This is a genomic window from Paenibacillus sp. CH40 (assembly GCF_024213605.1).
Classification (GTDB): domain Bacteria; phylum Bacillota; class Bacilli; order Paenibacillales; family Paenibacillaceae; genus Paenibacillus; species Paenibacillus polymyxa_B.
Genome location: NZ_JANAVQ010000002.1, coordinates 692,059 through 749,729, shown reverse-complemented (window position 1 = coordinate 749,729; position 57,671 = coordinate 692,059). Strand labels below are relative to the sequence as shown.

Sequence of the window (57,671 nt, the reverse complement as noted above, 5' to 3'; positions counted from 1 at the left end):
AGATTTAGTTTAGAACAGGGGTCGAGTCCCGGTATACGATATCCGTTGCAACATGAGTCACTCGGTATGGCATGGTATTGTCTTTGATTCTGGACAATAACATTTCGGCTGAAATAATCCCCATCTGACTACTGTAAATATGCACGGTTGTAAGATGAGGCTCGACAACCCGGGATTCCAAAGCATCATCGAACCCGCAGACAGCAATATCTTCCGGGACTTTAATCCCTTTGTTTTTCAAAGATTTGATCACGCTGATGGCAATGAAATCATTGGCACAAATAAAGACGGAGGGACATTCCCTCAGGGCATCCAACTGCTGTTCCATCCAGTTCTCCTCTAGAACGAAGTTGCGGTCAGGCGCTACAATGCTATGGGCAGGATCTACGGCGATTCCTGCTTCTGCTAAGGCCTTATTAAATCCGGTCCAGCGTTCATTAAAACTTTTGCAGTGATTGTAATCGCCTACAAAACCGAAGCTTTCATAGCCATAATCGATTAATTTCCGGGTAACACAGTATGTGCTGTGTTCATTTTCCATTAATACTAGATCCGCCTTCAATTCTGGATACATCATATCCGCAGCGCAATCAATAAAAATGGTTGGGATGCCAAGATCTGTGATCAGCTTGCTGTATTCCTTGCTGAACATTTCGATGCAGAAGATGCCAGCCACATTCGAAGGTTCAAAATTGCCGGGTAGGGTCATCGAATTGATATCATTCTCACGGACAAAATAAATAGATAAAGTATAGCCCTGTTTGCTGATTTCCTTCTCCAGTCCGCTAATCAACAATGATCCAAAGTGTGAGCTATTAGGAAGATTACAGGTCAAAAGTGCGATATTGCCTTGTTTTTCAGAAGCTGTTTCCATATAAGAAAATTGTTTGTATTTAAGCTCCATTGCTTTTTTGACCACCTTGTCCCTAGTAACGGCGGGAATACTCTCCACTCCATTAAGCGCCTTGGAGGCAGTGTTTCTGGAAATCCCCAAGGCATCAGCGATATCTTGTATCGTAACCTTTGACTTTCTCGTCATATTGTTCACCTTATTCTCCGAATTAAGATTCTTCATATTTCTAAATATATAGTATTTTCATGTTTTTAACAATGTATTTATTCAAATGAACAATATAAGTTTACGTTTGTTTATTTATATTGTGTATTTTTGATATATTTTTGCTAAAAACATTATAATTATCTTGAAATACGCTTTTCGAATGAATTTTTCACCCGAAATATATTGACTAATTAAATGTACATCTGATAAATTGTAAGAGTAAAAATGTTCAAATGTAAATTGTAAGCCCATTCATTTTGGGAATGTGTAAAATTCTCGTTCTGTTGGAGGTGTGGATATTACAAGCAAGTATTTGAAAAACATCTTGGTTAATTATGTCAGAGAGATGACATAACATGGCTTATATTTTGTGTCGTATAACAAGCCGTGAACAGTAGGAGGGAAAATATTGGCAAATTCGATCGTTCAAAAAAGGGGACTAAAGGCTTCAGAAACAAAAAAAAGAAACCATTGGTTAAGCTATATGCTTCGAAATTATATATTGTATTTGTTTCTGCTTCCGTCCATAATTCTTACCGTCATTTTCAAGTATGTTCCCATGTACGGCTCGATCATTGCGTTTAAAAATTTCAGCCCAAGAAAAGGCATCCTCGGCAGCGAATGGGTTGGATTTGAACATTTTCAGCGGTTTCTTTCATCACCAAATTTTTATGACATTTTAATGAATACGCTTAAATTAAGCGCTTACGGTCTTATTCTCGGCTTCCCAGTACCAATCATTCTGGCCTTAATGCTAAATCTGGTCAGAGGAGCGAAGTTCAAGAAGAATATTCAGCTTATTGTATACGCACCTAACTTCATCTCGGTTGTTGTTGTTGCCGGTATGCTGTTTGTTTTTCTATCGCCAGCTGGAATAGTGAACGCTTTGGTAACAACCTTCACCGGCAAGCCGATTGCTTTTATGACTGATCCTGCCTATTTCCGAACGGTATATATTTTGTCCGGTATATGGCAAACAGCGGGCTGGTCCTCTATCATTTATGTGGCCACCTTAGCCAATGTGGACCCGCAGTTGCATGACGCTGCAACAATTGATGGCGCTTCATTGATGAAGAGAATCTTCCACATTGATCTGCCAGCTCTTAAACCCGTCATGGCCGTCCTGTTCATTCTCGCTGCAGGAGGTATTATGTCGATCGGCTATGAAAAGGCTTACCTGATGCAGACGGCTCTGAACACACCTACCTCGGAAATCATCGCGACTTACGTATACAAGGTGGGGTTGCAATCCGGCGATTATGCTTATTCTACGGCAATCGGGTTGTTCAATTCCGTAATTAATGTATTCCTGTTGATTTTCGTAAATACCGTCGTCAAGAAGCTGAACGAAGGAGAAGGGCTGTATTAAAGAAGGAGGTATTTATGGATATTCATTACACCGGGAAGGACCGGATTCTGCTCATCATCAATTATATTCTACTTGGTTTGTTTGTTCTCGCTATTCTGTTACCGCTGGTTTATGTGGTGCTTTCGTCCTTTTTAACTCCAAATACCCTGATTACCAAAGGGTTTGCCATTACATCATCAGACTGGACACTCACGGGATATGCCAAAATCCTAAGCAACAGTGCCATGATCCGCGGTTTTTTTAATGCTATTTTTTATTCAGCAGCCTTTGCGTTCGCAACCGTATTATTTTCCGTCTTCGCGGCTTATCCGCTTGCGATTGAAGAGTTGGTAGGGAAACGGTCCATTATGATCTTTTTCCTGATAACGATGTTTTTCGGTGGCGGTCTGATTCCTACCTACCTGGTGATTAAGGATTTAGGCATGTTGAATACGGTCTGGGCCATTATTCTGCCCGGCTCGATCAGCGTATTCAATATTATTCTGGCAAAGACTTATTTCCAGGGACTTCCGAAAGAACTGTTCCAGGCGGCGAGTATAGACGGAGCTTCCGAGCTCAGTATTTTCTTTAAAATCGTCCTGCCGCTTTCCAAGCCTATTATTTTTGTTCTAGCTTTATACGCTTTTGTCGGACAGTGGAATTCTTATTTCGACGCCATGATTTATCTGGATGATCCGAAGCTGTTTCCGCTTCAACTAGTACTGCGCTCCATTTTGATACAGAATCAGGTTCAGCCCGGCATGATTGCCGATGCGATGGCACAAGCGGAGCTTAAGAAATTGTCTGAAATGATTAAGTACTCTGCCATTGTCATATCAAGTTTGCCTTTGATTGTCATGTATCCATTCTTCCAGAAGTATTTCGAAAAGGGTGTCATGGTAGGTTCGATCAAATAACAAATCGGGGGAATAGAGATGAAAAAAACATTACTAACCTTGTCTGTGTTGGCACTTTCTACTTCACTGCTTGCCGGATGTGGCGGTTCAGGCAATAATTCTGCGGCATCCGAAGATTACAAGCTGGAAAATGTTACTCTGCCGCTTAAAGAGAAAGTTACTTTGCATTTTATGACTCAAAGCTCACCGCTGGCACCTTCCGATCCAAATGAAAAGTTGATTTATAAAAGACTGGAAGAAAAAACAGGGGTGCATATCGATTTTACCAACTTCACCTCCGATTCCTTCATTGAAAAAAGAAACCTTGCTGTTGCCAGTGGAGATCTTCCAGATGCCATACTGGATGCCGGATATTCTGATTATGATTTGTTGAATCTCGGAAAGGATGGAACTATTATCCCTTTAGAGGATTTGATTCAAAAATATATGCCGAATCTGCAGAAGGTATTGAAGGAAGCACCTGAGTACAGATCCATGATAACCGCACAGGACGGGCACATTTATGCCTTTCCTTGGATTGAAGAACTGGGTTCTGAGAAGGAGAGCATTCATTCTGTAAACGACATGCCATGGATCAATGTGGAGTGGCTGAAAAAGCTGGGACTTAAAATGCCAAAAACCACCGAGGATTTAAAAAAAGTTCTGCTCGCATTTAAAAATGGCGACCCTAACGGAAATGGCCAAGCGGATGAAATCCCGCTGTCCTTTATGCTCAATAACGGCAATGAGGACCTGAATTTTCTGTTCGGATCATTCGGTCTTGGGGACAACGGCGATCATACGGTAGTGACCAATGAGGGGAAAGTGGTCTTCACTGCCGATCAGGATGGTTATAAAGAGGGGATTAAATATCTTAATGAGCTGTATAAGCTGAACCTGATCGACGAAGAGTCATTCGAGCAGGATTACAATACGTATCTGGCCAAAGGCCAGAATGAAAAATATGGTCTCTACTTTCAATGGGATAAGGCGAACATCTCAGGAGATAACGATAAATATGAATTGATGAATCCGCTCGCCGGGCCAAGCGGTGAAGTCAATGTGACCCGCACGAACAATCTCGGCTTTGACCGGGGGAGAATGGTGATTACCAGTGACAACAAAAATCTTGAGCTTACGGCAAAATGGATTGACCAACTGTATGATCCTATCCAGTCCGTACAGGACAACTGGGGCACCTACGGCGACAAAACTCAGCAGAACATTTTTGAATACGATGAAGCGAGTCATATGCTGAAGCATCTTCCGCTTAAGGGAACGGCCCCTGTCGAGCTGCGGCAAAAAACGAATATCGGCGGTCCATTGGCAATTCTTGACGAGTATTACGGAAAAGTAACGACCAAGCCCAATGATGCAGTGGGACGGCTTAAACTCATGAAGGAAAGACTCGTTCCTTATATGAAGGCTGACCATAATTTCCCGAAAGTCTTCTTCTCGCTGGAGGATCAGAAGCAGATTTCCACATTGGAAACCGATTTGTTTGCTTACGTTAACCGCAAGCGGGCGGAATGGATCAAGACGGGTAAAGTGGAAGAAGAATGGGCCGAATATAAAGCCGAGCTGTCCAGACTGGGGCTAGATAAATGGCTGGAAATCAAACAAAAAGGTTATGACAGATATCTTAAAGATCAAGGCTGAAACATTTAAATGATAGTATCTCAAATTCATTTGCAAACGAGCAAACTCAAATTATTATGTTAAATACCTTATCAACAATCAAAAGGAGAGCGGATACTATGAAAGAATTAAACCTAACGGACGACTATAGCGGCAGAAAGAGAAAAAGTAACTATAGTGAGACGTACAGGCCTCAATTTCATTATTCACCGGAGAAAAATTGGATGAACGATCCCAACGGCATGGTTTACTTTGAAGGAGAGTACCACCTGTTCTACCAGCATACCCCCCATGATACGCAACCTGATTTTGGCAACATGCATTGGGGTCATGCGGTAAGCAAGGATCTAGTGCATTGGACTGAGCTTCCACCGGCCATTCCACCTGGGGAGGACGGAGCGATCTTCTCGGGGAGTGCGGTGGTGGATAAGAACAATACCAGCGGATTTTTCGACGAGGAAGGATCAGGATTGGTTGCCATTTATACGAATGAGGGCAACAAGGCTCAGCCTGGAAAGCCGCAGGTGCAAAGCATTGCTTACAGCAAGGATAAGGGTCGAAGCTGGACAAAATATGAAGGTAACCCGGTTTTATTTCCAACAGATACGCTAGACTTTCGTGATCCGAAGGTGATTTGGCATGATGAATCATCAATGTGGATCATGGTTCTTGCCGTAAGGGACCGTGTAGAATTTTACACATCTCCAAACCTGAAAGAATGGTCTTTTGCAAGCGAATTCGGTTCCGACATTCCGCATATCCACCGAGGGATATTTGAATGTCCTGATATATTTCGAATCCAAGTGGATGAGGATCTTAATACCACGAAGTGGATTCTGATGCTAAGCGTCGGGGATAGAAATGGTGTGAATCCAGACGATCCGGAACCACCGGCAGGCGGTTCTGGCATGATGTATTTCGTAGGCAGCTTTGACGGTAAGTCGTTCACGCCAGATGAAGCGTTGGAATCTATCGATACTATCAAATGGGTAGACTATGGATCAGACTTTTACGCGGCCGTGACCTGGAATGGCATTCCAAACGAGGACGGACGAAAGATTTGGGTCGGCTGGATGAACAATTGGCGTTATGGTACCACGCTACCTTCAGAGGAATGGCGTGGCAAGATGTCAATTCCTCGTGAGTTACAGCTTAGAACTTATCCGGAGGGACTTCGCCTAATCCAAACACCTATAAATGAATTAAGTCAGCTAAGAAAACCAATTTTGTCTCTGCAAGACTTGACGATTAAGCCAGGTATGAACGTGTTGTCTGATATTTCGGCAGCCAAGGCAGAAATTATTGCAGAATTTGAAATCGGTACTGCCGTGGAATTCGGGTTTAAAGTACGGAAGTCCGCCAATCAGGAGACGATCATCGGATATAATATCTCGAATGAGGAATTGTTCGTCGATCGGACGAAGTCGAGCGCCACTGATTTTCATTCCGATTTCACAGCAATACACAAGGCCACTATGAAGCCAGAGCATGAGAGGATACAGTTGAGCATTTATCTGGATTGGTCAAGTGTCGAAGTCTTCGGCAATCATGGAAAAGCAATCATTTCAGACATGATTTTTCCGGACTTCGAAAGTAAGGGTTTAGAACTCTACGCCATTGGTGGAGAACTAAGGGTCGTGTCGCTTCAGATCAATGATCTGGTAAGCATTTGGGGAAATGAGAATGTTTAGACGTTAACTATTGATATTATTCAAATTTTAATTATCTCACGAAGGAACTCATTGAGTAGCGAGTGTCAAATTGATTTTTCAATTTGACACTTTTTTATATTGGATAAGATAATGAGTTTGTGTAAGCTAGATAGCAATAAGGCTGTTAAGACTTAATTGTAGATTCATTTTCGAATGAACCTCTCTCGAGTAAATTGTGTATTCTTCTTATATAGACTTTTGGATACAAGGAGGCAACGTTCCGTGGATTCAATGCAGCATATTATTGGCTCTAATTTGGCTCAAATCAGGAAGACTAGAGGATTAAGTTTGGATAAGGTGGCTGAACTGACAGGGGTCAGCAAAGGGATGCTGGCTCAGATTGAGAAGGGGAAATCCAATCCTACGGTAACAACCCTTTGGAAAATTGCGAACGGTTTGCATGTATCCTTCTCCACCTTTCTCAAAGAAGACCCGCCGCAAATCACGAAGATTCGGAGGGAAGACCTGCATCCGGTTATTGATGAGGATGGTAACTATTTTGTTTACCCTGTATTCCCGTATCACGCTGAAAAGAAGTTTGAGGTGTTCACGGTAAGTCTGAAGCCAGGCTTTACACACCAGGCAGAGAAGCATCTGGGTGAGGAAACGATTCTCATGATCCGTGGGGAGATGTACTTTGAAATGCAGGGGCAACAGCTCAAGCTGAGTGCAGGGGATGCTGTGCAATTTCAAGTATCTGACATACATACCTACCGCAATAATTCGGAAGAGGATGCCGATTTTTATGTATTGATTTATTATGCGGATTAGTGGGATGATTAGCATAGTCTAAAACAGGCTTCCACATCAGGATTTTGCAAAATCCAGAGATATAAAAAGAGAGCAACGAGGAAAAGAGAGGAAAGAACCCATGGAAAGCAAGTACATCCGAGAAACCTACTGCTTCAAGACGTCCCGAGTATTTCCCAACGATATCAACAATCATAACACGCTCTTCGGCGGCCGATTGATGTCGTATATCGACGATATCGCATCTATTGCAGCTGCTAAGCTGTGTCGTACGAACACAGTTACAGCCTCTACGGATTCGGTGGATTTTTTGCTACCTATCCATCCGAGTGATTCTGTCACGCTGGAAGCGTTCGTAACCTGGACAGGCCGCAGCTCGATGGAGGTGTTCGTAAAGGTAATTCGTGAAGGACTGATGACTGGCGACCGAAAAATCGCAGCCACCGCCTTCCTGACCTTTGTGGCTTTGGACGAGAACAACCGTAAGGTGACCGTGCCACAGGTGATTCCAGAAACAGAAGAGCAGTTACAATTGCACCAGACGGCTCCATCTCGCGCAGCCATACGGCGTCAGCGGAGGGAAGAAAGCAAGCAGCTGGCTAGTTTTCTGACAACAGATTATCCGTGGGAACTGTAACGTACTAGAGATTATCAATTTCATCGTTTTACGTAAAAAGGAGCCGTCTTTTCCGGTAGCAGTCGACCATGATCTGCTTGGAATACGGCTCCTTTTGAAAATAACTTGAGCTATTCTACTTTAACTACACGGAAATGCTGATTTGTCCCACCGTTATCGCCCCATTGAATGGCTTTAGCTCCATCGGCGGTGGCGCCTTCAGAAATATCGATCAGCTTGCCGGTTGCCCGATTTTTCAGCTTGTAATAACCACCGGTTACGGATACTAATTGCCAATGCTGACTGGACCAGCCTCCGTCGCTCCACTGCTCAATAACTGTACCGTCTGTTGTCGTACCGCTTTCAACACCAATTAGCTTTCCGCTGTTGCGGTTTATAATTTTATAATATCCGCTGCCTGCATCCTTGAGCTGCCATTGCTGGTTTGCTGCCCCGGAATTTGCACGCTGCTCCAGATCTGCGCCGTCCGTCGTTGCATTGCCAATAATGCTTAGTGGCTTATTGCTCTTGCGATTCACTAGCTGATAATAGTCATCCGGATCAATGGCAATTGGCGTCGTTATCCCCTCGACCACACCACTGGCGGTGTCAATATTAATGCTGTCGAACCAATCCATGGCTAATGAAGTCGCTGTTGGAAAACGCAGTGGCAACCATACATATTGAGAATCCTGCACAGGACCGCTCCACGCACCCGCCCAACGGTCGCCCAAATACAGGTATGAAGTTGTCTGGGCACCTTCAACAGGGATCACGTAAGCCGACTGTGAACCATATGTCGTACCGTCCCCGAAGTTTATCGTATTACTCCAGGTTCCTTCAATGCTGGATGCGGTAGCATACTTGGCCTGATTGGGATTCCAGCCGGTTGCCCCGGATGTAATCAGGAAGTAGACGTCTCCTTTTTTGAACATCGCCGGAGCTTCACGATATTGTCCAGGCCAAAGTGTAGTCACCAGCGATTCAACTTGCAGAAAATCCGGTGTCAGTCGATAAATGTTCAGATCTGCGTTTACCCGGGTAGCCGAAATGAGGTAAGCTGTACCGTTATCGTTGTATACGGTCATATCGCGCGAATCGTAATCCAGAGGACGGAAGCTGCCCTGATACGTGTAATCGCCGTCCACCGTATCGGAAGAGGCGACAGCCACTCGGGCCTCGTTGTAATTAACCCCATTCTCCTTGTGCATCCATAATACGTATTTACGTGTTTTTTCATTATAAATTACTTTCGGACGTTCAATATTCGAAACATTCAGCTCTACGGCGGAGCTGCTGGTCAGTACGTTTTTACGAAACTCCCAGTTTTTTAAATCAGAGGAACGGTAGGCGGATACCGCCTTGAATGTGCCGTTGGGATTACGATTTTCACCAAACCAATAATAGTAACCGTCTACTTTAATCATACCACCCCCATGGGCATGGACCACGTTTCCATCTGTATCTTTAAACTGAATGCCATTCACAACATTCGCTGAAGCGGCTGAAGCGATCTTAGGTGAAAACATCTGAAAAATGCTCAACGTCAGCAAAATAGAGAGCATAATACACAGCAAGCGGGCAAAATCATATTTCATTGTTTCGTCCTCCTCTGTATGTTTTATTTTAAAGCGCTTTCATTAATGGACTCTATGAAGTAGTTTTAATAGAGCTACTTATCCCAATTGTATCCATATTGAATTGAAAGTGCTAGAGTAGTATATTGACCATGTACACGGCACACGCCATCCATATCTAACAGACTTCCATCGAACGGTGAGTGTTACAAACTGGCTGATATTCATTAGGTATACAGGAGGCAACCATGAAAATATACGCGATTGATACGAGCAAGCCGGAGGCTGAGGAGCATTACGAATCACTGGTAAATCAGGTTTCGCTGGAAAAGCAGCAGAAGTTAGATCGTTTTTTACATCGGGAAGATGCTTTGAGGGGGTTATATGCCGATGTGCTGCTAAGATGGTTGGCCTGCCGGCAATTGAAGGTATCTAATGCCAGTCTTCAATTTACATACAATGCATTCGGTAAGCCTTCCTTGATTAATGCACCCGCATTCCATTTTAATGTTTCTCACTCGGGAAAATGGGTGGTATGCGCTATTGATGATCACCCGCTTGGAATTGACATTGAGCAGCTCCGTCCTATTGATTTGGAGGTAGGTAGAGTGTGCTTTTCGGACACAGAGTATGATGCGTTAATGCGTCAGGACGCAGACAGCCGCTTATCGTATTTTTACGATCTATGGACGCTTAAGGAAAGCTTTGTCAAGGCCGAGGGGCAGGGACTAACCCTACCGTTGAAGTCTTTTTCATTTGAGCTAAAGGCACAACCATTCATAGGCTTCACGACAGAGGGCTTTACCACCGAGTATTGTCATTTTAAGCAGTATGAGCTGGATCAGGATTATAAAATGGCTGTCTGTGCAGCTCATGACCAATTTGCCCAGCAGGTGCAGCAGATAGATATAAATACACTACGCTTGGAAGTGGCAACATAGGCGTAATATGAAGTGGATATGCGTATAGTTGAAAAAAAGGAGATGAGTGGCGTTGACATTCGTTTTGTTCAAGCACGGCCGGTTGTATGGGGAGTGGGCTTTCAAAGGAGACTCTATCGTTGTACAGCATGGACGGATACAGGCCATCGGGTATGCTCGGGAGCTTGAATTACAGTTGTCCGGTAAGGAATATGAAACTGTGGATTGGGAAGACGCTTATGTACTGCCAGGCTTAACCGATTCACATATGCATTTGTCTATGCATGGTATGAAGCTGGCTATGCTGGATTTAACATCAGCTACCTCCAAGGAAGAGATGCTGGCTATGCTGCGCAAACGGGTCGCTGTAACACCGCCGGGAGAATGGATTTTAGGACTCAACTGGAATGAAAATGCGTTTATTCCTGTTGAAATACCGGATATAGCCGAGCTGGATGCCATTACAGATCAGCATCCGGTATATCTCACTCGTACGTGCTTTCATACGTTCTTGGCCAATTCAGAGGCATTTCGACGTGCGGGTATTAACGAGGACACCCCTGACCCGGCTTCGGGAGCCTATGGGCGAGATGCAGATGGACGGTTGAACGGATTGATTTATGAGGAAGCATCCTTTGCCTTTACTAGTGTGCAGCCAGAGCCGGATTATTCGGTTAAGAAGGATACGATTCGGCGGGCTTGTATGGATGCGCTAAGGCTTGGTTTGACTGCTGCGCACACAGAGGATTTACGTTTTTTGGGCAGCGTGGAGACGATGCAGCAAATTTACAGGGAGCTGAGGGAAGAAGGTCTTCCTTTTCGCACACACCAGCTCATCTATCATCCATTTTTGGAAGAAGCGAAAGTGCAAGGGCTGCGTTCAGGTACCGGAAATGAGTGGTTTAAAATCGGTGCGATAAAAATGTTTGCCGATGGCGCTATTGGTGGAAGAACGGCTTTATTATCCGAACCTTACAGTGATGCTCCACATACCTGTGGAATGGCGATCCAACCGCAGCCAGAGCTGAATCAGATGGTGGCTGCTGTCAGAGCAGCAGGCTATCCGGTGGCTGTGCATGCCATAGGGGATGGGGCGGCGCACATGATTTTGACAGCGATGGAGGCTCATGCGCTCACGGAGGAAAGCGGTTTGCCAGACCGCCTGATCCATGGACAGGTGCTTAGGGGTGATTTGGTCAAGAGAATGGCGAAGCTGCCGCTGATCGCGGACATCCAGCCCCGTTTTGTCGCAAGTGACTTCCCTTGGGTACTGGGTCGGGTGGGGAAAGAACGGACTGAATATTTATATGCCTGGAAAAAGCTACTGGAAGCAGGCATTCCATGTGCTGGAGGTAGTGACGCGCCGATTGAGCCGTTAAACCCTTTTCTTGGTATTCATGCGGCAGTGACTCGTGCCAAGCCGGAAGAAATGCATGAGGGCTATCTTCCCGCTGAAAAGCTGGATGTACATGAAGCCATTCATTTGTTTACCACGGGAAGCGCAGTAGCAGCCGGTGAGGCTGATGAAAGAGGGACGATAGCTGAAGGGAAAGCCGCTGACTTTACAGTCATTGACCGTGATGTATCGGAAAGCCCGCAAGCTTTACTTGATGTTAAGGTACGAATGACAGTTGTAAACGGGAAAGTTGCATATCGGTCATAGGCTGGGAATAAGTATATATGTCAAAAGCCTTCAACTTCACTTTTCATGTGAGGTTGAAGGCTTCGTATTTTATAAACCACGCTGTATAAATCGGTCTGCGTTTTTTACACTGGACCACAGATCAGAGCTGGCTCCGCCCGGATACCAGTAGGCGAAGCCAGCAAACCCAGCATCCTGTCCCAAGCGATACTTACGAGTGAAGGATCGTCCTTCCTCGAGCCACAGCTTATGAAGCTGCGTGTCTTTGTAAGACACGGCATACTGCTGAATATCCTCATTCCAGATTGGTTTGGAGCCGGAACGAGATACTAGCTGGTTTTGCTGATCTAATGAAATATCAGAGGAAGCGATTGATTGCCCGCTAGCGTTAAGCGTCCAGTTCCGTGTAAATAATGGCAACGCCAAGATCGCTTTCTCCGGATCGGTGGTTTGTACAAAACGCCGCACGCTTTCACGGAGCCATGGCAGTGAGGACACAGAGCCGGGGATCGAGCTACCTCCCCAATGCTCGTCATATCCCATCAGGATCAGATAGTCTGCCGCACCGCCAAGCTGTTTATAATCAAACGCGGCAGTCCAGTCCGTTCCGTAATCAGGAGATACACAAATCGCCAGTACCGTATTCTGACTCTTCAACTTAGCTTTTAATTGTTGGACGAACAATGTTAAATTGGCACGATCCTGACCATCTACATTTTCAAAATCAATGACAAGTCCGTTCAAACCGTACACTGATACGGCATTAGCAAGCTGAGTTATGGTTGTATTTCGTAGAACCTCACTGGACAGAATTTGGTGCGTCAGTGCCAGGTTGGAACGGTTGCCTACCATCGCCCAGATATTTTTATGATGCTGTTTGGACCAGGCAAGCAGCGACGAATTGGTATAATCGCTGATAATACCTGTTTCATTTAGAAAAAACCAACGTGGTGATAGGGTGTTGATGTTGGATTGGAGCACCGTATTTTCAAACTGCTGAACGGTTTGATCATATTGCCAGCCTATTCGGATGGAAGAAGCGGTGGAAGCAGTTTGGTTAGCATGCTTTGTTGAATACGTTAGCAGTCGTTCCAGCAATACAGCTGTTTCTTCACGGGTCAGAGAGGATGCAGGGCGGAAATAGTTACTTTCACCTTTCATAAAGCCGTAACGATTTACGGTGGTTACCGCATCAAGGGCCCAATCTGCAATTTCGCCAGTATCTGTGAAGGAGGAAGTAGCATCTCCTGATCCGCCCGAAGAGCGGATGAGACGTGCGATCATCAAGGCCGCTTCTTGACGGGTTATAGGACTATTAGGTTGGAATGTGGCAGACGTTCCCCCCTGAACGATATTGAGTTGAGAAGCCGCTTCAATCCATCCATAGTACCACGTCTTTTTGGCAACATCTTGGTAGGAGGAAACGGCCGCTTGTACAGGCTCCAGAGCGAGTGTACGGTCCAGTGCGGTAACCCATTCGGCTCTGGTAACAGCCTTTTTAGGAGAGAAGTAACCAGGTTGTGTACCATTCAAAATTCCTTTAGCGTGCAGGGAAATAATAGACTGATAGGCATAGCTGTGTGCAATATCTTGGAACGTAGCGCCGGATGCTGCTGCTGGAGCAGCTAAGTACGAAGTGAATGTTGTGAATATTGTGATGGCTGCAGTTGCTGAAAGCGTGAGCCTGGTTAACCAACGTGATCGTTTGGAACTCATACCAAATAACCTTCTTTTTTATGATAGATTGTAGACTCATATATCGTTACTCGACGAATAATACTATCAAAAAGAGGAAAGTTATTCATTGCTAAATTGCTGGAAAAATACCAAAAAACCCGCCACCTATGCGGCAACGGGTTTGATATTGGATAAACTATGCTTTTTTGGCATACATAATACCGATGGTCTGTGGACCACAATGACTGGAAATGACACAGCCTGCTGTAGTTAGCAGTACCTCTTGTGCGTTCGTTTCTTCTTTCAAGCGAGCTTGCAGCATTAGCGCGTCTTCCTCGGCCAAAGCGTGCACGACAATAATGATATCGTTATCCATCTGATCTCGTTGATTCAGTGCATTTTGCAGCATCTGATCCAAAGCTTTTTCACGTTTGCCGCGGACTTTGTAGGCAGGCGTCATTTTTCCGTCAATCACTTTGATCACCGGACGAATTTTGAGCAGACTTCCGATCAGGTTTTGCATGCCTGAACATCTTCCGCCTTTATACAGGTATTCAAGTGTATCAATGACAAATTCCGTGTCTATGAGCGGCCTGGTTTTCGTCAACATGTCTACAATCTGCTCTATCGTATTGCCGTTGGTTGCCGCACGAGCAGCTTTCATCACAAGCAGGCCAAAGCCGCACGATAAATTCAAGGAATCAAAAACCGTAACGCGGCCTTCCGGAAATTCAGAGGCAGCGAGTAGCGCATTCTGGTACGTCGATGATAGCTCGGAAGACAGACTGATATATAAAATGTCGTCCCCTTGTTCTATGTAGGGCGCAAAGGCCTGAATAAAATCCGATGGAGAAGGTGCGGCGGTACGCGGTAAATGTCCCTCGCGGCTTACACGTTGAAACAATTGTTCCGGGTGAATGTTCACCCCATCCTGCAATGCCTCATCACCAAATACTGTATACAATGGCACAATGCTAATCTCGTACTGTTGACGCCAGTGAGCAGGAACATCACTGGTACTGTCGGCAAAAATTTTAATTTTGTTCATACATTGAATCCTCTCTGTGTGATGCAGAAAAATTATAAAGATTGCACGGAGGAAGGATAGATATCCGCTGTGCTATTCGGAACGGAAAGACCGATGGCCAGAAGAGCAATAAAGCCCACAATAATAAGTGCATTAATGATTAAGCCTGTAATAGCAAAGGTTTTCTTACGGTTTTTTAACGCAATTCCAATGATACCGACCACAAGTCCGCTACAATTCAGCAACAGGCTGCCTAAAAAAATAAAAGGAAGCAATACCGTTCCGGTTTGCTGCAGAGCGACTTCCGGGTTCAACGTTTGGTATTGGCTGAAATGAGCCAGCAGATTAATGACCATAATAGCCAGAATAATATATCCGATCAGGCTGACAAGCGACATAATAAAAGAAGCAATTCCGGGACCGGAATGTTTGAGCTTGACCGGAGGCTGAAACACAGGAGCTTCTGAAAAAACAGGGTGCTCCTCAGACGCAGCAGGTTTTTGCAAATTAGGATCTTGGTAACTCATTTTTTCCACTCCTTGAACATAGTCCGAACAGGTACTAATTTTCCACAAAATAAACAAAAAAGCAAGCCATCCTACACATTACCCTTCAAAAGACAGGGTCTAATCATCCAATTCTGTATGCGGTCTGTTCACACACGCTGGCTGGTAAACTTCATACGGTTTCGATAAAATAAGAAGAACATTCGGCTAAAAGGATGAGATGAAAAGGAGTACACAAACATGCAACGAAAATGGATATTTGTGGGATCTATAATGATGATGTTGGCGGTAGCCATTGGAGCGTTCGGGGCACATATTGTGAAAGCCCGGATCGACGCGGATGCTTTGGCCGTGTATGAAACAGGTGTGAAATATCATATGATTCACGCTGTCGGTTTGCTGATCATTGCGTTGGTTGCCGGACAGTGGGGGCCTTCCAACCGTTTAAGATGGGCAGCGCGTCTGTTATTGACGGGTATCATTTTGTTTTCTGGTAGCTTGTATGTGCTAAGTTTGACTGGAATCCGTGTGCTGGGGGCTATTACCCCTCTAGGAGGCGTGTGTTTTATTGCAGGATGGGTATTGCTGGCATGGGCTGCCATGGGTCTGATGAAAGAGGATTAGAGTTCTTTTCGGATAATGCAAAAAAAGAGAATGGACAAGAAAGACGTCATGTTTTCCTGCCCGTTCTCTTTTTTTCATGCTTCGTTTTTTTTGTGAAGTATTTACATTTACGATGTGATTTCATCGATCTCATTCATTTTAAAGGAGTACACTTGCTTCTCATCTACATGATACACACTCAGCAGGCTATTATCATGATCCAGATTGAGGATGCGGCAAGGAATGCTGCGCTGTCCGCCATAGCGGTTCACGATTAACCGTACAAGCGTGTTATCTTGAATATAGCGTTTGATCCATTCATACGTACTAAGGTCTTGTTGAATTGCAGGCTTTGGCTGTACGTGGGATTGTTTGATCTCTTGAACGACTGGTGGCTTGTTCGTAATTGCGGCTGATTTCTTTTTAGAGAATTTTTCCGCGAGCGTAGCGGCTGCATTAGATGGGTTATTCACGGCCGACTGTTTTTTTAGGTACAGTGCAGCTTCAATTAAATTGCCAAGTTCGATACCGGATTGAATCCGGCTATCCGCAATTTGTTCATTTTGGCTCAAGAGATTAAGCAGGAACTGAAGGGCCTCTACGTTCGAACGACCTTTAACTAATACATCTACATTAAATAAATAACTGGTTTCGTCTTGATTTGATTCCTTTTGCATACATCCTCCAGCCCAAGCCATGGGTAATTAGTCTTTTATAGTACCTATCAATATATCATTAAAACGTAATCTATCATAGTGCCTAAGGCCCTGTTGTTGGATATTAACAAAAATAAAATCTATATAAAGCCCTATGCGTAATATTTTCTCAGATAAGCAAAGCCAGAGTTACATATACAGAGAATAAAGGAGGTAGGGGGTGAAATCAAGTAGTTTAAATTTTAAATATATTACAGTGGGAAAATATAACGAAGCAGTATCATCCATCCAGAAGAAAAGTAAAATCCCCCTTAACGAAAAGGGGAGGGGGCATATCAAAAACATATATTATAGTAAGCGCAATTAAAGCAATTTTATTTTCGATTAAACTCATACATTTCACCTACAAGCACTTCGTTGATGGCATGCCTGAAATCTTCCTTTGTTGGGAATTCGGCCGCTTCCTTTAATATAGAAAAAAAGTTTTTAGGATCATACAGACGAAGTGGGGAAAAGAAGGGTCCATGTGTCAACGGCCAATCGCCCTCAACAGTAGAGGCAATTTTAACAAGAATGTCTGAACTACAGACGTTCACCTCAGCTTTCCAGGGCCCTGCCGACCATTCATGGCTAAATTCTACGGGGCCGTTTGGTTCACTCAGTACGCAAAACATTTCAATGTCCGAAAAAGGGCCGTCAGTACCTTTGGCAACAGATCCATAGACCCCTATAGCCAGAATTTTGTCTCTGTATACTTCATGTAACCTCGCAGCTATTTCGTGGCAAGTCTGAAGTCTCTCACTTCGAGAAATGTTGACAGGTCCATTCATGTCCATTAGTGACCTCCCTCTGTTTCCTACGGTCTAAGTGACTTGTCCAATTTACGGATTCGCCATTCAGCGCGGGTTTAATTTCACTTGTGAGCCCTTGCCGCCCGTCTGGATTCCAGTTTCCTTCACCCCGGCTTCCTTCAGATCGACCAGTAGCCGCTCTAGTACCGCTTTGGCGACGGGTGCTTCTTTTGCTCCAGACGCTTTAACGACTAACTGCACCGGTTTGCCGGAACGCAGATGTTTGTCTGCCTGACGCAGCTTCGTGTCGTAATCATGCTCCTCAATATGAGCAGTGAAGCGAAGCTCCTTGACCTTTTCTTTGCCGCTGTTTCTTGCGGCTCGGCCGACATTTTTGCTTGCTGCGGTTTCTTTTTGCGCCAGCGCTTTTCCTTTGCCCTTTGCGACCAAGCTACAGGGCGGTGGACTGCTCATGAGTGAGCTACATACCAGGTCCACCCCTTGGGATCGGGCCATAGCCAAGGCTTCTGACTTGGAGACAACGCCGAGCTTCTCTCCCGCGAGTCCAGTGAGTACCACTTCGTCAGCTTTAATTTGCTCGTTGATTAATACTGCCACGTAAATGTAGCCTCCCTTAAACAATGATAAAGCTATCATATACGGAACCTGTTTGTGATTCAATTTTAGATTTATCCGTATTGACAAAAGTCACTAACCCCTATAATCTTTTACTGATAATGATTATCATTTTCCGAAGCAATATACATACAGGGGTGACTGAGAGAAATGAAAAAGATGTTGAATAGCCTATTATTATTTGTAGTTTTTACTATTGTATTGGCGGGCTGCGGTACAGCTGGGGATAGCTCGAAGACGGAAGGTACTGCAGGGTCTGAGAAGACATCCACAACGGCTGGTCCGGTTACGGTTAAGGACGACCACGGGGAAGTCAAGCTGGACAAGCCAGCGGAACGTGTCGTGGTACTCGAATGGACGTTTACCGAGGACCTCATTGCACTTGGCGTACAGCCGGTCGGCAATGCAGACAATGAAAACTACAAGCTGTGGGTAACACCGGAGGCGAAGCTGGCTGATACCGTAACTGATATCGGCACACGGGGCGAACCGAATCTAGAAGCGATTGCGGCGCTCAAGCCGGATCTTATTATCTCTAACGCCGATAACAATGCAGCGATCTATGCGCAGCTTAAAGGAATTGCACCAACGATAGAATTCGATCCTTACAAGGGGAACGGCTATGATTACGACCGTATGGTTGAAATCTTTAAGCAAGTGGCTGTAGCTACCGGTAAAACGGGACAGGCTGATAAGGTCCTAAGCGAACTTGACCAGCACTATGTAGATGCAAAGGCTACATTGGAGAAGGCGGGCAAAGCAGACTTTCACTATGCGCTGACACAGGCCTTTACAGCTCAAAATGCTGCCAGTCTACGAATGTTCAAAGAAAATTCGGTTGTAGTGGGAACGCTTGCGAAAATCGGCATGGTGAACGACTGGAAGTCGGACAAGACCGAGAAATACGGGTTTAGCACCGTTGGCATTGAAGCTCTTCCAGCTGTACAGGACAGCAATTTTATCTATATTACACAAAAGACGGACGATGTATTTGGAGCCGCGATGAAGAACAACTCGGTATGGAACGGACTGAACTTTGTCAAAGAAAAACGTACCTATCCGCTGGACGGTACAACATGGACATTCGGTGGTCCTATCTCATCCAAAGTACTGGTTGATCAAGTAGTTGGAGCTCTGACGAAATGACCCGAACAGACACAACGGGTTTATCGAAGACTTGGCGTGTAGGAAGCATCTTTGGGGGCGGATTGATCGTCCTCATCGTGCTTTTTTTTGTAAGCTTGTGTTATGGAGAGGCTTCAATCCCGCTGCATACAGTAATTGAGGCGTTGACCCAGCGTCAGAATACGCTTGATCATAACATGGTGTGGGATCTCCGAATGCCGCGTACGGTCATCGGAATCCTAGCAGGTGGTGCGCTGGCCATCGCCGGTGCTCTGCTCCAGGCCATCACCAAAAATCCGCTGGCGGCTTCTGATACACTAGGAATTAACGCTGGTGCCTACTTTGTGGTCGTCCTTGGCGCGGTGATGTTTCCCGGATTGCTGCATCAGGCGCCGTTTCTATTTGCCGCTGTCGGCGGCTTGCTTGCAGCGGTACTCGCTTACTTCATGGGCGGGGGACGAGCTGGAAGTCCGATTCGGTTGGCGCTTGCCGGCTTGATTGTATCCATGGTTCTCGGTTCGTTTACCGGAGCTTTGCATATCTTTTATTCATTTGAAACCCAGGGACTGTTTCTCTGGGGTTCTGGCTCGCTTGTGCAAAACGACTGGAGCGGAACAACTTACGCCTGGCCCTGGGTCGTAGGACTCTCGGTCATTGCCGTTCTGCTGTCAAGGCAGTTTGATGTCCTGGATCTGGATGAGTCCACATCCACGTCACTCGGGCAAAAGGTTAGCTTGACCCGGGCGGTGGGAATTGTATTGGCTGTCCTGCTGTCAACCATTACAGTCAGCGTCATTGGACCCATTGGTTTTGTGGGTTTGGTAGCTCCGCATTTGGTGCGCTTAAGCGGTCTAAAAATGCATCGTTGGGTGCTGCCCGGTTCCTTCCTCTGGGGGGCATTGCTGTTGACGGGCGCTGACGTGCTGGCGAAAATGGTCCACCAATCAAGCATGGACCTGCCGACCGGAGCAGTGATGGCCTTGATCGGTGCTCCTTGGTTAATTTGGCTGATTCTGTGGAAAATGAAGCTGCCTTCTGGTATTAGCGGGCAGTCTTCCATGAACATAGGTGTGCGCTCTCGGAAATTACCGTATGGCAGGCTGGTCACGTTGTTTGGATGCGGTGCCGTGCTGTTGACTGTATTCAGCCTGATGTTTGGAGGGATGCGAATTCCTGTCGGCGATCTATTATCCGGCCTGTTCGGCGGTGAGAACGCAAATTCGGCCTTGCTGCAGTTTAGAATTCCGCGCACGTTGGTGGCAGCCGGGGCTGGTATCGCGCTTGCGGTCAGCGGTGTCTTGATCCAATTAGCCGTTCGTAATCCCTTAGCGGATGCCTCGATCATTGGTGTTTCTTCAGGGGCTGGCTTTGGTGCGCTTGCAGTGATTATCGTTTGGCCTGGGCTACCTGTTTATATGCTGCCCATCGCGGCGATTGCCGGAGCGACGGTGTCGGCGGCGGTGATCTTCTTTTTATCATGGAACAAGCACCTAAACCCGTCTGTGGTCATCCTACTTGGGATTGCTGTATCAGCGATCGGAGCAGCCGGCATTCAGGTACTGATTATCCAAGGCTCGCTTTGGGGCAGCACAGGCTATATTTGGCTGACGGGTAGTACCTACGCTCGAAACTGGGGGCAGGTGGCGACGATTCTGGCTTTTCTGCTCGTGTTGTTGCCAATAGCCTGGTGGCTAGCTCGCCGCTTCGATCTTTTGGTGTTTGACGATAGCAGCGCCATGGGACTGGGACTTCCGGTGCGCCGCACCCGGCTGCTGGCCATGGCAGTGGGTGTGCTGCTGGCGGGCGGAGCGGTGGCCTGTGTGGGTACAGTTGGCTTCATCGGGCTGATTGCTCCGCATATCGTGCGTACGTTGATTGGGCACCATGTACGCCGCTCCATTGTTCTGTCGAGCCTCTTGGGAGCAGTAATGCTGGTGCTGGCTGATACGATTGGCCGGACAGTGCTTGCGCCGACCGAAATTCCTTCCGGATTGCTGATCGCACTGATCGGTGCACCGTATTTCCTGTACTTGATGTATCGCTCCAATAAGAGTAAGTCAGTGTAGTTAAATATATACTTGAACAGGCTGCTTCCCAACGGATTTTGCGTGGGAAAGCAGCCTTAATTATTAATTCTTCTACGTAATCACTGGACTTTATATTTACAAATCTAATAAAATAGATATAATGTTTTATATGGAACCGTCATTGATTTATAAAGCATTGTCAAACGAAACTCGTCGTCTAATTATGCTGTGGTTAAAAAAACCAGAAGAGTTTTTTGATGAACAGGCTTATCTAAAACAAGGGCTTAATTTTCAAATTGGTGTATGTGTGGGAGATATTCAGGCTAAATCGGGACTTGCGCAGTCTGTGATTTCAAGTTATTTATTAACGATGCAAAAATCCGGTTTGTTAGAGTCTGAGCGTATTGGGAAGTGGACGTACTATCGTCGGAATGAAAAAACAATCCGGGAATTTGCCGAGTACGTTCAAAAGGAACTATAAACTGAAAGGAGGTTTTTTTTCACATAACATATCTACAAATCTATATATATAATTAAATTGGAGGCTTATACTAAAAATGAAAAAGGTTAACCCGTTACTTATTATCATTCTGGCTTTAGGCGTATTCGGCATTATTACAACGGAAATGGGGATTATAGGCGTTCTTCCTCAAGTAACTCAAAAATTCAATGTATCAGCTGCTCAGGCGGGTTGGCTCGTCAGTATTTTTTCTTTAGTTGTTGCCATTTCAGGTCCGTTCTTGACCTTACTCGTTTCCGGCATGAATCGTAAAGTCATTCTATTAACCGCTGTATTCAGTTTTGTCATTTCTAATATTGTCTATGCCTATACCACTCATTTTGAGGTCATGCTCATTTTTCGTGTTCTTCCTGCTATTTTTCATCCTGTCTTTTTTTCGGTCGCTCTCGTGACTGCATCTCATCTTGTCCCCCCTGAAAAGAGTAGTAAAGCCGTCACCAAGGTTTTCGCTGGAATTACAGTAGGATTTGCGTTTGGCGTGCCTTTGACTTCCTATCTTGCTGATAAGATATCGTTAGAAGCTGCTTTCTTGTTTGGAGCTGTCGTAAGCATGATTGCATTTGTGGGAATACTCGTATGGCTTCCTTCCCTGCCCGTTCAGGAAAAGATGTCTTATGGCAAACAGCTTGGTATATTACGTAAACCTCAATTGTGGTTCAACATTGTGACTGTTATTTTTATCTTTGCAGCTATGTTTTCGGTGTATAGCTACTTTGCCGAATATCTTGGAGAAGTAACTCTTATGAACGGGTCATGGATCAGTATGATGTTGATGGTCTTTGGAATCGTCATGATTTTTGGAAACTTTTTATTTGGAGGATTATTACATAAAAATCTGACCAAGACCGTCATCATGTTCCCATTGCTATATATGGTCATTTACGTATTCACTTATGCTCTGGGAGCTTCTTTCCTACCGATGGTTGTGGTTGTACTCATTTGGGGGGCCGTGCATTCCGGGGGGCTAATTATTAGTCAAACATGGTTAACCACTGAAGCAAAAGAAGCTCCAGAGTTTGGTAACAGTCTGTTTGTCTCATTTTCTAATCTGGGTATTACGATAGGGGCTGCTATGGGCGGGTGGTTTATCTCTCACTTGGGAATACATCAGCTCATCTGGAGCGGAATGATGTTTGCACTGCTAGCGTTTTTATCTATGATTATAAAAATAAAATTGTTCAATTCGAATGCAACGGAAGTCAACGTGCGTTAAAATATGGAGAGATATTAGAAGAGTACTCTAGAAGATGATGACCATAAAATGATGCATGGGGTGATGTTGATTGAATTTCGTATGGACTTCGATCTTAATGACATTAGTAATCGTTATCGGGATTTTGGCGTTGCTCATTTGGGGAGTGATATCCTTAATTAAGCGTTTTCGCTAATCGCAATGAAGGGGTAGGCATCTCTATGTGTTGAATTTATATTATCTAACTGGGAGGAATAGATGAATATTCGAATGTATCACGATCTGGAGGCTCAATTGGAAGAGGAAATTTGGGCTCTTGGTGAGGAAGTAGCTCATATACTCCCATTAGATAGCAAATTAGCTGAGGAAAAAGCACAGAAGGCTTGGGATCTAATACCTGAACCTAAGTATACATGGGGCATTACAGGTGTAACCTTGCATCAATACGTTCAAATTCTCAATTATAACGGGCATACTCAGCGATCAGTAGAGCTTTTAAATGAGGAGATTTTAGATTTGGAAGGTGCAGGGTACCGGATTATACATGCTGAACCTTATATTCAGATGGCGGAAACACTTCTTCATCAGAGCAACCCTGTATTAGCTCATGAATATCTCCAGAAGGCATACTTGATTGGAAATGCAAGAGCATTTCGGGACCAGCCCAAGCTTTATCAAGAAATGGCGAAAAGTAAATCTCTGGATGAACAGGATATACTACTTCAATTTGCGGCGTTGGATGTGAACGCCAAACTTCTAAGCGATTTAGAGGATAATCAATAACCAATGTAATGGTCCTATACAGTCCTAGACAAAATGCCAATTTGGGTACGTACAGATAATGGGCTTATCAATTATTTATGAGGAGGACGATTGCATTGAAATTAAAAGAAGTGCTCTTAGGCACACACAGTTTCGAAGCGATGAAAGCTTTTTACGGCTCTCTCTTGGATTTGCAGGTTGTGGAGGAAGGTTCTTCGCGGTTGTCGTTTCAAGTAGGGGAATCGGTTCTTGCTTTTCAGGAATCTCCCCATATGGAAAACGAATTTTATCATATTGCGGTTACGATTCCAACGAATAAATTCATAGAAGCAAAACAGTGGGCCATCGACCGTGGAATTTCATTGATTTCAAGACCCCAAGAAGAAGATGAGTTTTTTTTCGAAAACTGGAATGCAACAGCGCTTTATTTCTATGATACAGATCATAACCTTGTTGAATTCATTGCCCACCATACACTCGATAATGCAGTCGCTGAAGCTTTCGGACCCAACTCTATACTTCGTATAAGCGAGATTGGTCTTCCGGTCGATGATGTTCCAGAGGTATCTAGAATAATTACCGAAACGTTCCAACTTAATTCATGGGGAGGGGCTGGACAGAAATTCGCGCCGCTAGGGGATGTAGAAGGATCATTTATAGTCATAGACAAGCAACGGCCTTGGTTTCCTGATGATAGGCTTCCGACCGTGTTCAGCATCAGTGTCTTGTTTGAAGGTCCACACTCTGCCAGTCTTTCACTGCATAATGGTTTGTATGAATTGAGATCAGACGGATAGTGCTTCCCATCTCCACCACCCCCGGATTTCTGGAATAAAGCTTATGATGGGGTGGAAATCCGGGGATCATAATACATACAGGAGAGAATATATGAAAATTAGACTACTTAATTCAAATGAAAAATATCCAATAGAGCTCTTGTTACTAGCTGATCCTTCGCACCAACTTGTTGAGGAATACTTAAAAAGAGGGGAGTGTTATGTAGCAGAGATTGACCAACATATTGTTGGAGTCTATGTTCTTTTACCTACAAGACCTGAAACAGTTGAGTTAGTGAATATAGCAGTATCAGAAGATATGCATGGTAAAGGAATAGGCAGACAATTAGTAACACATGCAATTGAAACAGCCAGGGCACAAGGTTATAAAACGATGGAAATGGGTACAGGAAACTCTAGCATTGGGCAGTTAGCTCTCTACCAAAAATGTGGGTTCAGAATTGTTGGTGTAGATCTAGATTTCTTTGTCAGACACAACTATCTAGAAGAAATTTATGAGAATGGCATACAGTGTAGAGATATGATTCGTATGTCTCAGGATTTATAGAGCTTAAATTCTTTGCAAGCCCATCAAAGGTATCTTAAGTAAGGTTCTGAAAGGTATATGATATTGTGCCAAAAGATGGTACAATAAATTGCGGAAAGGCTATACAATCATTGGATTGCAATAGTCCTTTTTTAATAAGTTGATATCCTACTAAGTTCCTGATAAGGGGTGGTTACTTTGTACAACACAACAACCACGATACTCACAGAGATAACAAAACATATGAAAGATAATGATTTAATCCTAAGTGATTTAGCTAGAGAGGCAGAAATGAATCCGGGCACCATGAGCAGTATTATTAATGGGAACCGCACTCTTTCAGTGGATCAGCTAGACCGAATTACAAAAGCAATGGGGCATACCGTTGGCTATTACTACGAACGGTATGTGTCTGAGTATTTAACAGAGGCTAATCCGAATTGGCGTCGAATGAGTCCTTTTATACATAATTGTGCGAAATTAAACAAACTGGACTGCATTCATGATGTGGTCAATCTATTGATGGATAAGTTGGGCTATTCAGAATCCTTATTTGAGCTTGCTGAAGAATTATTTCATGAAAAGATGTACCAAGCGGCAGCCATACTTTATGAAAATGTAGCTTTAAGTGAGAAAAAACAATACTCAGAACGCCTCGCTATGTGTCAGTACCGCTTGTTCCATACGAGGCAAGGAGACAATCAAGAGAAAAATTATGAGGCGGCAGTTCAATTTGAAATATATGTTGAACGACTAGATGAGATAGATCAGTTAGAAGCGTTAAAAGATTTGGCGAATACATACCGTTCGTTACGTAAATGGGACAAAGTAGAACTGTTCGCTAAAGCTTTGGGAGACAAAGCTAAAATTCAATACAAATTGGAACAACAGCGGCATCATGTGAAAAAAGAAAATTCAAAGAAACCAAGTTTTCCTCTGTTTGCTTATTGGGCATTCTCACATTTACTTCGTGCAGAAGCTTGTGAAGCGAGGAAAGACTATGAGCAAGCACTCCAGCACACTTATGCTTATGCCGATTTAAGTTGGGTGAAAGATACGGATGAAACTGCTTTGAAGTGGAAGAGGCAGTATGAAGAGTGGGCTGTGGGGAATACCTATTTGAATAAGATTCTTGCAGGCGAGATAAACGTTCTATCTGATTATGTAGTTTATATTTCATCAAGAAAAGATGAGATTCTTCCGGCACTTGATATTATCGTCGATTCGGCTAATAGATACCACATTGATGTAGATGATATTTTAAAGCAATTCAATGAGGACATTTCATCTTTTCTGGAGCAACAGAAAGTTGAAAGCTTTTATACTAGACGATTCATAACAGAACGTTTTATGCATTTTTCGAAGGAATTATCAGTCTACTATTTGACCAAAGGAAGATTTTCTGATGGTTTTAAATTTTTAATAAGTTGTTTGGAAAAATCTACATTAATCAATAATAAATCGTATATAATTAAGTGTATGCGGCTGTATGAGTCTTATCGAGAGCATGCATCAACTGAGATAAAGACAGCGTACAGAAATTTGATTAATGAGGTGGAAAAGGATGAAACATAAAATAATTTTAACCGTACTGGTAACGAGTTTTATGTTATTGACAATAGTATTCCCTCGAGCAGGCTATCAAGACATTGAACATGACTATCAACCTGCACAGCATGGGGAAATGTAATTATTTCTAACAGGAAAAATATGTTTGGTATTTAAAGTAATTAAATGATATATATTGCTAAATTCAATGGATAATGGAACAGGCTAGATGGAATGATCCGTCTAGCCTTTTTATTGCGTGTTTTGCTGTATATAAGCAATATGAGGAAATCTTCTTTTGAGAAATATATGTAAAAAGTGCAAAAATGTTATGTGTGCTGTTGTAAACAACTGAAGGGTATATGACTTTGTTCCAAAAGAAAATGATGGGCTAAAGTAATTCTTACTAACTGTTTCTCATTACATGGTTAAATTATGTATCATATGCCGAGTCTACGTTGAAAGGGTGGTTTATCTATGGAGATCACACCTACGATTAGAGCAGAAGTTCAAACCTATCTGATAAGAAAAAGCTTAACCATGACCGAGTTTGGTCACATTATTGATTTGAATGTAGGAACAGTTAGTGGCATTGTGACGGGCAACCGACCTATTTCTGTTCACCAGCTAGATCGGATCACTATGGGAATGAATTTACCATCGGATTATTTTTATGAACGTTATATTGATGAATGTATTGAAGAAGAACCGCTTAACTGGCGAAGAATCAGCCCTTTTTTGTACCGGTGCGCGGAGTTAGGGCGACTTGATTGCTTGCGAAGAGTTGTAGGTATGTTGCTAGATAATCCTGTTTATCTTCCTTCACTTTTTGAAGTAGCCGAGGATTCTTATAAAAAAGGTTATACTGAAGCAGCGGCGTTCCTTTATGAAAATGTAGCAGAAGGGGAAAAGTATCAGTATTCAGAACGATTGGCGGTTTGCCAGTATCGATTGTTTACGATTCGTATTGGAGACGATCAAGAGAAAAACTATGATACAGCCATTCAATTTGAGCCTTACGTTGATCGATTAGATGAGGTAGATCAGTTAGATGCCTTAAAAGACTTGGCGAATACATACCGCTCGTTACGAAAATGGGATAAAGTAGAACTATTCGCTAAAGCAATGGGAGACAAGGCAAAAATTCAATACAAACTGCAACAAAAGCGGCATCATGTACACAAAGACAATTCGAAGAAACCAAGCTTCCCACTGTTTGCTTATTGGGCATTTTCTCATTTGCTTCGCGCACAAGTCTGTGGTGAAAGAAAAGATTATGAACGGGCGTTTTATCATATCAAAAAATATGCTGATCTAAGTTGGGTAACAGATACTGATGAAGAAACATTGAATTGGAAAAATAAGTATGAGGATTGGGCGGTAGTAAATACGTATGTAAATAAGCTTCTTTCTGGCGATAAGAGCGTTCTATCTGATTATGTAACTTATATTTCTTCAAGAAAAGATGAGATTCTTCCCGCACTTGATATTATGATTGAGGCAGCTAACCGATACCATTTTGATGTAGATAATATTTTAAAGCAATTCGAAGAAGAAATCATCTCCTTTCTGGAGCAGAAAAAAGTTGAAGGATTGTATACTCAACGATTCACAACGGAGCGATACACTCATTTCGCAAGGGAATTGGCGATCTATCTTTTGCGCAAGGGGAGGTTTTCAGAAGGCTTCACATTTTTGTGTAGCTGTTTGGAAAAGTCTGCTGAAGCTAATAATAGAATACAAGCAATCAGATGTATGAGGTTGTTTACACATTTTAAAGAACATGCATCTGCTCATACGAGGGCAGTCTACGGAAATCTGATTAAAGCGGTTAACGAAGATGAAGAGTAAGCTGATTAAACTATTCTCAAAAAGGTTAGATGGAATTATCCGTCTAGCCTTTTTCATATCGTTTGTTTTGCTCTACATAAATAAGCTTCTAGAAGTGACTTAGCTTGGACTTTTATCTGTCAAATGCTTATTCGATCATTGGAAGATTATATAATGTGGAAAGTAGTATTTAAATAACAAGACATATTGCCTATTCCCTTCATTTCCCTTATGATAATTGCACTACTACCAAAGAAGGAGATACATATGAAGAAAGCTATTCTACTACTATTAATGTTTGCTATCTTAATTCCATCACAAGTATTAGCAGCAAAAGCTACAAAAGCTATGTCAACAAGTGAAATCGAAAAAATATACTTTGAGGATTACAAAGGTCGTGTCAAAGAAATTAGAATTGCACAGAAGCATCTAAATGCTGTTCTGGGGGCAGAAGTTCGTGAGCTAACTCAGAGATTAAACCAAGCATCTGCGCGCTATAAAAACGAAGTGAAAAATAAATCTAGTAAAGTGGTAATAGCTCAAGCCAAGGCTGATTGTGATAAATTAAAGAAGCAGCTCGGCGTGGCTAAGGTGGAACTAAATAAAACAGTTAAAAATTATAAAAAAGAAAGCGAACAAGCATTAAAGGATATTGCAAATCAGAAAGCAGAGCTTATAAAATTCATTAAGAATCACACAGCAGGAAAAGATAAACTTACAGAGTCTCAATTTAGCAAGCAAGTTAATGGAGGTATTATGTCGATTGACGGCTCATTTACTGGCATTTTAAAAATGTTGACGGAAGCTGAATAATGATGAGTAAAGGCAGCAGGTATCACCTGTTGTCTTTTTAATTAGGCTTAGAATGGAAGTTATTGTTGACCGACTTTGGATTGCTGTGGAATGGGGACAAAGAGGATATATGGATATGGATGAAATAAATTTGTTCGTTTTTATATAATGAAGTACGATTAGCGAGGAGAAAAATGTATGAATCGTAAGTTTTTTATCATGGCTTTGATAAGAGGTATTTTCGGGTATTTCCCTTGTGGGCTGGGTGTTGCAGTATTATTGGAGGCTTATAGCAGATATAGTCTAAGAGGTTTTTTAATTGGAGCTACATTTTTCCTTATCGGGGGATTGGTGCTTTACTTCACAAGACGCTATGAATCATCAGATTGGTTACTATAGATAAAGCAAATATTCATTAGAAGGAGTATATGATGTTATCACCAAAACAAGAAGAGAGCCTTAGTAAATTTATGAGTAAAATTCTTAGGCATACACCAGAACAGTTTGGAATTAAGTTGGACCATGAAGGTTATTGCCACGTGCAAGACTTAATTTCAGCAATTAAATCAGAGAATAGATGGTCGGATATAGGAGAAGCAGGGATTGATCAAGTCGTAACTAATTGTCCAAAGAAGCGATACCACATGGTAAATGGATACATACGAGCGAACTACGGGCACAGTGCAGGAAGATTAGATTACAAAGAATCCATTCCGCCAACTGCTCTTTATCACGGAACAAATAGCAAAGTAGTTGATAAAATTATTACCGAGGGAATTAAACCAATGGGGAGAAAATATGTTCATCTATCTGAGACACTTGAATTTGCAACATTGGCAGGTAAGAGACGTGGTGAATTAGTCATTCTTGAAGTCGATACAGTAAAAGCGCTGGATAATAATGTGAAGTTCTATATCGCTAACAATGGTGTTTGGCTTGCCGATTTTGTGCCTCCACAATATTTTAAAAAAATTTAACACTGATATTTTCGTTTATATTAAAAAGTCAGTTGCATTACTTGAATCTGTTAGTGAATCTATTATTTCTATAAAATTGGAGGCTATCAAAAGAGTGGAGTCAAATAATTTACTTTGCAAGGCATTTATACAATACTTTTGACATAGTAAATTCGTTTATATCAGTCCATTTATCACATAGTATAAAAGGAAATTTCAGGATAACAGGTGGATATCCCTAAACATCTCCTTCTGATAAGATTATTTCCATCTAAATTAAAATGGACGTGATCAATTGGGGAGAATATTGGTTCCACCTGATAAGCTAATGGAAGTGGCTGACCAGTTCTTGCATGGTAAACACGAAATGGAACGTATGTTAAATTTACTGAATGGAAGAATTGATTTTGTCCAACAAGGTTGGTCTGGTGCTACCCGAGAGAGGTTTTTCCAAGATTTTCAGGTCTCTAGACAATCCATGGGCGTGACACTTGAACGACTTTCTACGGTTGCACAAGAACTCATTTTTATTTCAAAAAACTTCACACAGGTAGATGGAGAAAAAGTTGTACTGGATGTGCAGGGGAATGGTGTGCCTGTTAAAACGGCATCAAGCGGCGAAGGTTGGCTACATAAAATTTTTGAACAGATCGGAAAAGCGGAGATCACCAAGGCTGAAGCCCAGATGGAAGCTAGCAAGCTTCAAGGAGAAATTCTCTGGGATACGGCTCAGGGAGCAAAAGGAGCCATTCAGGAAGATTTAACCTTGGGGATGCTGCCCGACAAAGACCGTAATTATGATCATCCTATGGCTGCTAAAGTAGGCGAAATTCTTGGTCACGTAGCTACAACATTGCAGGGAGCTGGTGAGGTAATCGTTGGAACAGGTGGAGAAGGATTATCAGTTGCTGTTTCATCCACGGGAGTTGGTAGTATTATCGGAATACCTGGATTGATTGGCTCAGCAGCTTTAGCGGCACATGGAGGTACAACCGCAGTTAAAGGCGCAAGCGGAATAGGGAAGAGCTCAGCGGAATTGTGGCAGATGGCGAAAGGTGAAGGTGGAGGTTCAGCTAAACAGACACTTACTTCCAACAAGGGAACGTCGATAGATGTTACTCCTTCATCAAATCATACAAGTACGACAACGAATCCACATCCAGCTAAAGGTGAACCTAACTCATCAATTGATATTCTGGATAAAAATACAGGTGAGATAAAAACAAGAAGATATTATGATGAAAATGGAAGGGCTATACGCGATGTAGACTACACGAATCATGGAAATTCAAAGCAGCATCCAGAGTGGCCTCATGAACATGTTTTTGAATGGAAAGAAGATGGGACATTTAAAAGAGTTAACAAGAAGTAGGAGGGACTGTTTTGGAATACAATGAATTGGTGGAACGTTTTGAAATGGGAGAAGAGTTTCAGTTCTACTATAAAAATGATAGCTATTGGATTAGCCAGAATGAAGAAGAGTACTTTCTTACTCGTGAAAAGGACAGTTTTTCGCAATCATTTGAATCAGCAAGAGAGTTGTTCATTAATGGGAAGATTGATGATAAGACTATTCTAGAGTTGTGGGATAGCATAGAGATTTAAAAAAGTACAATTTGAGCCTGCTCCTTAACAATAAAAACGGGAGTGGGCCTTTCTACATAGTTAGCCAATCTGACTAAAGGAGGATGAAATTTACAACCACCTTGCTTCAAACGAAGGTGCGTCAAATTCAAATTACCATGCCCCAATATCAAACATTACAAGTTGTTGAGCTAGGATAAGGGAATCAAGCAGATGAACAAAATGTCCCTATAAAAGATACTACCGATATTGGAAAAGCGTAAATCGTAGTTTTTATTCATAGAAAAACACCTCGAATGAATTTGATTTTGATCTCGCATTCTCCATTCTCGGTGTGCACGTTCAAGTCTAAACCCATAAGCCTCATTATTTGACTCAGCAAAAAACGAAACCCAATATTGTTCAGGAACTCGGTATCACGAAACAACAGCTACATAACTATAAAAAACTCCTAAAGTTGATTCCTGAGTTACAGGATATGTTTGAAGATCAGGAGTTGAAAGCGATGACTACAAGCTTGTGGTCATAGGTATAAAGTTATCTTATTTCACATAACAATTAGGAATTAAGTTCGTTTTCCATAAATCGGAATAATGTTACTATGTCATAACGAACTCTAACAGAGGTATATTATGACAACAATTAAAGTGACACCTGAGCAACTTATGACTGCCTCCAAGCAGTTTGAGTTAGCACAGCAAACGGCAACTCAAATGAATAGTAATTTAGTACAACAAATTTCATCTATGGGGCAATTGTGGGAAGGACTGACTAAAGAGCACTTTTACTATTCCTTCCAAACCTCTCAGAAGAATATGAATGACTTTGTTACCTTGACGGATTCTATTGCTAGGGAATTACGTCACTATGCAGATAAATTCAGATTAGCAGATTTGATGGAAGCAGGTAACATTGACGCAAGTTGTTTACCACCTCCACCTAATTCATGTGCTGTTCCTGCTCCAGATACACGAAATGCATTCCAGAAATCAGTAGATAGCTTAACTGAACTAGGTCAGGATTTTGTAGACGCTAATTCAGTACGCTATGAGAAAAAGTTTGATTCAGTTTGGAGCTTCTTAGATTATATGTCGTATGGTATTCCAAAAGGAATGTATCAAGGATACATGGAACGGGCAGCTAAACAAAACAATTCATGGAATGACATGCTCAATTTCGGTACATTTGGAGTAACAGGTATGATTCAAGGGGCATTTAATCCAAACAATGCCTGGTCAAAGGAACACTGGGCTAATATGATCGGTACAGCTGGATTATTTGGAGGAGTTAGTTCAGTAATCAAGCCTAAAATTGGTTTGAAATCATCTATTAAGTATGAGATTCCGAAGAATAATACGAATTCGAAATTGCGTAATTCAATAGAATCTGAACCTAAAACAGAAGTACAAACAGGTGGAAGAAACGATCTTTCAATTGATGAATATTTTCGTAGAGAAGCTGAAGCAGATGAGATGTATGATCAAATCAGAGCGTCTGATAGTGATGTAAGAGCAATAGCTGAAAATTCTGGAATGAAGGAAAGTAGAGTTCAAAGAATCAAAGAACACGTTTTCATAAATGAACATATAAAGTCGAGTGGTTATGAAAGATTTCATTCTGATTACGAAATAGCTCAAGCATGGGATAGATTACAAAAAGGATTACAAACAGAAAAAGATATGGATTTGCTTAATCATGAATTGTTTGAATCCAGATTTGAGGGTATATTTAAAACAGACTATGAGACTGCTCATAAAGCTGCGGTAAGGTCGGGTCGTCCATGGGAAATAGAATAGAGGAGATTTTATAATGGGAGCATTTGTTTTACTTTTTAAAGAGCATGAGGATGAGAATATAGTTATTTATAGATATGGCCCAAATGAACACATTATGGGGAAAATTCAATTGAACAAAGAGACTAAGCTATTCTCTGAAATTGAACCTTTACCAGATCCGAGTCATTCAAATAAATTTTATTTTGATAGGGCTGCACAGCGGATGGCACGTTGCTTCGTTAAAGAAGGTGGTATATTTCCCGAAAAGTTGACATTTGAATCATAAAGTAGCTTCAATAATACGAACCGAGCTTGCTCCTTTAACAGTAAAATGGGAGCAAGCTTTTTTCATAGTAATTTATCTGATAAAGAAGATAACTTGCATGTACCTAAGAATTAAGAGGCGGGAGTAATAGGAGAGTCTTCAATCAGGCTACTAACTTAGTGATATGGTTAAAGTATACGGGAAGGTACGTAAATGTTATGAAGTATGATACATACTTAAAATTATGGGAAGAACAAAATAGTCTAATGAGACTATTGTTCTGTGAAAATAAATTGTTAGACTGAAGAATAAAGCATTAGACCGTGAAAATAAAGTTGTAGACTGGCAGCCGGCATTAGCCAACGGGCAGGATAACGCAACCATTAGATGGACTTATGGTTCTCATATGATACAATTTATCCCAGAAGTATCTTCGCGGGTTCATGAAAAGCAGCGATGATGAACTAATAGGAGACCAACACAAAAAAGTGGTAGTTTTATGGATATGCAATAGTTTACTATAGGATCTTATTCCTCGGTTCGTCTAACCGATTGTAACGGAGATTCATGAAGTGCCCTGGAGAGATGGAAATAAAAGTGTTGCCTGACAATGGACATAGCGGGACTGGAAGAGCGGAAGTGACAAAGCCCATAAGCGTAGGTCACAGCTCATAATACGAACGGAGAACTATTGCTTAACCAAGAAATTACTGGAAAGTGCGGAGGATAATTTGGATCGCAATTCGCTGGAATCGAGTTGAGATTCACTTCGCAGACAACTGGTGGCACTACGCGCCGAATGGAACTTGGTACTAAAAGGAGGGGCAGGACATATGCAAGAAGAACAGGAAATATTCGCGGGCGACGGATATAACAGGTCGTACGCAATGGCTACGGGTATGCCGATTTTGAATCTTAGGGGTAGCATACCGCGTGAAAGTAACGGCCAACTACCGTTTCCGTGGGTGACAACGGGCATCAGGATTGATAAAGAACAGATGTTGGAAACCGTTATGAAGCAAAAGACACTCGAGTATTTGTTTAATATGCAATTCAGTAAGGAGGAAATGACCGACCGCAATTTGGTTGTAGGCTGTTATGAATACAGGAATCCAAATGACAAGGAACAAATAATGCTATATGCGCTGGTTTCGTTGAAGGAATTTCTCGCGAGATACGGCGATGAACGGGCATTGGAGATTCTGATGCGAGTTGGCTGCACATACGAGAAGATTATGGAGGAATGTGATGAAGCCATTAAAGAACACTTTGCAGTGTTGCGCCGGTCACTTCATTTAAAGAATTTGAGGGACAAATATGATGTCGTTTACGAGTGGAGTGAAGAGGAAGGGGTAAAGACGTACATAATCAGATACACCAAATCGAGTTATACGAAGATTAAAGCTAAATCATTCGAAGAGTTGACCAAACTCTATGATGAGCAACGGAAGAAGGATGCGAAGAAGACGTTCGCGACTCTGGAACCGTTAGAAGCATTTATGCAAGCCTAAGAAAACCGCCCCTTTACGGGGCGATTATTCAACATTTCATCGAACGAAGATTCGAGGAATATCCAGCGATAGAGAGGATTCTCGACAGTCGCATCGGAAATTGCTGACCCGTACGCCAGATATGGTCGAATGGGGACTGATGGAAGACGTTGATCCAGCCGATTATTTCGGCAAAACCATAGAGGTAGAACGATTTAAGGCGATTGGAAGCCTAGCGATTCAGGGAGAAATTATCGCCTGGGCGTTTCTTACTGACGGCAGCCGATCGGCAGGACCGAAAGGGTTGTGGTTATCAACGGGGATGGCATGTTCTCGCTCCCCAGTGGCAAGCCGCTGCAGAGTATAAGTGGCAAGTCCTTCGAGGCGTGGCAGCGCGACTGGCTGGATCGGTACGGCGGATGACAAGAACCTCATCTTATATCAAATAAACTTTATCAAAACAGCCAGTCTTATCGCATGAAATAATTTTGCACCACTTGTTACGCTAACAGAGAACGTTAGTTCAATAAACCAGCGGCAGTCTAAGACTTTATTTTCAGGTCCTTGACTGCCGCTGGTTTTATATTTGGGTCAGTCTAAAACTTATTATTCCAAGATTGACGATTTAGCAATTCAGAATCAGCTTAGGACCAACAAATCCAGTCTAAATCTTTATTTTCATCGGACAACTATTAGAGAGGAGGGATTTAAGAATCAGAAATTTTTTATCATGGATTTGATAAGAGGTATTTTCGGTTATTTTCATTGTGGCTGGGACTTGCAAAAATATTGAGGCTTATAACAGATACAGTCTAAGAGGTTTTTTGATTGGAGCTACATCTTTCCTTATCGGAGGTTTGGGGCTTTACTTCACAAGGCGCTATGAATCATCGGATAGGTTATTATAGATAGACAAATATTTTATTAAAGGAGTATACAATGTTAACACCAAAACAAGAAGAGAGCCTCAGTAAGTTTATGAGTAAGATTCTGAGACATACACCAGAACAGTTTGGTTTGAGATAGACCATGAGGGTTATTGTGACATTCAAGACCTGATTCAAGGGATAAGATCAGAGAATAGATGGGCCGATGTTAGTGAGTTGGGTATCAAGCAAGTAGTAAACTATTGTTCAAAGCAAAGTTATGAGATTGTTAATGGGTACATAAGAGCTAATTATGGTCACAGTACAGACAGGTTAGATTATAAGGAGGCTACTCCACCAACCATTCTCTATCATGGTACAAACACAAAGGTAATCCATAATATTTTCAATGAAGGAATTAAGCCAATGGGTAGAAAGTATGTACATCTGTCGGAATCCCTTGAGTTTGCAATTTTAGCAGGCAAAAGACGTGGGGAACTAGTGATCCTCGAAGTAGACACAGAAAAGGCATTAGCTAATCAAGTGAAGTTTTATAAAGCCAACCATGGTGTTTGGCTTGCCAACCTTATATCCCCACAGTACTTAAAGAAGCTTGAATAAAGTGTAAACCTAGAACATTAAATGATAAAGGGACTAGATGGAATGATTCGTCTAGTCTTTTTGATATAGCATGTTTTGCTATACATAAATAATCCTCCTATATTTTGAACGTATCCACGAGCGTCCACACTTACCCGCAAATGCCGCATAAAATATCCCGGGTAAACAAAGAGGAGGTGCATGTAATAACCATGATACACATGGAGCCCGTACAAGTGGGTGAGCATACATTTATCGGAGTCGAGGTCAAACTGCCTAAAACAACGCTGCTGACTATCTCCAACTCCCGTGGTTACATCATGTGTGGTGCGTCTAAGATGCGGCTATTTCAGGGGATATAAAATTTTCTTTATTTAAGCCTTAAAGTCAAGCGGGACAAGCTTTCATAGCAATTTTCAATGTACTGATCTGTACTGATTTATTCTATTAAAATCTTATAAATGACTGAATTTTGTGACCGCATTTGTGACTTTTTGAAGGGGGACAAGCATGTGACTGTGCATTTTACTCCTGTGAGGTCAGATCAAATGGTTAATTGAGTTGATCCAAGGTATGGGGGGGTATAAATGATTTTCGAAGAATGATGGATTCATTGAACTTAAATGCTGGCCTTAAAACGACATGAGAGCATATAAGGGTTATGCGAGTATGAAGAGTCAACATCAAAAAACTATACTCGAACAAGTGTGATAACATAAGGTATATTGTTCCTATTGCTAAAGGTTTATTTTATAGAAAAGAGTGATACAAATGAAGGATAAAGTTAAAGGTTTATTATTGGGTGTTGCAATCGGCACTATGTTTACAGGTGGTTCAGTATTGGCTGCAAACTATAAAGGCGTAGATGTGGTTTTTAAAGATATACAAATTTATGTTGACCAAGTTAAAAAATCAAGCAATTCAGCAATTATCTATGATGGTACTACATATATTCCTGCAAGAACAGTAAGTAAAGCTTTAGATAAACAGGTTTCCCTAGATGGAAATAACCTATATATCGGAAAGCAGCCAACTAATAAGAATATTACTAAAGCTCAAGCTGTTAAACTCGTCAAAGAAAAATATTTCCCTAAGGCACCTTCTCAATTAACTATTGAGGTTGATAATACTGAGGGCAACACATATCTTATACACGCGTATGAAGTTGTAATTGATGATCCTAACACTGGAGCAGGACATACAGCAACATGGGGATGGTACTATGTAGATATGAAATCAGGCAAAGTTACATCAATGTACTAATCAAGTAACTAGTAAAGGGAGATATTATGAATTTTCAAATACCTATTTATTGGGGTTCATATTTCATTTCTATTCCAATAATAATTGCGACTGTGTGGACTGCATTAAAGTTCTTTTCAAAATCATATGTGAATCAACAATTTAATAAATTACTTGAGACACATAAACATGAACTACAAATATTAATGGAAAACAATAAATTTGATTTACAAAGGAAAATGCTTGATTTTAATTTGTTTACCACTAAAAAACACGAAGTTTATACTAAATTATTTAATCTTTATCTTGTTGCTGAAGGCCGTGCAAGGGGGATAGATGGATATGAGTACCCTGATTTTAAAAAATATAGCAAATCTGAAATTAAGGAATATTTAACGAGTTTGAATATCCCAAGTGTAGACATACAAAATTTCGTGGATAATTGGACGTCAGAAGACGCACATATTATTGCAGACCATATTATTGATTATTTGAAGAAATTAGAAATAAAGAATGCTATTAAGTGTCAACAGGATGCTAAAAATTATTCACTATTCTCTGGGCTATATTTATCCGAAAAGGTTGCAGTAATCTCTAAAGAACTATCACAAAATTTAGGAACATACAGCAATGATCTTAATATAATTCATAATTTCACAATGTCTCAATCTGATAGGGACCGTATTGTCGCAGAAATGAGGGATAAAGAAAACAAGATCGAGGAACTCATCGCTTCTTTAAAATATGAGTTGCAACAAGAATTATCAATAGGATATTATAAAATTTCAGAATAAACGTCATGGTTCAAACTTTCTATAATAAGGCTTGCGAAAGACAATTAAAACACCAATTTTACCATCCAGTTGCCCCCATATTGACGGTAACTGGATTTTTTTGTATCAAAATACGACGACATCGACGTATTTGAGCAGTTTGGACTGTACTTTGATATTGAGAAGCGGATGGACCAATGGTCCATCTAGAATAATGGCGATCAAAGCGCTGGTCGTTTTGTCCAGCGGTCAATGAAGGATGTTGCTGAGCCAATTGGAGAAAATGAAATCAACATTGGACAAAATTTTGCCGGAAGTAATTCACCAGTATAACAATCACTACTATGTGAATTGAGAAGCTTCTAGGAAAATTTTGGGGAATTTATTGGTGTCCTAACTGAATACTTAAACAATTTCAGTATTAGGCTACTAAGTTAAGCTTAGGACGTTCAAATGGGGGGGGGGCAACTTTGGACTGTCCTGTAAAGTAGTAAAGGGTACGGAAAATTTTCCGGGGGGTCATAGCTGGTGATATAGTTTATATAACAAAATGGGTGTTATCAAGTTTCACCTCAAGTGAATATCAAATTGTAATGTCGTCACTATTCCATGTCACCAAGTGACACGATTCCTACTCCGCGAAATCGCGGAAAATTCATTCATGAGTGAGGGAGTAAAATTGCGCTGGCCTATTTTGTCTCTAGCTGGACAGAATTGTTGAATGTAACGTTTTCGTTACAACTTGATGTCCGTTGACAATAAAGTTGTAGACTGGTCACTGGTATTAAGCTATACCAGCTAATAGCTTGTCAAGATTACCAGTAAAGTGATTCTAAATCATGTGGTATAGTTAAAATGAGCATGCCAAATAACCCTCCAATTTCCGTTGTGTCTTGGAAGGTTATGCCAATAATAATCTTTTAAATTGGACGAAATTCCTTTTTGTTTTTCAAGATTGCATAGAGCCAATGGACGAGCTTATTTGCACATGCGATTAGAGCTACTTTATGTGGTTTTCCTTCTGCTCTCTTGAGATCATAGAACGCTTTGATTCGCATTTTTCGGGAGCGTATAAGCCCACACTGGACAGCCATTACCAGTGCGTAACGCAACTGCCTGGAACCACGTTTCGTGATTCGATTTCGAGTTGCTGTAAATTTACCGGAAGCAAAGACACTCGGGTCAATGCCTGCAAAAGCCACTAACTTTTTAGGATGATCAAATCGGTCGACTTCTCCAATTTCAGATAAAATTGTTGCAGCAATTTTATGCCCAATACCGGGAATCGACTGAATTAATTCATACTCTTCAATTTCTTCAGCCAGAGCATCTATGTTCTGTTCCAGTTCAGCAAGCTGCTCTTGGTACTGAAGAATAAGGGGAATAAGAACTTTCAAATTGATTAAGTGGCTTGCATACATGGTTTGCTGAAATGGGTTTTGCTTTGCCGCGTCTAGCAGTCGCTGAACCCGTTGGTTAATCCAGCCCTCTGAACGCCCCCGTTTCGAAGAAAGTAGTTCTTTCATCTTAGCTTTGAGTGTAATTTCATCCGTCTGCAAAACTGAATATGAGGTTGGAAATTTACTTAAAAACCGTAGTGAAATACGGGAATACATAGCTCCAAAGACGCCTTTGTAAGCTGGGAAAACCTGATCTAAAACGGCTTGGAATTGCAGCTTCGTCTGTACACACATCTTTGAAAGGGACTCATACTGTCTTGTAAGATAGCGCAGATTGAGAAGTTGCACACCTCTTTTCTTAAAAGGTTCAAACTCTTCCTTGTAGTACAACTCTCCCAATAGGTAAGCGTCCGCAGCATCCGTCTTTACTTTACGAAGTTGAGACTTTCTAAGCCGATTTGAGATGAGCGGATTAATGACAATGTAAATGTAGTGATGTTCTTCTAGGAACTGAACAACGGGACTTTGGTAATGGCCGGTTGCTTCTAGAATAAGTAGAGGACGTAGTCTGGATGCAGTCTCAACATCCTTCAAAACTTGATGTAAATTTGCTAGGCCATCACGAGTGTGCTCGAAGTGGAATGTCCCTCTGAAGGGCTTTTCGCGCGCTAAAAAGGCTTGTCCATGACTTTCTTCTTTTGAAATATCTAGACCGACAACTGGATTCATTTCATCTCTCCCTGTAAGTTTAGATTCCCCGGCATCCCTAAGGTTCTTCTTGTCGCTCCATAGCATCGCTTGTTATACGGGATCTTACGTCCCAACCAGCCTCAATCATGGTCATGACAAGTAGGGCGAACACTATAGCGCTCGGGATCAAGTCCCACGGGCAGGTACGTTCGACCAGGCTACCTTAATCCTCTATGCAAATGAAAAAAGGATCAACCAGAAAGAACTGGTTGATCTCATAATACGAACGGGCAGTTTAGTTGAACAAGATAAGTAGAGGTTTTATGTCGCATTTGACGCAAACTGTGAAGGAGGAAGCTGGGAAAATGATAGCTAAGTGTAAAGTGTTGAGTTAACTATCCAGCTTGTTTGTTGATGTCTTTAATGTTTGTGCAGCCTCATCGAGATAGATATCTAAAAAAGTACCATCAGTAAATTTAATAACCACAGCATTAGTAGTGATGGCGACATCTTCAATCGTCCTACCTTTAAGTTTTTCAGGTATAACTTTGAAATTAGTCGATTCCACATTCGTCAAATCCTTTCATTGATTACACATCTTAGTAATGTAGAATTTGTTAACGGTCTCATTATAGTACTATCTGAAATAATAAAAATGATATGTTATTGTAAACAATTGACTGGAGGTGTGCTGGATGGATATAGGTGAATTAGTACAGTATTTAAATCGGATGAGTTCTAGCATAAGTGAAATAGGGGATAAAACTAGTGCAGGTTTACAGGACATTGAAACTAGATTGAGCAACTTAGATAGCACTCTTACTATGACTAATGTTTTGCTCATTGTTCTAATTATTGTTATTGCCATAAATACATTTCTAAAATGGAAAAATTCAAAGAATTAATTATCAGCTCATTAAATATGTTCATACATGAATGCCCCTATACATGCCAGAAAGTTGCGGCGATCTGGTTAGGGGCATATTCTTATGGATTGAGTATAGAAGCTACTAGTACATGAAAAAGAATACGAGCCTAAAACACAATTAAGTATTGCTCAAGAAATTAGCACAACCAAGCAACAACTACATAATTATAAAAACTTCTAACACTCATTTCTGAGTTTTAGGATATGGTTTTCGTTACAACTATAAGGCCTTTAGACGTAGGTAGAAAGGTTAATCCTTCACATAACAATTAGGAATTAAGATGGTTTTCCATAAATTTGAATAGTGTTATTATGTCATAACGAACTCACACTAGAGGTATATTATGACAACCATTAAAGTGACACCAGAACAGCTTATGTCTGTCTCCAAGCAGTTTGAGTTAGCACAGCAAACGGCAACTCAAATGAATAGTAACTTAGTACAACAAATTTCATCTATGGGGCAATTGTGGGAAGGACTGACTAAAGAGCACTTTTACTATTCCTTCCAAACCTCTCAGAAGAATATGAATGACTTTGTTACCTTGACGGATTCTATTGCTAGGGAATTACGTCACCATGCAGATAAATTCAGATTAGCAGATTTGATGGAAGCAGGTAACATTGACGCAAGTTGTTTACCACCTCCACCTAATTCATGTGCTGTTCCTGCTCCAGATACACGAAATGCATTCCAGAAATCAGTAGATAGCTTAACTGAACTAGGTCAGGATTTTGTAGACGCTAATTCAGTGCGCTATGAGAAAAAGTTTGATTCAGTTTGGAGCTTCTTAGATTATATGTCCTATGGTATTCCAAAAGGAATGTATCAAGGATACATGGAACGGGCAGCTAAACAAAACGATTCATGGAATGACATGCTCAATTTCGGTACATTTGGAGTAACGGGTATGATTCAGGGAGCATTTAATCCTACCAATGCGTGGTCAAAGGAACACTGGGCTAATATGATCGGTACTGCTGGATTACTTGGAGGAGTTAGTTCAGTAATTAAACCTAAAATTGGGTTATCGGGGTCTGTAAAATATACTCCGTTAAAAGATGGAACTACCCGAATAATAGAAGGTGCGGACAATACAAGAAAAATTATAGATACTAATGGTCTGCGTAATGAAGTGCCTTTAACTGAAGCACAAATTGGAAGTTTAACTCAGTATGCAAAAAAAATAGGAATGCCAGAAGAAAATATCCGTGTAGCGGGGCCTAATGATACTTCTCCTACAGGATTATTATTCGATACGATTCTTAATATAAATAATGATGTACTTCCTTCTAATGCCACAGGTAAATTAGCAGCTAATAGCCGGATTACTGGTCATGGAACAATAGCTCATGAAGTTGTCGGGCATTATGAAGCAGGACTAGCCGGAAAATCCTTTCAAGTTATGGATGATGAATTTAATGTTATAACTAGGAACTTTGCACTTGACGAAGCTCAAGCAAGTATCCGAGCTGCAAGATTTGCTCCTGACTTGACTCAATTAGAAAGAATCATGCTTTTAAGAGATGGAATTACTAGATTAAAAAACGAAGGTATCAAAATTAGGGAAGTTAAAGATATACTGTTCATACATGAACGTTAGTTAGAATGGAGATGTTCTTTTGGAGATTATGAAGTTAGACGATATCATTAAAACACCCAATAAAGGAATTATTTTAGTTGGAACAAATATTGAATTAGATAAGCCGGATTATACCAATTTGAAAAGTTTGATAGGTTCAAAAATACAAGTAGATAAGTTAGATGGGACGAAATGTGAACTGGACGTATTGGATATTAGCATTTCTTTTTCCATTGCTAACCTTCCACTCATTGGTATTAGTGTAAAGGATTCGGAAAATATTAAAGATATAAAAAAGGGGACAAAAGTAGTGCAATTACTGTAGATTTATAATGTATTGCGATTTTCATAAAATAAATTAAGGCATCTGAAAAAGTGGAGTATGCGAATCGCATACTCCTATCTTTATTTATAGTGTTGTAAATATAAACAATGAACTTACGCCTACAAAATATTTAAACAACTAAACGAAAAGAACATTGTACTGAATTTTGCCCAAAGTTAGGAGGCCCCCTCGAGTTATAGTTATTCACCATGATATTTTGAACGTATCCACGAGCGTCCACACTTACCCGCAAATGCCGCATAAAATATCCCGGGTGAACAAAGAGGAGGTGCATGTAATAACCATGATACACATGGAACCCGTACAAGTGGGTGAGCATACATTTATCGGAGTCGAAGTCAAACTGCCTAAAACAACGCTGCTGACTATCTCCAACTCCCGTGGTTACATCATGTGTGGTGCACTGGATGTTGGACTGCTCAATGAGCGGCTGGCGGATCGGAAAATTCTTGCCGCACGAGCTGTGGGGGTAAAAACGCTGAAAGAATTGTTGGAAGCGCCGATGGAATCGGTGACGACAGAAGCGGAGCAGCTGGGGATTAAGCCGGGGATGCCAGGCTACGAAGCATTATTGAAACTGGTGTAATGAAGCCTATGTGCACATGTTGTATAAAAGTAGAGGAACAAGAAACGAAAAAAACCGGACTTTTTGGCTCCGGTTTTTTTCTATAAAAAGTTTTATTCTATCGAGTAGAATCATTTGACTTATATACGAACTATATAACCTGCAAGAACAATTAATCGGCAAACAAATTAGTCAGGTTCTCGCTAAAAGGTGCTTGTACAATTCCTTTTTCGGTAATGATGGCGGTAATGTACTCATGAGGTGTAACGTCGAAAGCTGGGTTGTAGACTTTGATGCCCTGCGGGGCGGTCCTTTTACCAAAGCTTTCGGTAACTTCCTCCGCAGAACGCTCCTCGATCGGAATATCTGCGCCTGTTGCGGTCTGCAAATCAATGGTAGATAGTGGAGAAGCGACATAAAAAGGAATGCCATGCGCCTTCGCTAGCACAGCTAGGCTGTAGGTACCGATTTTGTTGGCGACATCGCCATTAGCAGCGACTCTATCTGTGCCGACAATAACGGCCTGTACCCATCCTTTGGACATCACCATGCCCGCCATATTGTCGCAGAGCAGGGTGACATCAATGCCTGCCTGCTGAAGCTCGAAAGCAGTCAGGCGCGCACCTTGCAGCACGGGGCGAGTTTCGTCGGCAAATACTTTGAGGTGGATGCCGTTCTCCTGCGCAAGGTACATCGGCGCGAGCGCTGTTCCGTATTTGGCTGTCGCCAATCCGCCTGCATTGCAGTGAGTGAGTACGCCCATCCCGTCCTCGAACAGAGGTAAAGCATGGATGCCGATCTGGCGGCATACTTCTTCATCTTCTGCCTGAATGGCTATGGCTTCACGCTCCAGCCCGGCATTCCAGTCTTCGACCTGACCTCCGCTAGCTTCAACGATGAGTTCCCCGGCCCGCTTCTTCATGCGGTCCAGGGCCCAGAAGAGGTTCACTGCCGTCGGCCGTGAAGTAGCCAAATGTCCGCACACGGCGTGTACATTCTGCAGCCACTCAGCAGCGTCGGTGCCGTCGTAGGAGGTAGCTCCTAGCACAACGCCGTAGGCCGCAGCCATCCCGATGGCGGGCGCACCGCGTACCTTCATCGCATGGATGCCATCCCATACTTCATCGGCCGTGAATAAATCCAGCATGACAATGGTTTCGGGTAGCAGACGCTGATCCAGCATGGACAAATGGTTACCTTTCCACACCAGCGAAGATAGAGCCTGACTGGACACTTCAGTTTTCCCAGAGGTTACGGGTGCCGAATCTTTTTTTTCACTCATATTCATTAAGCTCCTTTAGTTTGGGCAGCTGTTGCTGTCCGAACAATGTCTCCCAGTTCCCGAATCGAATGAAGCTCGCGATTGCGAAGAACCAAGGATTTACCGATAGATAACGCCAGACGTTCCGCAGCTTCCTTGATAGCAGGATCGGCAATGGTGTCGATATCTGCCACATGCGACAGGCTGATGATACGGCGAATCACTTTGCACCCTGCAAAACCAATCGTATCTTGCAGTACTTTCTGGAGATACAAGTCCTGATATCCTGCTGTACGTGCCATATGATCGGTGACATGCTCGTCCCACAGTTTGCGGAACCTACCCTCAAACTGCTCCCATACCTGAATGGCAGTCTCCAGAAGCCAGTCACGTCTTTCCTTTAGAGCTTTCTCGCCAGAGGTCCATCCGGGTTGTGCTGCGTAGTTCAACAGCAGATTGGCGATCACCGCTCCGATGTCAAAGCCCATGGGTCCGTAGTAGGCAAATTCAGGATCAATGACTTTAGTCGATTCGGTCGTTACGAAAATGCTGCCAGTATGAAGGTCACCGTGCAGAAGCGCTTCGGTTCGTGTCAAAAACTTTTCTCGCAGCAAAGCCACTTCCAAGTGAAGCACTTGATCTGTACGTAGCGCCTTTGCTTCGTCTTCGATGTAGGCACCATAGTTGTTATTATCTGAGAACCGATACGGTTCATCCAGAATCAGATCTTCAGTTATTTTGCAGAGATCTGGGTTGATAAAGCGCTTAACCAGATCTTTTTTGTCCTGCTGATTCATGCCCAAATCTGAGGTGAAGAAGAGCGTGCGTGCCAGAAACTCCCCAATATGATTAGCGAAATATGGATAGGTGTTTCCTTCTATTAGTCCCTTGCGCATGATGGTGTGTGAGCTAAGATCCTCCATCACGGTCAACGCAAGCTCATCGTCATACGCCAGTACCGCAGGAACCAATTCTGGGCAAATATGGTGTTCCTGCTGAAGTGCCTCGCGTTCAATACGGGCACGATCCAGTGAAAGCGGCCAGGATTCACCCACAATTTTTACATAGGGAAGTGCCTGCTTGGCAATAATACTTTTGTTAGATTCAGAATCCGTAATGTGAAAAACCAGATTTAAGTTACCATCACCGATTTCTCGGCATTCCAGACGGGCTTCCTGACTAAAAAATCCGGGGATGTTCTTCACGAATTCGATTGCTTCTTCAGTCGTTAAAGGATGATATTGGGACAACGAAGTCACCTCCATAAATTGTGCGCATGTAAATAGTTAAAAAATATCACAAGATTAAACCAAGTATTTTGATAGGATAGAGAAAGTATAACGAAAAACATTGAAGTTTTGTACATTTTTTTTATGGGGATTGAAAGAGGAAGAAAGGAGTACTCTTCTTTTTGTTTCGACTCCGTATAGTAAGGGTAAATATGAAACAGACGTCCGGCAGGTGATATTAGGATGCCCGCTGGCGTCTTACCGTCAGTAATGACGGTGATGGATACGTAAACGTTCCTGAAAATCAATTTGATGAAAAAGGAAGGGATTTATGATGGCTAAAACAACAAGTAACTCGAAAAATACGCAAACAAAGTCGGTGGAGGAACTTTTAAACCGTCAAGTCGCTAACCTCAATGTGTTATATGTAAAAATTCATAACTATCACTGGTATGTGAAAGGCTCCAGTTTTTACACACTCCATGTTAAATTTGAAGAGTTATATAATGAAGTGACATTGAAAATGGACGAGATCGCCGAGCGCCTGCTTGCGTTGAAAGGTTCTCCTTCCGCAACGTTGAAGGAATATCTGGAGCTGTCCTCGATTCACGAGGCAAATGGCAATGAAGATGCTCCGAAAATGGTGCAAACCCTGATCGAGGATTTTGCGACTATATGCGAGGAGTTTCAGGAAGGTATTGAACTGGCAGAAAGCAATTCCGACCAGCCTACTGCAGATTTGCTGATCGGCTATAAAGCGGATCTGGAGAAACATATGTGGATGCTTCGCTCTTATCTGGGCTAACTCAGCAGGATTTCGCTAATCGCCCAATGCTTAGTTCTGGGAATTTGATTCCACATTCATAGAGATCGATTTGCGTTCTGAAAATAAACCCTTTACATGTAAAACGCTACTGACGTCATGCTGTCAGTAGCGTTTTTATGGCTAAAAAGAGATCATTCACCTCATGTTTTTAGTACAAATTTATAATAATATGGCCATTCGTAGGATATATTTTGCCATTTGTGTGCTTGGTAGGGTGAACATTTTATGAAGAAAGTTGGATAACGTGTGTCTGTTGGTTGCACCCTCCAAGATATTTATTATAAAATAACTTGAGAATCATTGAGAATCAGTTTAGAATGATTATAAATAAATTTTTAAATATTATGTTTGCTTGAAATCAGGGGGCTCCCCTGTTTAAATATACTTTCTGATTTCGACACCACACTACAATTTTTGGAGGGTATTGCGAATATGGCTACAAACTTTAAGATTGAAGGTCTCAAAGCGACCATTGAAGGCAAGGAAATTTTGAAAGGTATTAACCTCGAAATGAAGGGCGGAGAAATCCATGCCATCATGGGTCCTAACGGAACGGGTAAAAGTACATTGGCGTCTGCTTTGATGGGTCATCCTAAATATGAAGTCACAGATGGCAAAGTAACTTTGGATGGAGAAGACGTGCTGGACATGGAAGTGGATGAGCGTGCACGTGCGGGATTGTTCCTGGCCATGCAGTATCCGAGTGAAATTGCAGGGGTAACGAACTCCGACTTTTTGCGTAGTGCAATCAACGCACGTCGTGAAGAAGGACAAGAGATTTCCCTGATCAAGTTTATCCGTCAAATGGAAAGCAAAATGAAGGAGCTTGAAATGAATCCTGAGTTTGCTCACCGTTACCTGAACGAAGGCTTTTCTGGTGGTGAGAAAAAACGGAATGAAATTTTGCAAATGATGATGATTGATCCGAAAATTGTCATTCTTGACGAAATCGACTCCGGTCTGGACATCGATGCTTTGAGAATCGTGGCTAACGGTGTGAACGCCATGCGTTCCGAAGATCGTGGCTTCCTCGTGATTACTCACTACCAACGTCTGTTAAACTACGTTAAACCAGATTATGTACATGTGATGATGCAAGGACGTATCGTTAAATCCGGTGGTCCTGAGCTTGCTGAGCGTCTGGAAGCAGACGGTTACGACTGGATTAAGGAAGAGCTGGGTATCGTTGATGAAACTGTAGGACAAGAGGCGTAAGCCGGAAGCGAGGAGGAAAACTGATGACTACACAAACAATCCTTCCGGTAGATTCCGAGCAACTGCGTGTTCTGTCCGAACGTAACGGCGAGCCGTCTTGGCTGGCAGAAGACAGACAAAAAGCACTTGAGCTTGCAGGCAAACTGGAGCTTCCGGTATTTGAAAAAACAAAAATCGAACGTTGGAATTTAAACGATTACGGTCAACATAAACAGAGCGAGGCCATTGCATCGCTAGAGCAGGTTCCTGCAGCCATTGCTGATCTGGTCAAAGAGCAGCAGGAGGGCGGTCTGATTATTCAGCGCAACTCCGGCGCGGTATACGTGAAGCTGAGCGAGGAACTGGCGGCGCAAGGCGTTATTTTCACGGATTTGCAAACGGCGGTTAAGGAACATGCAGATTTGGTTAAAGCTCATTTGAACACAGTCATTAAGGCTGAAGAAAATTCATTGTCTGCATTGCATGCAGCACTTTGGAACGGTGGAGTATTTGCTTATGTGCCTAAAAACGTAGAGCTGAACGTTCCGCTTCAGGCTGTTTTCCTGACGGATGATGCGACTGCAACGTTTGCGCCGCATGTGCTGCTTATTGCCGAAAGCCATAGTTCCGTGACGTACGTAGACAATTATGTATCTGCGGATTTGGCGGCACCTGTTCTTCATAATGGTGCGGTAGAAGTTGTTGCGAATGCAGGAGCTAAAGTACGTTATGCGACAGTGCATCAGTTTGGAGAGCAAGTAACGGATATTTCGATTCGTCGTGCCACGTTGGGAAATGACGCAGCTATCGAATGGATTGTGGGCGAAATGAACAACGGTAATACAGCGAGCAATACCATGTCTGTGCTCAAAGGCAATGGCTCCAACTCGGATGCCAAGATCATTGCTGTAGGTTCCGGCTCACAAAAGCTGAACTATACGACACAAGCACAGCATTTTGGTAAAAATTCCGCTAGTCAGATGATCACGCGCGCAGTTATGCGTGAAGAAGCGTCTTCCATCATTAACGGAATTACAAAAATTGAAAAAGGTGCTACCAAAGCAGACGGTCAGCAAACGGAACGTGTTCTGATGCTCAGTCCGAAAGCGCGTGGTGATGCTAACCCAATCCTGCTGATTGATGAAGATGATGTAACGGCAGGTCACGCAGCCTCGGTTGGTCAGGTTAACCGTGAACAAGTGTATTACTTGATGTCCCGCGGGATTAGCCGTGCAGAAGCTGAACGTCTGATTATTTATGGCTTCCTGGCACCTGTCGTATCTGAAATTCCGCTCGAAGGACTTCAACATCAGCTGCAGAGCCTTGTTGAAAGGAAGTTAGGCCAATGAATACTGCATTGATCCGTGAACAATTCCCGATTTTACATCAGGAGATTAACGGTCATCCGCTGGTTTATTTGGATAATGCGGCCACTTCGCAAAAACCGCTGGCGGTCATCGAGGCGATCAAGCACTACTACGAATATGATAATTCAAATGTTCACCGTGGTGTGCATACCTTGGGTAGCCGCGCAACGGATGCTTATGAAGGTGCGCGGGAGAAGGTAGCCCGCTTTCTGAATGCAAAGCGCAGTCAGGAAATTATTTTTACAAGAGGAACAACAACGGCGCTGAATCTGGTCGCTTCTTCCTATGGCAGGGCTAATTGCCAGGCAGGTGATGAAATTGTCATCACACAAATGGAGCATCACAGTAATCTGATTCCGTGGCAACAGGTAGCCAAAGCCACAGGCGCGACTTTGAAATATATTCCACTTCAAGAGGATGGTAGCGTTGATCTTGCTGATGTGGAGAATACCATTACAGAGAACACTAAAATTGTAGCGATTGCGCATGTCTCCAATGTGCTTGGTGTTGTGAACCCTGTCAAAGAGATTGCAGCTATTGCGCATCGCAAAGGCGCAGTCATCGTTATAGACGGTGCACAAAGCACACCACATATGAAAGTAGACGTGCAAGACATCGATGCTGACTTTTATGCCTTTTCGGGTCACAAAATGTGTGCTCCTACTGGGATCGGAGCACTGTACGGCAAGAAGACGCTGCTGGAAAACATGGAGCCGATTGAGTTCGGCGGTGAAATGATCGACGATGTAGGATTGTATGAATCCACGTGGAAGGAGCTGCCTTGGAAATTCGAAGGTGGAACCCCGATTATAGCCGGAGCCGTTGGCTTGGGAGCTGCCATTGATTTTCTGGAAAGCATCGGACTGGATGCCATTGCGCAGCATGAAAGCCGTCTGGTAGACTATGCTCTCAAACGTCTCCGTGAAGTGGAGGGGTTGACGATATACGGACCGGCTGAACGTCATGTCGGGCTCGTAACATTCAACCTGGATGATGTGCATCCGCATGATGTAGCTACTGTACTGGATAGCAAAGGGGTGGCTGTACGTGCAGGCCATCATTGCTGCCAGCCATTGATGCGCTGGTTGAAGGCCAGTGCGACTGCACGTGCCAGCTTTTACCTCTATAACACGGAAGAGGAAGTCGACGCTTTGGTCAGCGCCTTAATCCAAACAAAGGAGTATTTTGGCGATGCAACTTGATGACTTGTACCGACGCGTGATTATGGATCATTATAAAAATCCGCGCAATCGCGGACGTTTTGAGGAAGATGCCGTTACGGTGGATTTGAATAATCCTACGTGTGGTGACCGGATTTCTCTTCAACTCAAAACGAAAGACGGCGTGGTCGAAGATGCCCGTTTTACTGGCGAAGGCTGCTCGATTAGTATGTCCTCAGCTTCGATGATGACAGAAGCGGTCAAAGGAAAAACGATTGATCAGGCACTGGATATGGCGAGCCGCTTCTCTTCTTTAATGAAGGGAGAAGCCGTCGAATTCAATGATTATGAAGAATTGGAAGCTTTGTCAGGCGTTAATAAGTTCCCGGCCCGCATCAAATGTGCAACACTGGCTTGGAACGCGCTGCGCAAAGGGATTGATGAAGATAAATAATTTAAATAGAACAGAGGAGGTTTGAGAAACATGGCCAAGAAAGCACCGGAAATGGAAGAGTATAAATATGGCTTTCGTGACGAGCACAAGTCCATTTTCCAAACAGGTAAGGGTCTCACTCCGGAAATTGTAAAGGAAATCTCCAAAATTAAGGATGAGCCAGAATGGATGCTGGAGTTCCGTCTGAAAGCACTGAAACAGTTTGAAAAAATGCCAATGCCAAACTGGGGCGGAGATATGGATGAACTGGATTTCAACGATATCCAGTACTATGTAAGACCTTCCGAGAAACAAGGGAAGACATGGGAAGAAGTTCCGACGGAAATTAAAGAAACCTTTGATAAATTGGGTATTCCTGAGGCGGAGCAAAAGTTTTTGGCTGGTGTATCCGCACAGTATGAATCGGAAGTTGTCTACCACAGTATGCAAAAGGAACTGGAAGATCAGGGCGTTATTTTCATGGATACCGATACGGCGTTGCGTGAGCATCCTGAGATTCTGAAAGAGTATTTTGCAACAGTTGTACCTCCTGCGGACAATAAGTTTGCAGCACTGAACAGTGCGGTATGGTCAGGCGGAAGCTTCATCTATGTACCAAAAGGTGTGAAATGTGAAGTTCCATTGCAGGCTTACTTCCGTATTAACTCGGAAAACATGGGTCAATTCGAGCGTACGCTCATTATTGCTGACGAAGACAGCTTTGTGCATTATGTAGAAGGCTGTACGGCTCCAATTTACAGCACGAACTCGCTGCATAGTGCGGTGGTGGAAATTATTTGTAAGAAGAACGCACGTGTTCGTTATACAACGATCCAGAACTGGGCACCAAACATCTATAACCTGGTAACCAAACGTGCGGTTGCGGAAGAAAATGCAACGATGGAATGGGTCGATGGTAACATCGGTTCCAAGTTGACGATGAAGTATCCAGCCGTTGTATTGAAAGGCCGTGGAGCGAAAGGTATGGTCTTGTCCATCGCTGTTGCAGGCAAAGGTCAGCATCAGGATGCAGGTGCGAAAATGATTCACTTGGCACCAGACACCACCTCCACAATTGTATCCAAGTCGATCAGTAAGCACGGCGGTAAAGTAACGTATCGCGGATTAGCTTCATTCGGTCGTCAGGCTCAAGGTGCAAAATCGAATATCAAGTGTGATACGTTGATTTTGGATAATCAATCAACTTCAGATACTATTCCTTATAATGAAATTATGAATGACGACATCACGCTTGAGCACGAAGCAACAGTTTCCAAGGTATCGGAAGATCAGCTGTTCTATCTGATGAGCCGTGGTTTGACTGAAGCAGAGGCAACGCAAATGATCGTTATGGGCTTTATTGAGCCGTTCACCAAAGAACTGCCGATGGAATATGCGGTAGAGATGAATCGTTTGATCAAGTTTGAAATGGAAGGTTCCATCGGTTAAAACGCAGTAATCCTTGGCGTGACAAGGTTCTTAAGGTAATCTAAAGCTGTTAAATTGGAGTCGTGCCGATTTGTGCTGACTCGGATTTTCTCTAGTATAAAAGGCGAACTTTTTAAGTTCGTCTTCTTTTATTTTTTCTGTGATGCCTAAGTCCATAAGCCTTCTTTCTACTACATAAAAAAATTTATGCTTAGGACTGCAGATACTTGCCTAGCACTTATGTATGTTTGCTTAATAAGATGTTGTGAGTGACATAAACATAAGGAGGCATGCCAACAGATGCAGAAGAATAAAGCTGGAGTGAAGAAGAAACCCCTCTCTTCTAAACAGACACAGAGACATGTACATGAATTTGAAGGTAGCACCAAACTGGCTGAAGAAGGTGCAGACCGACATAACCACCGCTTTGCAGGTGTTACTGGGCAAGCGATTCGATTTGGAAGAAGTCATGTCCATGAAATCGATCTTACAAAAACTGATTTCGTGAACCACTTTCATAATCTGAGAAGGATTAGGACAGGGCCCGCTATTCCAGTCGGAAATGGCAAGCACGTACATTTTGTTACGGGCCAAACCACATTAAATGATGGTCATGTACACCAGTTTAATTTTGCAACATTGATTCAGGCACCTCTTATTTAATGAACGCTGGTTTGACCGAAGCTGAGGTAACACAAATGATTGTTATAGACAGCTGCTCATAAAGAATGAGAGCATCGTCTTCGATTTTTCGGTGATGTGTAAATTACTCGAAATAAATCAAAAAGCTCTGCTAACCATAAATGGTCGGCAGGGCTTTTTAGTCTTACATTGATTCTGTACTTCTTGATTAATGACCGTCTATGATTTTATGCCTTATGATAAGCCGCCTTATTCGAATTTTAAGTATATATTTTTTGTTTCATTTTTATGGTCAGTGTCACCAATTAGCAATCTTTAATGTTGGGACAGCTCGTCTGCTACTTGTTTATTTATCTGAAGTTTTATGGTCTAAGTCATGATGTAATTCGGTTGCTGGTATTTTGGCACTATAGATTTGACCTTTGGCAACAGGGTTAGAGATGTATACATAGCTCCCGCTTCCATCCGGCGCACTTCCTGTAGCCCACAAACCTTCACTAGATTCTTCGCCTTCAGACAAATTCCAAAACTCATAAGCTTCAGGCTGAGACTCTTGCTCTGCTTCAGGAGGAAAAGAAGCTGGGACCACAACACCGTTTTTTTCTTCTAATTCTTGGATTGCCGCCATCCATTGATATTGGTGATAGCGGTCACGTGCTAGCATTTTCCGTAGTGTAGCTCTGACGCTTTCATCTTGTGTCATATGATATAGCCTTGCTACCTGCAATCGACCCTGACTCTCTGCGTGCAAATTGGACCGCATATCCGCCAATAGGTTGCCACTTGCGACGATATAAGAGCCGTTCCATGGAACTCCATTAGAATTACTAGGTAATCCGCCAAGACCGCTGACCAGCAAGTGCTGCGGGTTAATTCCCCCCATAATGGCAGCTGTAACAGGGTCTTTTGCAGCTTGTTCTTGATCTTCTGGTTTAGCTCCATCAAGTAGTTGACTAATTAAAGCACACAGCATCTCCACATGCCCTACTTCTTCAGTTCCAATGTCCATTAGCATATCTTTATATTTTTCCTCACCGCGGCAGTTAAACCCTTGAAATAAGTATTGCATCATCACGGTCATTTCTCCAAATTGCCCTCCCAAAACTTCTTGTACCTGCCGGGCAAAAAGAGGATCAGGACGCTCAACTTTCACTTCAAACTGCAACTCTTTTTGATGTCTAAACATAATTACTCCTCCTATAGTTAAAGCAGCTTAGTGAATTCTAACTGTATTTAACCTTTTCAAGATGTAATAAAACGAGGATCAGCATAACAACAATCTGATAGGAGTCTTTACATTTAACTATCTGTTTGTTTGGTTTGTATAAAAATTATTAAAGAGGGAAGCATATGTTTGATAAGCCCGACCCTGCTGCTGCTAAAGTGATTCAAGAAGTATTAGGTGGTCGCTTCGGAGAAATGCGTACCATGATGCAGTTTTCTTTCAAAGTAATAATTTTCGTGGTAATGCTGTGCAGTATAGGGATTTGATACGGCTGGCTCAGGCGCAGACCAAGCCGGCGATGCCGGAATTGATCATGCTCCTTTAGATGAGGCGATAAAACACGCAAATCCTCATCATTTTATTATGGGAGCTCAAAGTTCCTTACCTGTTGATGCAAGTGGAAATCCTTGGCTAGGTAGTTATGTTTATTCCCACGGCAATCTGATTAGTGATTTGCTTGATAATCTCGTACTCGAATCTACAGGGGTTCTGCAAAAATCCCGAATTTACGAAATGAGCTCGAACAAAACATTCCGGGAAACGTTGGCTTTTTTGATTGTGCGGGATAATGCTCATCAAAATGCGTTTGCTAAAGCTTTAGAGACACTTGGAGTTGATTGGGAGAAAATTGTTCCCGGTTCCAAACTACGATATTAACAAGTATCCAGAATGCCGGAAGTATGTTGAAATGGGCTTTCACAATGCACAGTTTAATTTTCGATTGGATTCTACCCGTATTGGAGAAATATTCAATGGGCAAACTCCAAGCAGAAACGGTGGGGATTTGAGTGTAGTGGATCCTCCAGAAGGTTTTCCTCTTCCGTATATGCCTGAATTGCCTAATGAACATAGCCCAGGTCTACATGATCTTAACACTTAGGTTTAAACAAATAAGTAAGGATAGTAACTAGGTTAATGTCCGTAACATAAAAAGAGGCTGTCCTTCGTAAAGAACCTACGAATCAAGGACAGTCTCTTTTTATTCGCGTAGCCTGTGCTTCGGCAAAACATTTCGTTCTACCGAAGTAACGCCGGGAGGCAGTAGTAGCGGATCAGGATTCCAAATAAATTTCATCAATGGATACATGGCGTTCTCTAGACAAATCTACATATTCATCATCGTTAATTCTCACTAAGGGTCTGAAGTAATCAGCAGGATTGTTGAGAATAATCGTTCCTGTCTGACCTGTAGTCAGCAGAACCTGCTTATTAATGAAATTAGGAAGCATGTGTCTGATGAACACTTGGGTAGCTTCTGGGTTTAGATGTCCAAAACTCATGCTGTGCAGCTCACGTAATACGGTGAGCAGCTCCTGCTTCGTCTGGTACACACGATTGGAAATCATCGCGCTATACACGTCGGCAATAGCTGTTATGCTGGCAAAAGGATGAATATCTTCCTTGAACAGTCCATGGGGATATCCACTTCCATCTTCACGCTCGTGATGCTGCAGGGCGACAATTGCAGAAATCTCATCGCTGGTTGAATTGCGAATAATATCATAGCCATATAGCGAATGTTTTTTCATCTCATGGAATTCTTCGGGTGTCAGTTTATCCGGTTTGTTCAAAATTTCATCCGGTATCATGGACTTGCCTATATCATGTAAATATCCAGCTTTACCGGCGGCATATGCTTCTTCTTCCGTATATCCAAGCCATGTGGCAATGTAATATGACAGTACGCCTACTTGGAGAGAATGATTATAGGTATAGTGATCTCCCCGTTCCATAATTAATAGCAGAGATACGACATCTTTTTGACGAGCCAGCTCTGAAACGAGAGGGCCGAACAGCTCATCCACTCGATATTCATCAAATTTGCCAGTTGAGGAGGCTTCGAGAAACATGCTTTCAAAGCCACTGATCGTCTGCTCCATGAGAGGAACGGCACGTTTGAGGGACTCGGGGGAAGCTGGGACATCGGGGGCAAAGTCAACCGGAATGCTCGCTGAACCGGCATCAATGTCGATATAATCGACACCGTGCATAATGAGTTTGGAAATATCGTCATGCTGTAGCTCGGTGCCCTGAATCATGACAGGTACACCGTGCCCATTGTATGTATCGGATTTGAGGCGATCTCCCGGCTTGGCATCGGTAACGTGTACTCTCATGCGCTAACCTCCTTATTGTCGTAAATTTGTCGAAAATACGAAACAAACTTAATATATCAAGAATTAAATGGGATGACAACGACTAATTTACTATTATTCCAAGCTGTAAAATAGGTCCCAGGAACCCGTTTCCTATCAGATACCTACAGTAGATAACGTCAATACTTTTCACTATGTTTATGATTTGAGATTGCCCAGAGACTACAACGAAGCTTAAGGACTATGTCCACTCATATGTACCATATTGCTAAATAACATGGTATGCTTAAACATTAGAAGCTCCAAAGTCGATATATATAAAGTATAGAGGAGGGCGGTTATGGAGATGACGACTCGGCAAACGTTGACCATTTTGCATACCAATGATATCCATAGTCATTTTGGCAGTATGCCTTCGATAGCCGCGATGATCGATGAACGAAGAGCCGCATCACGGGATGCGCTGCTTGTGCTCGACATAGGAGACCACATGGACCGGATGGCCCCCGAAACGGAAGGAACGCTCGGTGGGGCAAATGTGGATGTGATTAATCTAACAGGATACGATGCAAT

Annotated in this window: 54 protein-coding genes and 4 pseudogenes (1 of these 58 running past the window's edge); 44 read left to right on the top strand and 14 right to left on the bottom strand. The window is 42.5% G+C overall.

Going from position 1 to position 57,671, the window contains the following annotated elements; translation table 11 throughout:
* Positions 1-4: 4 nt before the first annotated feature.
* Positions 5-1,039 carry a LacI family DNA-binding transcriptional regulator gene (locus NLX73_RS09960; RefSeq protein WP_061831435.1) on the bottom strand — a complete coding sequence of 345 codons (1,035 nt, stop codon included), beginning with the start codon at positions 1,037-1,039 and terminating at the stop codon, positions 5-7.
* Positions 1,040-1,544: 505 nt separating this feature from the next.
* On the opposite strand from NLX73_RS09960, the gene NLX73_RS09955 reads away from it, so the two are divergent.
* From NLX73_RS09955 to NLX73_RS09930, 6 genes are all read left to right on the top strand, one after another.
* Complete coding sequence (locus NLX73_RS09955; protein WP_230584986.1) at positions 1,545-2,429, top strand: ABC transporter permease; 885 nt, start codon at positions 1,545-1,547, stop codon at positions 2,427-2,429.
* A 14-nt stretch (positions 2,430-2,443) separates the two neighbouring features.
* Positions 2,444-3,325: a carbohydrate ABC transporter permease gene (locus NLX73_RS09950; protein ID WP_013309484.1), complete on the top strand. Its 882-nt coding sequence runs from the start codon at positions 2,444-2,446 to the stop codon at positions 3,323-3,325.
* 18 nt (positions 3,326-3,343) lie between these two features.
* Complete coding sequence (locus NLX73_RS09945; RefSeq protein ID WP_254326027.1) at positions 3,344-4,963, top strand: ABC transporter substrate-binding protein; 1,620 nt, start codon at positions 3,344-3,346, stop codon at positions 4,961-4,963.
* Between the two features lie 98 nt (positions 4,964-5,061).
* Positions 5,062-6,633, top strand: coding sequence for a glycoside hydrolase family 32 protein (locus tag NLX73_RS09940; RefSeq protein WP_254326026.1), 1,572 nt, complete (start codon positions 5,062-5,064; stop codon positions 6,631-6,633).
* A gap of 243 nt (positions 6,634-6,876) precedes the next feature.
* Positions 6,877-7,425: a helix-turn-helix domain-containing protein gene (locus NLX73_RS09935; RefSeq protein ID WP_254326025.1), complete on the top strand. Its 549-nt coding sequence runs from the start codon at positions 6,877-6,879 to the stop codon at positions 7,423-7,425.
* A gap of 100 nt (positions 7,426-7,525) precedes the next feature.
* Entirely contained in the window at positions 7,526-8,041 is a 516-nt protein-coding gene (locus tag NLX73_RS09930) for an acyl-CoA thioesterase (RefSeq protein WP_013309488.1), read from the top strand.
* 110 nt (positions 8,042-8,151) lie between these two features.
* On the opposite strand, the gene NLX73_RS09925 is transcribed toward NLX73_RS09930, so the two are convergent.
* Positions 8,152-9,618: an RICIN domain-containing protein gene (locus NLX73_RS09925; RefSeq protein WP_254326024.1), complete on the bottom strand. Its 1,467-nt coding sequence runs from the start codon at positions 9,616-9,618 to the stop codon at positions 8,152-8,154.
* Positions 9,619-9,845: 227 nt separating this feature from the next.
* On the opposite strand from NLX73_RS09925, the gene NLX73_RS09920 reads away from it, so the two are divergent.
* Positions 9,846-10,538 carry a 4'-phosphopantetheinyl transferase family protein gene (locus tag NLX73_RS09920; RefSeq protein WP_254326023.1) on the top strand — a complete coding sequence of 231 codons (693 nt, stop codon included), beginning with the start codon at positions 9,846-9,848 and terminating at the stop codon, positions 10,536-10,538.
* 52 nt (positions 10,539-10,590) lie between these two features.
* A complete protein-coding gene (locus NLX73_RS09915; protein WP_254326022.1) occupies positions 10,591-12,180 on the top strand; it encodes an amidohydrolase in 1,590 nt (529 codons plus the stop codon).
* Positions 12,181-12,249: 69 nt separating this feature from the next.
* Here the strand turns inward: NLX73_RS09915 and NLX73_RS09910 are convergent, their stop codons facing one another.
* The 3 genes from NLX73_RS09910 to NLX73_RS09900 form a co-directional block, all read right to left on the bottom strand.
* On the bottom strand, positions 12,250-13,875 hold the full coding sequence (locus NLX73_RS09910) for an S-layer homology domain-containing protein (protein ID WP_254326021.1): 1,626 nt from the start codon (positions 13,873-13,875) through the stop codon (positions 12,250-12,252).
* A 157-nt stretch (positions 13,876-14,032) separates the two neighbouring features.
* Positions 14,033-14,884 carry a DegV family protein gene (locus NLX73_RS09905; RefSeq protein ID WP_069291558.1) on the bottom strand — a complete coding sequence of 284 codons (852 nt, stop codon included), beginning with the start codon at positions 14,882-14,884 and terminating at the stop codon, positions 14,033-14,035.
* A 32-nt stretch (positions 14,885-14,916) separates the two neighbouring features.
* A complete protein-coding gene (locus NLX73_RS09900) occupies positions 14,917-15,390 on the bottom strand; it encodes a hypothetical protein (RefSeq protein ID WP_069291559.1) in 474 nt (157 codons plus the stop codon).
* Between the two features lie 219 nt (positions 15,391-15,609).
* Here NLX73_RS09900 and NLX73_RS09895 point away from each other — a divergent pair, with 219 nt between their 5' ends.
* Positions 15,610-15,993: a DUF423 domain-containing protein gene (locus tag NLX73_RS09895; RefSeq protein ID WP_254326020.1), complete on the top strand. Its 384-nt coding sequence runs from the start codon at positions 15,610-15,612 to the stop codon at positions 15,991-15,993.
* 107 nt (positions 15,994-16,100) lie between these two features.
* Here the strand turns inward: NLX73_RS09895 and NLX73_RS09890 are convergent, their stop codons facing one another.
* The 3 genes and pseudogenes from NLX73_RS09890 to infC all read right to left on the bottom strand — a co-directional run bounded on the left by NLX73_RS09890 (position 16,101) and on the right by infC (position 18,037).
* Positions 16,101-16,649 carry a hypothetical protein gene (locus NLX73_RS09890; protein WP_069291561.1) on the bottom strand — a complete coding sequence of 183 codons (549 nt, stop codon included), beginning with the start codon at positions 16,647-16,649 and terminating at the stop codon, positions 16,101-16,103.
* Positions 16,650-17,014: 365 nt separating this feature from the next.
* Positions 17,015-17,464 (bottom strand): annotated as a pseudogene (locus tag NLX73_RS09885) (kanamycin nucleotidyltransferase C-terminal domain-containing protein); the annotation flags it as partial.
* 60 nt (positions 17,465-17,524) lie between these two features.
* Positions 17,525-18,037, bottom strand: a complete 513-nt coding sequence (infC, locus tag NLX73_RS09880; protein WP_254326019.1) for a translation initiation factor IF-3 — start codon at positions 18,035-18,037, stop codon at positions 17,525-17,527.
* A gap of 168 nt (positions 18,038-18,205) precedes the next feature.
* On the opposite strand from infC, the gene NLX73_RS09875 reads away from it, so the two are divergent.
* The 22 genes and pseudogenes from NLX73_RS09875 to NLX73_RS09770 all read left to right on the top strand — a co-directional run bounded on the left by NLX73_RS09875 (position 18,206) and on the right by NLX73_RS09770 (position 38,746).
* Positions 18,206-19,201: an ABC transporter substrate-binding protein gene (locus NLX73_RS09875; protein ID WP_254326018.1), complete on the top strand. Its 996-nt coding sequence runs from the start codon at positions 18,206-18,208 to the stop codon at positions 19,199-19,201.
* Positions 19,198-21,246, top strand: a complete 2,049-nt coding sequence (locus tag NLX73_RS09870; protein WP_254326017.1) for an iron ABC transporter permease — start codon at positions 19,198-19,200, stop codon at positions 21,244-21,246. Before NLX73_RS09875 ends, NLX73_RS09870 begins: the two co-directional genes overlap by 4 nt.
* Positions 21,247-21,376: 130 nt before the next feature.
* Entirely contained in the window at positions 21,377-21,688 is a 312-nt protein-coding gene (locus NLX73_RS09865; RefSeq protein ID WP_061831898.1) for an ArsR/SmtB family transcription factor, read from the top strand.
* A gap of 76 nt (positions 21,689-21,764) precedes the next feature.
* Positions 21,765-22,940 carry an MFS transporter gene (locus tag NLX73_RS09860; protein ID WP_254326016.1) on the top strand — a complete coding sequence of 392 codons (1,176 nt, stop codon included), beginning with the start codon at positions 21,765-21,767 and terminating at the stop codon, positions 22,938-22,940.
* Positions 22,941-23,177: 237 nt separating this feature from the next.
* Positions 23,178-23,702 carry a hypothetical protein gene (locus NLX73_RS09855; protein ID WP_254326015.1) on the top strand — a complete coding sequence of 175 codons (525 nt, stop codon included), beginning with the start codon at positions 23,178-23,180 and terminating at the stop codon, positions 23,700-23,702.
* A gap of 95 nt (positions 23,703-23,797) precedes the next feature.
* On the top strand, positions 23,798-24,478 hold the full coding sequence (locus tag NLX73_RS09850; RefSeq protein ID WP_254326014.1) for a VOC family protein: 681 nt from the start codon (positions 23,798-23,800) through the stop codon (positions 24,476-24,478).
* A 91-nt stretch (positions 24,479-24,569) separates the two neighbouring features.
* Positions 24,570-25,025: a GNAT family N-acetyltransferase gene (locus tag NLX73_RS09845; protein ID WP_254326013.1), complete on the top strand. Its 456-nt coding sequence runs from the start codon at positions 24,570-24,572 to the stop codon at positions 25,023-25,025.
* Positions 25,026-25,247: 222 nt separating this feature from the next.
* Positions 25,248-26,579, top strand: coding sequence for a helix-turn-helix domain-containing protein (locus NLX73_RS09840; RefSeq protein ID WP_254326059.1), 1,332 nt, complete (start codon positions 25,248-25,250; stop codon positions 26,577-26,579).
* A 450-nt stretch (positions 26,580-27,029) separates the two neighbouring features.
* Entirely contained in the window at positions 27,030-28,403 is a 1,374-nt protein-coding gene (locus NLX73_RS09835) for a transcriptional regulator (RefSeq protein WP_254326012.1), read from the top strand.
* Between the two features lie 246 nt (positions 28,404-28,649).
* Complete coding sequence (locus tag NLX73_RS09830; protein WP_254326011.1) at positions 28,650-29,195, top strand: hypothetical protein; 546 nt, start codon at positions 28,650-28,652, stop codon at positions 29,193-29,195.
* Between the two features lie 177 nt (positions 29,196-29,372).
* Positions 29,373-29,573, top strand: coding sequence for a hypothetical protein (locus tag NLX73_RS09825; RefSeq protein WP_028542918.1), 201 nt, complete (start codon positions 29,373-29,375; stop codon positions 29,571-29,573).
* A gap of 32 nt (positions 29,574-29,605) precedes the next feature.
* Positions 29,606-30,151 carry an RNA 2'-phosphotransferase gene (locus tag NLX73_RS09820; RefSeq protein ID WP_254326058.1) on the top strand — a complete coding sequence of 182 codons (546 nt, stop codon included), beginning with the start codon at positions 29,606-29,608 and terminating at the stop codon, positions 30,149-30,151.
* 307 nt (positions 30,152-30,458) lie between these two features.
* A complete protein-coding gene (locus tag NLX73_RS09815) occupies positions 30,459-31,502 on the top strand; it encodes a WXG100 family type VII secretion target (protein ID WP_254326057.1) in 1,044 nt (347 codons plus the stop codon).
* 11 nt (positions 31,503-31,513) lie between these two features.
* On the top strand, positions 31,514-31,735 hold the full coding sequence (locus NLX73_RS09810; RefSeq protein WP_254326010.1) for a hypothetical protein: 222 nt from the start codon (positions 31,514-31,516) through the stop codon (positions 31,733-31,735).
* A gap of 611 nt (positions 31,736-32,346) precedes the next feature.
* Positions 32,347-33,510, top strand: coding sequence for a WXG100 family type VII secretion target (locus NLX73_RS09805; RefSeq protein WP_254326009.1), 1,164 nt, complete (start codon positions 32,347-32,349; stop codon positions 33,508-33,510).
* A gap of 13 nt (positions 33,511-33,523) precedes the next feature.
* Positions 33,524-33,775 (top strand): hypothetical protein, encoded by a 252-nt coding sequence (locus tag NLX73_RS09800; protein WP_254326008.1) that lies wholly within the window; start codon positions 33,524-33,526, stop codon positions 33,773-33,775.
* 812 nt (positions 33,776-34,587) lie between these two features.
* The gene (locus NLX73_RS09795) at positions 34,588-35,265 is read left to right on the top strand and encodes a hypothetical protein (protein WP_029516568.1); all 678 of its coding nucleotides are present in this window, start codon (positions 34,588-34,590) and stop codon (positions 35,263-35,265) included.
* A 100-nt stretch (positions 35,266-35,365) separates the two neighbouring features.
* On the top strand, positions 35,366-35,611 hold the full coding sequence (locus NLX73_RS09790; RefSeq protein WP_165175373.1) for a hypothetical protein: 246 nt from the start codon (positions 35,366-35,368) through the stop codon (positions 35,609-35,611).
* Between the two features lie 572 nt (positions 35,612-36,183).
* Positions 36,184-36,731: pseudogene (locus tag NLX73_RS09785) on the top strand (RNA 2'-phosphotransferase).
* 191 nt (positions 36,732-36,922) lie between these two features.
* Positions 36,923-37,042 (top strand): annotated as a pseudogene (locus tag NLX73_RS09780) (YunC family protein); the annotation flags it as partial.
* Between the two features lie 439 nt (positions 37,043-37,481).
* Positions 37,482-37,973: a stalk domain-containing protein gene (locus NLX73_RS09775; protein ID WP_250261874.1), complete on the top strand. Its 492-nt coding sequence runs from the start codon at positions 37,482-37,484 to the stop codon at positions 37,971-37,973.
* Positions 37,974-37,999: 26 nt separating this feature from the next.
* Positions 38,000-38,746: a hypothetical protein gene (locus NLX73_RS09770; protein ID WP_254326006.1), complete on the top strand. Its 747-nt coding sequence runs from the start codon at positions 38,000-38,002 to the stop codon at positions 38,744-38,746.
* An 899-nt stretch (positions 38,747-39,645) separates the two neighbouring features.
* Here NLX73_RS09770 and NLX73_RS09765 read toward each other — a convergent pair.
* Together NLX73_RS09765 and NLX73_RS09760 are read right to left on the bottom strand one after the other, a co-directional pair.
* On the bottom strand, positions 39,646-40,854 hold the full coding sequence (locus tag NLX73_RS09765) for an IS110 family RNA-guided transposase (protein WP_254326005.1): 1,209 nt from the start codon (positions 40,852-40,854) through the stop codon (positions 39,646-39,648).
* Positions 40,855-41,206: 352 nt separating this feature from the next.
* Positions 41,207-41,383 carry a hypothetical protein gene (locus NLX73_RS09760; RefSeq protein WP_167669709.1) on the bottom strand — a complete coding sequence of 59 codons (177 nt, stop codon included), beginning with the start codon at positions 41,381-41,383 and terminating at the stop codon, positions 41,207-41,209.
* A gap of 127 nt (positions 41,384-41,510) precedes the next feature.
* On the opposite strand from NLX73_RS09760, the gene NLX73_RS09755 reads away from it, so the two are divergent.
* The 4 genes from NLX73_RS09755 to NLX73_RS09740 all read left to right on the top strand — a co-directional run bounded on the left by NLX73_RS09755 (position 41,511) and on the right by NLX73_RS09740 (position 44,258).
* Positions 41,511-41,720, top strand: a complete 210-nt coding sequence (locus NLX73_RS09755) for a hypothetical protein (protein ID WP_254326004.1) — start codon at positions 41,511-41,513, stop codon at positions 41,718-41,720.
* 367 nt (positions 41,721-42,087) lie between these two features.
* Positions 42,088-43,347, top strand: coding sequence for a WXG100 family type VII secretion target (locus NLX73_RS09750; protein WP_254326003.1), 1,260 nt, complete (start codon positions 42,088-42,090; stop codon positions 43,345-43,347).
* Between the two features lie 19 nt (positions 43,348-43,366).
* Positions 43,367-43,651: a hypothetical protein gene (locus NLX73_RS09745; protein ID WP_336077459.1), complete on the top strand. Its 285-nt coding sequence runs from the start codon at positions 43,367-43,369 to the stop codon at positions 43,649-43,651.
* A gap of 304 nt (positions 43,652-43,955) precedes the next feature.
* A complete protein-coding gene (locus tag NLX73_RS09740; protein ID WP_061831876.1) occupies positions 43,956-44,258 on the top strand; it encodes a YunC family protein in 303 nt (100 codons plus the stop codon).
* 151 nt (positions 44,259-44,409) lie between these two features.
* Here the strand turns inward: NLX73_RS09740 and mtnA are convergent, their stop codons facing one another.
* Positions 44,410-45,519, bottom strand: coding sequence for an S-methyl-5-thioribose-1-phosphate isomerase (gene mtnA / locus NLX73_RS09735; protein WP_254326002.1), 1,110 nt, complete (start codon positions 45,517-45,519; stop codon positions 44,410-44,412).
* A gap of 5 nt (positions 45,520-45,524) precedes the next feature.
* The gene (gene mtnK / locus NLX73_RS09730; protein ID WP_254326001.1) at positions 45,525-46,748 is read right to left on the bottom strand and encodes an S-methyl-5-thioribose kinase; all 1,224 of its coding nucleotides are present in this window, start codon (positions 46,746-46,748) and stop codon (positions 45,525-45,527) included.
* A 313-nt stretch (positions 46,749-47,061) separates the two neighbouring features.
* Between mtnK and NLX73_RS09725 the strand changes: the two genes are divergently transcribed.
* The 7 genes from NLX73_RS09725 (at position 47,062) to NLX73_RS09695 (ending at position 53,798) form a co-directional block, all read left to right on the top strand.
* Complete coding sequence (locus NLX73_RS09725) at positions 47,062-47,532, top strand: Dps family protein (RefSeq protein WP_165176721.1); 471 nt, start codon at positions 47,062-47,064, stop codon at positions 47,530-47,532.
* A gap of 453 nt (positions 47,533-47,985) precedes the next feature.
* The gene (sufC, locus tag NLX73_RS09720) at positions 47,986-48,768 is read left to right on the top strand and encodes a Fe-S cluster assembly ATPase SufC (protein WP_029516585.1); all 783 of its coding nucleotides are present in this window, start codon (positions 47,986-47,988) and stop codon (positions 48,766-48,768) included.
* A gap of 23 nt (positions 48,769-48,791) precedes the next feature.
* The gene (sufD, locus tag NLX73_RS09715) at positions 48,792-50,096 is read left to right on the top strand and encodes a Fe-S cluster assembly protein SufD (protein ID WP_235307948.1); all 1,305 of its coding nucleotides are present in this window, start codon (positions 48,792-48,794) and stop codon (positions 50,094-50,096) included.
* Entirely contained in the window at positions 50,093-51,316 is a 1,224-nt protein-coding gene (locus tag NLX73_RS09710) for a cysteine desulfurase (protein ID WP_190298971.1), read from the top strand. Before sufD ends, NLX73_RS09710 begins: the two co-directional genes overlap by 4 nt.
* Entirely contained in the window at positions 51,306-51,728 is a 423-nt protein-coding gene (gene sufU / locus NLX73_RS09705; protein ID WP_254326000.1) for a Fe-S cluster assembly sulfur transfer protein SufU, read from the top strand. Before NLX73_RS09710 ends, sufU begins: the two co-directional genes overlap by 11 nt.
* A gap of 30 nt (positions 51,729-51,758) precedes the next feature.
* Entirely contained in the window at positions 51,759-53,156 is a 1,398-nt protein-coding gene (gene sufB / locus NLX73_RS09700) for a Fe-S cluster assembly protein SufB (RefSeq protein ID WP_013309556.1), read from the top strand.
* A gap of 279 nt (positions 53,157-53,435) precedes the next feature.
* Entirely contained in the window at positions 53,436-53,798 is a 363-nt protein-coding gene (locus NLX73_RS09695; RefSeq protein WP_254325999.1) for a YmaF family protein, read from the top strand.
* Positions 53,799-54,123: 325 nt separating this feature from the next.
* On the opposite strand, the gene NLX73_RS09690 is transcribed toward NLX73_RS09695, so the two are convergent.
* Positions 54,124-54,963, bottom strand: coding sequence for a manganese catalase (locus NLX73_RS09690; RefSeq protein ID WP_165176021.1), 840 nt, complete (start codon positions 54,961-54,963; stop codon positions 54,124-54,126).
* Positions 54,964-55,127: 164 nt separating this feature from the next.
* On the opposite strand from NLX73_RS09690, the pseudogene NLX73_RS09685 reads away from it, so the two are divergent.
* Positions 55,128-55,882 (top strand): annotated as a pseudogene (locus tag NLX73_RS09685) (manganese catalase family protein).
* 172 nt (positions 55,883-56,054) lie between these two features.
* Here the strand turns inward: NLX73_RS09685 and NLX73_RS09680 are convergent.
* Entirely contained in the window at positions 56,055-57,119 is a 1,065-nt protein-coding gene (locus NLX73_RS09680; protein ID WP_254325998.1) for an HD-GYP domain-containing protein, read from the bottom strand.
* A gap of 319 nt (positions 57,120-57,438) precedes the next feature.
* Here NLX73_RS09680 and NLX73_RS09675 point away from each other — a divergent pair, with 319 nt between their 5' ends.
* Positions 57,439-57,671, top strand: partial view of a bifunctional metallophosphatase/5'-nucleotidase gene (locus NLX73_RS09675; RefSeq protein ID WP_254325997.1) — the 5' portion only. 1,222 nt of this gene lie beyond the right edge of the window; the window shows 233 of its 1,455 coding nt (coding positions 1-233); its start codon is at positions 57,439-57,441; the stop codon falls past the right edge of the window.

Bases quoted from the DNA above. Each gene is read 5' to 3' on its own strand.
- sufC (WP_029516585.1), top strand. From the start codon at position 47,986: ATGGCTACAAACTTTAAGATTGAAGGTCTCAAAGCGACCATTGAAGGC.
- NLX73_RS09795 (WP_029516568.1), top strand. From the start codon at position 34,588: ATGCAAGAAGAACAGGAAATATTCGCGGGCGACGGATATAACAGGTCG.
- NLX73_RS09805 (WP_254326009.1), top strand. From the start codon at position 32,347: ATGACAACAATTAAAGTGACACCTGAGCAACTTATGACTGCCTCCAAG.
- NLX73_RS09825 (WP_028542918.1), top strand. From the start codon at position 29,373: ATGAATCGTAAGTTTTTTATCATGGCTTTGATAAGAGGTATTTTCGGG.
- NLX73_RS09765 (WP_254326005.1), bottom strand. From the start codon at position 40,854: ATGAATCCAGTTGTCGGTCTAGATATTTCAAAAGAAGAAAGTCATGGA.
- NLX73_RS09870 (WP_254326017.1), top strand. From the start codon at position 19,198: ATGACCCGAACAGACACAACGGGTTTATCGAAGACTTGGCGTGTAGGA.
- NLX73_RS09900 (WP_069291559.1), bottom strand. From the start codon at position 15,390: ATGAGTTACCAAGATCCTAATTTGCAAAAACCTGCTGCGTCTGAGGAG.
- NLX73_RS09940 (WP_254326026.1), top strand. From the start codon at position 5,062: ATGAAAGAATTAAACCTAACGGACGACTATAGCGGCAGAAAGAGAAAA.
- NLX73_RS09955 (WP_230584986.1), top strand. From the start codon at position 1,545: ATGCTTCGAAATTATATATTGTATTTGTTTCTGCTTCCGTCCATAATT.
- NLX73_RS09770 (WP_254326006.1), top strand. From the start codon at position 38,000: ATGAATTTTCAAATACCTATTTATTGGGGTTCATATTTCATTTCTATT.
- NLX73_RS09860 (WP_254326016.1), top strand. From the start codon at position 21,765: ATGAAAAAGGTTAACCCGTTACTTATTATCATTCTGGCTTTAGGCGTA.
- NLX73_RS09775 (WP_250261874.1), top strand. From the start codon at position 37,482: ATGAAGGATAAAGTTAAAGGTTTATTATTGGGTGTTGCAATCGGCACT.
- NLX73_RS09930 (WP_013309488.1), top strand. From the start codon at position 7,526: ATGGAAAGCAAGTACATCCGAGAAACCTACTGCTTCAAGACGTCCCGA.
- NLX73_RS09690 (WP_165176021.1), bottom strand. From the start codon at position 54,963: ATGTTTAGACATCAAAAAGAGTTGCAGTTTGAAGTGAAAGTTGAGCGT.
- NLX73_RS09920 (WP_254326023.1), top strand. From the start codon at position 9,846: ATGAAAATATACGCGATTGATACGAGCAAGCCGGAGGCTGAGGAGCAT.
- NLX73_RS09950 (WP_013309484.1), top strand. From the start codon at position 2,444: ATGGATATTCATTACACCGGGAAGGACCGGATTCTGCTCATCATCAAT.
- NLX73_RS09820 (WP_254326058.1), top strand. From the start codon at position 29,606: ATGTTATCACCAAAACAAGAAGAGAGCCTTAGTAAATTTATGAGTAAA.
- NLX73_RS09845 (WP_254326013.1), top strand. From the start codon at position 24,570: ATGAAAATTAGACTACTTAATTCAAATGAAAAATATCCAATAGAGCTC.
- NLX73_RS09910 (WP_254326021.1), bottom strand. From the start codon at position 13,875: ATGAGTTCCAAACGATCACGTTGGTTAACCAGGCTCACGCTTTCAGCA.
- NLX73_RS09835 (WP_254326012.1), top strand. From the start codon at position 27,030: ATGGAGATCACACCTACGATTAGAGCAGAAGTTCAAACCTATCTGATA.
- NLX73_RS09800 (WP_254326008.1), top strand. From the start codon at position 33,524: ATGGGAGCATTTGTTTTACTTTTTAAAGAGCATGAGGATGAGAATATA.
- sufD (WP_235307948.1), top strand. From the start codon at position 48,792: ATGACTACACAAACAATCCTTCCGGTAGATTCCGAGCAACTGCGTGTT.
- NLX73_RS09710 (WP_190298971.1), top strand. From the start codon at position 50,093: ATGAATACTGCATTGATCCGTGAACAATTCCCGATTTTACATCAGGAG.
- NLX73_RS09750 (WP_254326003.1), top strand. From the start codon at position 42,088: ATGACAACCATTAAAGTGACACCAGAACAGCTTATGTCTGTCTCCAAG.
- NLX73_RS09945 (WP_254326027.1), top strand. From the start codon at position 3,344: ATGAAAAAAACATTACTAACCTTGTCTGTGTTGGCACTTTCTACTTCA.
- mtnA (WP_254326002.1), bottom strand. From the start codon at position 45,519: ATGAGTGAAAAAAAAGATTCGGCACCCGTAACCTCTGGGAAAACTGAA.
- NLX73_RS09925 (WP_254326024.1), bottom strand. From the start codon at position 9,618: ATGAAATATGATTTTGCCCGCTTGCTGTGTATTATGCTCTCTATTTTG.
- NLX73_RS09905 (WP_069291558.1), bottom strand. From the start codon at position 14,884: ATGAACAAAATTAAAATTTTTGCCGACAGTACCAGTGATGTTCCTGCT.
- NLX73_RS09875 (WP_254326018.1), top strand. From the start codon at position 18,206: ATGAAAAAGATGTTGAATAGCCTATTATTATTTGTAGTTTTTACTATT.
- NLX73_RS09755 (WP_254326004.1), top strand. From the start codon at position 41,511: ATGGATATAGGTGAATTAGTACAGTATTTAAATCGGATGAGTTCTAGC.
- NLX73_RS09695 (WP_254325999.1), top strand. From the start codon at position 53,436: ATGCAGAAGAATAAAGCTGGAGTGAAGAAGAAACCCCTCTCTTCTAAA.
- sufB (WP_013309556.1), top strand. From the start codon at position 51,759: ATGGCCAAGAAAGCACCGGAAATGGAAGAGTATAAATATGGCTTTCGT.
- NLX73_RS09740 (WP_061831876.1), top strand. From the start codon at position 43,956: ATGATACACATGGAACCCGTACAAGTGGGTGAGCATACATTTATCGGA.
- NLX73_RS09865 (WP_061831898.1), top strand. From the start codon at position 21,377: ATGGAACCGTCATTGATTTATAAAGCATTGTCAAACGAAACTCGTCGT.
- NLX73_RS09855 (WP_254326015.1), top strand. From the start codon at position 23,178: ATGAATATTCGAATGTATCACGATCTGGAGGCTCAATTGGAAGAGGAA.
- NLX73_RS09815 (WP_254326057.1), top strand. From the start codon at position 30,459: ATGGAAGTGGCTGACCAGTTCTTGCATGGTAAACACGAAATGGAACGT.
- NLX73_RS09960 (WP_061831435.1), bottom strand. From the start codon at position 1,039: ATGACGAGAAAGTCAAAGGTTACGATACAAGATATCGCTGATGCCTTG.
- NLX73_RS09840 (WP_254326059.1), top strand. From the start codon at position 25,248: ATGAAAGATAATGATTTAATCCTAAGTGATTTAGCTAGAGAGGCAGAA.
- sufU (WP_254326000.1), top strand. From the start codon at position 51,306: ATGCAACTTGATGACTTGTACCGACGCGTGATTATGGATCATTATAAA.
- NLX73_RS09895 (WP_254326020.1), top strand. From the start codon at position 15,610: ATGCAACGAAAATGGATATTTGTGGGATCTATAATGATGATGTTGGCG.
- NLX73_RS09680 (WP_254325998.1), bottom strand. From the start codon at position 57,119: ATGAGAGTACACGTTACCGATGCCAAGCCGGGAGATCGCCTCAAATCC.
- NLX73_RS09725 (WP_165176721.1), top strand. From the start codon at position 47,062: ATGGCTAAAACAACAAGTAACTCGAAAAATACGCAAACAAAGTCGGTG.
- NLX73_RS09830 (WP_254326011.1), top strand. From the start codon at position 28,650: ATGAAGAAAGCTATTCTACTACTATTAATGTTTGCTATCTTAATTCCA.
- NLX73_RS09890 (WP_069291561.1), bottom strand. From the start codon at position 16,649: ATGCAAAAGGAATCAAATCAAGACGAAACCAGTTATTTATTTAATGTA.